Below are 57,671 nucleotides of genomic sequence, written 5' to 3' on the forward strand. Positions count from 1 at the left end.
TGCACAGGCAATTGCAGCCATTGCGCCTGAAAGGGAAAAATTTGCACCGGCAAACCAGTCAAGGCCGACAGGCTGTTGGCCAGGCCTTCCTGTGTTTTGCTTCGCCGGGTGAAGTGCGCTGCCAGACTGGCGCGAAAATGAGTGGGCAAGGCCTCGCGCCCCCAGCTGGATGATGCACCATGGCCCACCAAACTATTCAAATGCTGCGCAAACGGATTGAACGTTTTGCGGTGATAGGCAATATGTGGCTGCGACTCGGCCCATGCCCTGTAAAACAACAAATAAGCCCGATGGTGAAAGATATCCAGAAACTCGGCGAATGTGGGGTCATTCCACTGGTGAATCCGCGTGTAGGCATGTTCTGTGTAATGCAGTGGCAAGGCGCCATTGGGGCCCAACAAACCGAAATTCTGGATGTACAACTTTGGAATCGCACCCAAACGCCCAGCCACAATGGTGTCTTCGCGTTTGAAATCTTGCGTGGCGAAATCAAGGTAGGGACGCTGCCCCAAACGCACAGGGTCATCACGCAGACGCAATGATTTTCCAAGCAAAGGCTTGCCCGAATGGGCATGTTCAATTTGCCGCAGCAAGGCAAAAAAATTCAGGGCAGGTGGTTTGAGCGCGCTCATTTGTACAAGCCCTGCTACAGCAAAGGCCGGTTGCCCGACCGTGCAGGAAAATCAAACACTGCACCCGTGCTGTGCAGGCATACCCGGGTTTGCACAAATGAATTCACCGACACATGGCTTGCAAGGTAGAAGGCCAGCACACTGCCCAGCACCAGGGCACCAGTGCCCTGCAAGGCCAGTTCATCCAGTGTGAGCGTAACCAGCAAGCCACGCACCACAGCCGGCCTGCCTTGACGGACAACACGCGACACCAGTGGTTGCGACTCAACTGCCAGAATGGCCCTGGCCATGTGTTGATGAGCCTGCTGCGCAGGGTCGGCGTGCAAGGCCAAAAGCTGCCCCAAAGCCAGGGCATCTTGATCGATCAAGCCAAGGTAGTTCAGTGACAAGTGCTCGATCAACTGCCAGCAACTTTGCCCGCCATACATGGCCGCCTTTGGACGGCTGGGGCCGCGCAAAAAGCGAATGGAGTGAACGGGCAAGTTGCCAGGCCAGGCCAGGTCTGTGGGCCCTTGCCCCACGGGCATTAGCAAGGGCAAATCCCGATTGGTACACAAAGCCTTCACCGCCAGCTGTTCAAGCCCATGTGTTTGAATGAGTTCACCAGTGGGCAAGGTAAGGCCAAGATAAACATCACTGCCTGAGTACGAGGAACGACCACCCTCGCGCACTTGTTTTTCTGACAGCAAAGTGGGCACACGCCGGTGTACGAATCTGGGGGTCTCACAATCGTTATGGGTGTTGGCTTGGGTCGACACCGCATACAAAGGCGGCAATTCCTGCACCTTGTTTTGTCCATACCCCTGCACGCCCAGCACCGAGTGCACTTCAAAATCGTGTGGCTTGCTGCGATTGGGCTGCACTTGCACTTCATGCAAACGTTCATCCAGCAACACGCGGTCGCAATTCTGTTCAAACAAATTGACCACAGGGGTGCAATTCAAGGCCAATGAATCCACTCCCACCACACGGTCTAGCTCGGTATTTGGCTCGGCAAAACAGAAGGCCAGCTGAAATGTGGAATGCTGGCAACTGGCGAGAAAACGCCTTAAACCTTGAACACGGAAAAACAGAAATCGGGCCGGAAACGCAAAAAACTCCTGCAACAAACGCATGCCACTGAACTGGTTTGAATGGACCGGGAGCAGTGCCTCGGAATCATCAAGCCCCAAAGCAGCAACACACGGAAGAGGTAACCATTTCCAATCGACTTGTTCAGGTGCACGAATGCCAACCGAGACAGTTTGATGACACAACCTTTCAAGGAGTGCGTAGGCGTATTCATCACCACAACTGACATGAAAATCGAGTTCATCCAATGGCAGTTGGGACAATGCAGAGTGCGTTGAATTCTCGATGGTGACCAGCAAAGCTGACCGTGGCTGCTTGCCACCCCGCATGGTTGGCACATGGGCCTTGAAAGGGCCGTGTTCAATGGCCTGAATGACCAAGGGCCACAAGGTTAAACTGTGCCCAACCCTGAACTTGCAGGGCGTGTTGATGCCCTTGGCCACCTGGCTTTGCAGCACGGTGCCGGCTGAAAGTGAAATGCCTTTTTTCAGGGCAACATCGCTGTGATTGGGATTGAGTTGCACCACCCCCATGGCGGGCACAGGGGCTAAAAAATTCGGGCTGATGCAGTTGAGCAATTGCTCGGTAAACCGCGGAAACTCCTCGTTCAAGCGAAGCTGAACCCGGGCAGTCAGAAAAGCAAAACCCTCCAGCAATCTTTCAACATAGGGGTCTTGTACCTCGGTTGCATCCATCGACAGGCGCGACGCAATTTTAGGAAAGCGCGCAGCGAACTCGGCACCCGTGTCGCGCACGTGAGCAAGCTCCTGAATATAAAACTGAAGTAAACGCGGGTCCATGCTGCTTCGATGCCCGCGGCTCAGAAACCTGAGAGCGGCAACAACAGCACCTTGCCGGTTTCAAGATCCACTTCAGTGCGCAACATCAATTCGATTGGGTAGGGCTGAGCCCACAACAAACCGGAAATACGCAGGCCAATCACATTGTGCAAATGCATCAAACCTTGTTGGGTTTCCGCCGTTACTTTCAATGAACTTCCATCGATTCGCGGTTCGAACCGCCGAATAAGATTGGCCACGGTTCGTTCAAAATCTTTGACATCGATCATGGACGCAATTTTTCCCGCCACCGGGGGCATGCCATAAGCCAGCACAGACTCATTCAATTGCGGCTGACCCTCAAGACACTTGCTGTCAAGAACACGGGTTGCATTCAGCAACTGTTCGAGATCGCGCAGCACCAGCTGACGCAGCGCTTCTTTGGTAATGAAGCGACTATTGGCAGATTCAGTTTGAATGGCGGGCTCGTCATCCTGAAGACGATCCAGCAAGGCTGGTTGCAGCGCGTCCCGAGACTTACTCATACACGTCAATGTAAGTGCAGGCACCTGCCTTTAAATTGGCTGCCGACTTGGGGGTATACACCACTTCGATTTCCTTGAATGCAATCGAAAATGACTCCCCGACCTGTCGGCCATCGCTTGCACTGCCTGTGATTTCATAATCGCAAATACGCGCCTTGCGCAAAGTTATACGGAGGTAATCAATGGTTGCAAGGCCACCAGGGTCGCGACAAGTGAGCACCACTTTGCTCAGCAGCTCTGCAGATTTCAAGGCACTCATGATTGCGGTGGTCGAGCTGTCGATCGCCTTTTGCACGCTCAATGTACGCACCGAGGCTTTGGATGCAAGTTGCGATGATGAATGGACTTGCTGGGACATGCCCCAAGACCAACCGGCGATTTCTATTTCACCCACATGACCACTGACCTGGCTTTCCCCTTGGATGGCCCCTTGGCGGGAACCATCCAGGGCCAGGAACATATCGACTTTCGACATTGTGTTTCCTGGCTGTCCGATTACTTCTCGGAGTTGGTTGCAATATTGAATGTGGCCTCAACCTTGCCTTCGGGGCCACCGTCTTTCTTCTGTGGCACGTACACATAGCTGAACTCGGCAAAGTTCAAAGTCACGGTTTCTGTCAGGCGGTCTTCACCACCAGAGCCACCCTGGCTTACGTTGGAGATGATGACGTCTTTCATCGTCAGCACAACATATTCCAGTGGTTTTTCACCTGCCTTGCGCACGGTCAGAATGGCTTCGTCGAAATGCTTGCCGTTGCAACATGCCTTGATCAGGTTTGGCGTTGCCTTGTCAATGTACTTGGTGAAGCTGATGTCCTGCACGCTGACTTTGCCTGCACCACCACCACGGCCCACATGGGTTGTGCCCGACTGGGACATGCCCCAGCTCCAGGCAGCAATATCGATCTCTTTGGCATGTACGCTGTCTACGGATTCGCCATCTACACCCTTGATTTTCAAAAACATGTCTACGGACATTTGATTCCCTCTGTAATTGGTTGATTAATAGTTCAAGTTTTAAGACGCTTTGGCGGATGGCAACTTGCTGACCAAACGCAAAGACACGGTGAGGCCCTCTAGCTGGTAGTGCGGGCGCAAATAGAATCGTGAGGCGTACATGCCGGGGTTGCCCTCTATTTCCTCAACAACCACTTCGGCTGCGGCAAGCGGACGAGAGGCTTTAACCGCCTCGGAGGAATTTGCGGGATCGCCGTCCACGTATTGCATGATCCAGTCTTGCAACCAGCGCTGCATGTCGGCGCGTTCCTTGAATGAACCCACTTTGTCGCGCACGATGCACTTCAGGTAATGCGCAAAACGACAGGTGGCAAACAGGTATGGAAGACGGGCAGCCAATTTCGCATTGGCTGTTGCGTCCGGATCTTCGTACTCGGCAGGTTTGTGCAAAGACTGCGCACCAATGAAGGCTGCCAGATCACTGTTCTTTTTGTGAATCAGCGGCAAGAAACCGCTTTTGCTAAGCTCAGCCTCACGACGATCGGAAATGGCGATTTCAGTGGGGCACTTCATGTCCACTCCACCATCGTCAGTGGGGAAGGTGTGCGTGGGCAGGTTGGGTACTGCGCCGCCCGATTCAATGCCGCGAATGCGTGAGCACCAGCCGTACTCCTTGAATGATCGGTTGATGTTCACCGCCATGGCATAAGCCGAGTTGGCCCACGTGTAGCGGCTGTGATCGGCCAGACCCGTGTCTTCTTCAAAAGCGAATTCCTCCACTGGGTTGGTTTTTGCACCGTAGGGCTGACGGGCCAGAAAACGTGGCATGGTCAAGCCGAGGTATTTGGAGTCGTCTGCGTCGCGCAAGCTGCGCCAAGCGGCATAGTCGGGTGTGGAAAAAATTTTGGTCAGGTCGCGTGGATTGGCAAGTTCTTGCCAGGAGTCCATTTGCAAAGTGGCCGGGGACACTGCCGACAAGAACGGGGCATGTGCAGAGGCGCTGATTTTCGCGAGTTCGCCCAGCATTTCCACATCGGGAGGTGAGTGATCGAAGTAGTAATCGCCAATTAGGCAGCCATAAGGTTCACCACCGAACTGACCATATTCATGCTCGTAAATTTTCTTGAACACCGGGCTTTGATCCCAAGCCACACCCTTGTACCGTTTCAAGGTTTTGGCCAATTCGGTTTTGGACACATTCATGAAACGAATTTTCAAGAATTCATCGGTTTCAGTGTTGTTGACCAGGTAATTGAGGCCGCGCCAGGCACTTTCCATTTGCTGGAAATCGGCATGATGAATAATTTCATTGATTTGTACGGAAAGCTTTTGATCGATCGCGGCGATCATTCGCTCGATGGAATCAACCACATCGTCGCCCACCAGCTCCACCCCTTCAAGCGCCTGCTGCGCCAGGGTAAGCACCGCGGACTCTACTTCAGACCTGGCCTCATCGGTTTTCGGTTTGAATTCTTTTTGCAACAGGGAAGACAGTTCACTGCCCTCAAGTTCGATGACATCAAGCGCATGATTTTGGCGTTGTTCAGACATGATTACTCACCTTCAGGGGAGGTTGATTCAACAGGCTTGACGCTGGTTGACAGGCTTTTCAGCAAGGCAGGGTCAGCCAGCAGTTTTGCCAGCAACTCTTCAGCACCATTTTTGCCATCCATGTAAGTGAGCAGGTTGGACAGTTGCTGGCGTGCCTCCAGCAACTTGCGCAGAGGTTCTACTTTTCGCGCTATCGCCGCAGGGCTGAAATCGTCCATGGATTCAAAAGTGATATCGACCGCCACATTGCCTTCGCCGGTGAGGTGGTTGGGCGCATGGAAGGCAACGCGCGGCTTGATGCTTTTCATGCGTGCATCAAAGTTGTCGACATCCACTTCCAGGAAATCACGCTCGGCCACCGGTGCCAATGGCACCTCGGATTTGCCGGACAAGTCGGACATGACCCCCATGACAAAAGGCAGCTGTACCTTTTTCTGTGAACCGTACACTTCAACGTCATACTCAATTTGTACGCGGGGTGCACGATTGCGCCCCACAAATTTTTGTCCGCTCATTGATCAATCTCGCAAGTAAGAAGAATGGGTAAACGCAGGGCGACTTTAAGCATCTTCCTGCTCGAGAGAATCGGGATTGACTCCCATGATTTTTGCCACCTCGGCCAAGGCCTCTGGTGCAAGGTCTTTCATCAACTGCATGAAGTTTTTGTCGATCAGGCGACGCGCCCGTTTCAAGAGAAGCTGCGCCGGGTTGGTCGGCTCGGCATGCTCAAGGTAGGCACACACTTGATCAATGGCCGCCAAAGCTTGCGCACGGGAATGAATTCCTGCCGAAACCATTGAGGGCGCGGGCTTGCTTGAATTACAGCTTGAATCGAACAAAGTACTGTGTGGCACAGCCGCTGGGTTTTGTTCCATTTGGGGTTCGGGCAGGCAGGACAGCACATGGTTCAGCAACACACCGAATTCGGAAAGTTGCGGCAACCGATCCGCTTCGACATGTTGGGCCAGCGCGGCGAGAATTCTGTTCAAGTAAAGCTGGCTGCTCAACAACATGGCACGCAAGGCTTCAGCCTTGCCTTCCGGTGACCGAAAGAACAGCTCGATTTGCTCGCGAGACACGGGCACTTCAGTGCCAGGAGAATTGCCAGTGAGCGCTTCGAAGTCTTTTAGGCGAACGTCGCCAATTCGCGGATTTCCAACCACGACACAATTGCGCAGGGATTGAAAAAATGAGCCGCCGAATCCAAGCCCTTCAATGACGTTGATGCGGGCATAGGGATCGCCATCATCGAGAGGCGGATTGACGACAGACCATGCCGTTTCGAGCAGGCTGGCCAGCGCACCTAAACTTTCGGGCAGGGTTTGCAAACCACCCAGATTCAAACGCGATTCGGCCCACAACACCACCAAGCGCAAATCTCGACTGCGCTCCAGCAATTGCACGGCACCGGTTTCTACAGCACTCCAGTCGGGTGGTGTTGCTGCTTCAAACTGGGTTTCTGGCTTGCCTCGGGCTGCTTGTTGCAGTTCAAGAAATGCGTTGTCGTATTCAAGATTGGGGCCACAGTCACCCTGCACAAAGGGTGCCGCCCAGGAAGGTGCAAGCAATGCCTCTGGTTCAACTGATGTTGCCGGGGTTGATGAAAATTGAGAAGCTGACACGTTGCGCAGAGGCCCTAATGGTAAAACCATGCGGGACTCTAGCAACGGAATTTGAAGTTGGCGATGGGTCTAACCTGAGCACCATCACCACATGTAGTGATCGAGTGATGTCTATCCGACTTTGCGGGTCAGTTCACGCAACAACACCCACTCCTCCGCAGAGCTTGGATGAACGGCAATGGTGCGATCAAAATCGGCTTTGGTCGCACCCATGGTGTACAACACGCCCAGAAGCTGGATCATCTCGGGGGCATCGTCTCCAAGCATGTGAATACCCACTACTCGGTCAGTGACATCATCGATCAGCAACTTCATGTAGGTTTTCTGTTCACCGCCCGAGAACTTGGTTTTCATGGGCGTGAACTCTGTTTCATACACACGGGTGGGTGCGCGCTTGGCAGCCTGTTCTTCGGTCAAGCCAACACTGCCAATGGGCGGTGAGGTGAAAGTGGCTGTGGGCACGCTGCTGTGATCCACCCAGAGATTTTTCCCGTTGAACTCATTTTCAGCCAGTGCGCGCCCTTCTGCGATGGCCACAGGTGTCAGGTTCACACGGTTGGTGACATCGCCCACGGCATACACACCTTTAATGCCAGTGTGGCTGTATTTGTTCACTTCAATTTCACCGGCAGGCCCCGTACGCAGGCCAATGTTTTCGAGTCCCAAGCCTTGCGTGTTGGGGCTGCGACCTGTGGCATTCAATACAAAATCAAACGTGTGCGCTCCTGCTGCGGTTTGCAATTCAAACGAGGCTCCTTGTTGGCCAAGCGATTTGAAATCGGTGTCGGGAAACAATTGAATGCCTTGCAGTTTCATGGCGGTGACCAAGCGATTTCGAATGCCTTCATCGAAACCGCGCAAGGGCAAGTCACCACGATAGAACACCGAGACCTCAGAACCGAGGCCGCGCAATATGCATGCAAATTCGAGCGCGATATAACCTGCGCCAATCACACCCACACGTTTGGGCAACGTAGAAAGATCAAGCAGTTCATTCGAGGTTGCGGCAAGCTCAAGCCCCGGAAACGCGCTGCGATTGGGAGCCGCGCCACTGGCGATCAAAATTCGCTGGGTGTTTAATACCCGATCGCCCACTTGAACTTCTGTGGTGGATTTGATCACACCATGACCGCGTATGGTTTCAACCCCACTGTTTTCAAGCATGCGGGCGTAGATGCCTTCGAGCCGGTCAATTTCCTTGCCTTTGGCTTCTTGCCATTGGGCCATTGAGAATTCTGCTTGTGCTACTTGCCAGCCGGGCTGCAAACCTTCTCGCAGGGTTTGACCAAACTGTGCGGCATACATCATGAGTTTTTTGGGCACACAACCGCGAATAACACAGGTACCACCCAGCCGGCTGGATTCGATGAGTGCGACTTTGGCGCCATAGCTGGCCGCGCGGCGGGCGCTGGCCACTCCGCCTGAACCACCGCCGATGACGACGAGATCGTAAGGTGCGTTGGGTGTGCTCATTGAATTCTCCTTGGCGCTGCATTGAAGGTTTATTGTACCGCGAGGAGCTTGGGGCGATCTTCGCGAGTGACCTTTGCGCGGGTTACTTGTGTCGCACTGAACTGGCTTATTGGGAACTGAACTTGAAGGGTCACCGCTGCAGTTTCTGGCCCAATCGGCGGCGGTGTTTCGATCGCCTCGCCTTCAAGAAAACCTGCCCTTGCGTGCCGAGCAGGGCCGGTGTTGCCTAGCATGGGCAACAGAGAACGGACCCGACCCGCTTTTTTGGAGGGCCGTTCTCAGGCATCGCGAGGCTCAGCAAGGGATCAACAGGTTTTCTGGCGAGAGATCGGAACCCAAGCCGAGTGGGCGATCAAGAAGCGCCGAGAGATTGAAACCCCAGCAGATCGGACTAAACAAACCAGCGACTGAACAAACCTGGATCAGCCCAACCGCCACGCATGGTACTTGCCCAACCACAGCAGCACTTTCTCCGGCGCATGCGCCCGCTTCCATTCACCCGCAGCGTATTTGTTGGCCTCAGCCAATGTGGGGTAGGTGTGAATAGTGCCCAGAATTTTGTTCAAACCCAAACCATGTTTCATGGCCAAAACGAATTCAGCCAACAAATCGCCTGCATGCACTCCGGCAATGGTCACACCCAGAATTTTGTCCTTGCCCGGCACGGTCAACACCTTCACCACACCGTGTGCATCGCTGTCGGCAATCGCGCGGTCCAGGTCGTCAATGCCATAGCGTGTTAACTCGTAGGCAACGCCCTGCTCTTTGGCATCCTGTTCATTCAAACCCACGCGTGCCACTTCAGGATCAGTAAAAGTGGTCCAGGGAATGACTGAATAATCGGCCTTGAATTTTTTAAGATGGCCGAACAATGCATTCACTGAGGCATACCACGCTTGGTGCGCAGCCACGTGGGTGAATTGATAGGGACCTGCCACATCGCCTGCTGCAAAAATATTGGGGTACAGGGTTTCAAGGTATTCGTTGGTGACCACAGTGCGGTTGGTTTCAATGCCCAGTTTTTCAAGGCCATAACCGGTCAGGCGTGCTTTGCGACCCACTGCGCAAATCACATCGTCAAATTCAATTTCAACGGTGTTGCCTTGGTGTTCGGTGACCAATACTTTTTGATCGCCTCTGCGCTCAAACCGAACGGCTTTGTGTTGGGTCAAAATATTCACGCCATCGGCGCGCATGCTGTCCATGGCCATGGCGGAAATTTCCGGGTCTTCGCGCACCATGATTCGATCGCCCAATTCAACCTGGGTTACTTGTGAGCCCAAACGTGCAAAGGCTTGAGCCAATTCGCTGCCAATGGGGCCACCGCCCAGCACCACCAAACGTTTGGGCAGGTCGTCGCGTTTTTCGAATTCGTCCCACAAGGTGTCGCTGGTCAGGTAACCACTGGTTTCAATACCGGGCAAAGGTGGCACCACCGGTTGGGCGCCAGCAGCAATCACAATGCTGCGGGTGGTCAAGCGGCTGGTTTCACCGCTGTTGTGTTTGATTTCAACTGTCCAGGGATCGACAATGGTTGCATAGCCTTGAATCACATCCACTCCAAGGCCGGTGTAGCGTTCTACGCTGTCGTGCGGCTCAATGGCTTTGATGATGTCGTGCACACGGGCCATGACCGCCTTGAAGCTGAAGCTGGGCGTGGCTGCATGCAAACCATATTTGTCGGCATGGCGCATTTGGTGAGCCAGCTTTGCACTTTTAATGATGGCCTTGGAAGGCACGCAACCAAAGTTCAGGCAATCGCCGCCCATTTTGTGGGCTTCAACCAGGGTCACTTTAGCCTTCACTGCGGCAGCAATGTAAGAGCTCACCAAACCCGCCGCACCCGCCCCGATCACCACCATGTTGCGATCAAATTTCACAGGCTTGGTCCATTGGGCATACACCTTCCGAGCCTTGATTTTGTCGGTCACTTTTTTTGCGATCAACGGGAATATGCCCAGCAACACGAATGAAAGAATAAGGCCAGGTGAAAGAATGCCGGCAAGGCTGTCAATTTTTGCAAGTTCGGTACCGGCATTCACGTACACCACGGTGCCTGCAAACATGCCAAGCTGGCTGACCCAGAAAAAGGTGAAAGCCTTCATGCTGGTCAAACCCATGAGCAGGTTGATCAGAAAGAATGGGAACACGGGCACCAAGCGCAGTGTGAACAAGTAAAAAGCGCCCTCTTTTTCAACGCCCTCATTGATCGCTTTCAGGCGGGTACCAAACTTGGCTTGCACAGAATCGCGCAGCAGGTAACGTGCACCGACAAAAGCGAGCGTGGCACCGATGGTGGATGCAAACGACACCAGAATCAACCCTTGCAGCAAACCAAACAAGGCACCTGCGGCCAAGGTCATGACTGCAGCACCCGGAATTGAAAACGCGGTGACCAACACATAGGCTGCGAAGAATACGCCGGCGACCAGCCAAGGCGATTCGGTTTGAAATTCGCGGAACTGCTCAAGGCGACTTTTAAGGCTGTCGAGTGTCAGCAAACTGTGAAGGTCGAAAGCAAACACCGCCACAACAGATGCAACAATGAGCAGCAGAACAATTTTCTTCATTTCAATTCCTTGGTTTTTCTACGCAGTGTGTTGCCAATAATGCATGGTCTGGGCAAGTTGTACAGATAGTTTCGACGAGTCATACAAAAAAGTTACCTCGATCTTGAAAGATAGTCGCGTTAATCTAGGTCAACACGATGACAGCTGCACTTCGACCATGAGCACAACCATTCATTCAATTTTTATCAGCCACGGCGCACCCACTTATGCACTGGAACCCGGCCTGCCCGGCCAAGCCTTGGAAACCTTGGGACAACAACTGCTTGCCCAGGACACGCGCGCACTGATTGTACTAAGCCCCCATTGGCGTAGCGGCAAGCTGGCAGTGACCAGCCACGAAGCGCCCGTGATTGTTCACGACTTTTATGGTTTTCCAAAACCGCTGTACGAACTGAAACCGGAAATTTGCGGTGCGCCTGAACTGGCATCGCAACTCACCGCTCATTTGGCTGCAAAGGGCCTGGAAGCTGGACTGCGCCCACAACAAGGTTTTGATCATGGGGCTTGGGTGCCCTACATTCACCTGTTTCCAAATGGTGGACCACCCATGTTGCAACTCAGCATGCCTGCGGACTGGAATGGCGAAACTGCATTGAATATTGGTGCCTTGGTGGGTGAATTTGCCCGCCACAAGAAAGCGGTGGTGATTGGAAGTGGCAGCTTGACGCACAATTTTGATGACATGGACATAGGCGCCGCCAAGGCAGGAAGTGATGCGCAGGCGCAAAACCTGCCTTATGTGCACGAATTCAATACATGGGTTCAGGAACGTTTACAGGCGTGCGACAGCAAGGCGATTGCGCGCGCAGAATTTGAAGCGCCACACTTTGCACGGGCCCACCCTGACGACGACCACTACCTGCCCCTGCCTTTTGCCATGGGTGCAGCGGCGAACAACTTCAAGGTCAATGTGCTGCCCGAGGATGTGCGTTACAAAGCCCTGTCGATGCAAAGCTTTGCATTCACCGCTTAACCTGGTCGGCTAATATCAAGACAGTTGAGTGGCACTGCAGTTGATGGTCTCTGGCAGCACACCGTCTTGCAAGGCTTTTTTCAGCGACTCAACACCCCGACCCCACAAAGGTACCTGCGTGGGCTGGCCCTGCACGGTGGGCACAGTGGGTCGATCTTGCCCGGCTTCGCTGTATTGATTAATGGCGCGCACCAGATCAAGGTGACGCACCCACACCCACTGACTGCGTTCTATGTCCACACACTGGCGGGTTTGAGCGATGTCATCGACGGATTTGAAAGGCACCTGCGCTATGTACAGATGAAAAGGCACACCGGGCGAGATGGAAGGGCCCTTGAGCTGACCGATGTCGATGTCAGCACTGCTGTATACGCAATTGGATTCTTCGGTGAACTCTCGAACAGCAGTTTGTGCGGACGATTCGCCTTTCTGCGCGCTGCCGCCCAAGGTGGCCCAAGCGCGGCGCGTGGGGTGCGGATCAAATGCCATTAAATGCACAGCCTCGCCAGCGACACAACTGTAGGCGATCAGCCCGGCGGGCGGCGCGTTGCTCGATGAGCAGGCAACTAGCGTAAACAACAGCGGCACTACAAACAACAAACGCATGGTGAAAGCAATCCTGAATGTGGAGTGCTCATTATTACCTGCTTACATGACACCTTGCGAGATCAGGCACCCATCCAACCCAATGCGATGGCAGTAAGCACAGTGGATACACCGGCCGTGTAAATTGTTTTCAGTTTTCCAGTCATTTTGATGCTCTCCGGAATCATTTCATTGCAAACCACAAATGCCATGGCACCCGCGGCGAAAGCCATTGAAGCGGGCGTACCCATGGCCCATGAATCGGCCGTGATAACCCCCAAACCAGCGCCCAGTGGTTCAACCAACCCTGTGGCCAATGCAGCCAGCGCAGCAAGCGCTTTGTGCACGCCAATGCTCCACAAGGCTGTGGCCACGATCAAGCCTTCGGGAATGTTTTGCAAACCGATCGAGAATGCCGCGCCGGAGGCACCGTTCAGGTTGCCTGCACTGGCACCCACTGCAAAACCTTCCGGTACGTTGTGCAAAGCAATGGCAATGGTCATCAGCAAGGCCATGCGCAGGCGTTGATTGCCCGCCATTTCCGGGCCTGCCACGGGGTGTTCATGCGGCAGGGTTTGGTCAAGCAATGTCATCACACCGTAGCCTGCTGCTGTGGCCGCCAGCACCACCATCAAAGCGCCTTCCGTTTGAATGGCAGGGATAAACAGGGACATCACCGCTGCGGCGGCCATCATGCCGCCTGCGATCGCGATGAACAAACCCAAGCCTTTGTCATCAATTTTTTTCATGACCAGCAACGCCATGCCGCCAAGGCCGGTGGCCGCACCCGCAATGGCCGAGAACTCGACGGCCTGAAGCTTGGAGGGGCTCGCCGCAATGTACTGAACCGCAGCCCAGGCCGCAGGTGCGCCTTGTGTGACGATGAGGTACAAACCCAGCGCAACAATCAGAATGCCGAGCACGCCACGCACAGCGCGAAACGCACGAACGGCGTCCAGCCCAGCTTGGCCGGCAATGTTCAGACCCACAATTTTGGTCATTTGATGAAAACTCATGGCGGGCTCCTGTGCTTCAAAGGCTTGAATACACCATCAGTTTGCCCCAGAGCATATTATTCGTCTAACGGATAATTTCTTTGAAGTTAATCGTTTTTACCGATCAATGGCACAGGTTCTGAAGCCGGACAACACGTCTTGCCGGTCCGGTTGAAAATAGTTGCGGTATTTGGGGTGAACCATTTCGGCAGAAGTGGCCCAACTTGCACCCTTCAGTACCTTTCGATCATGAAACCAGGGTTTGGAGTAATCGACGTAAGGGTGCATTTTGAACCCGTCGAAGGGAAGGAAGGTACTGGCTGTCCATTCCCACACCTGCCCCCACTGCATATTGGCTTGTGTGTGTGCGGCGTATTCCCATTCAGCCTCAGTGGGCAACCTGCGGCCCGCCCACTGGCAATACGCCTGGGCATCCAGCCAACTGATGTTCTCGGCCGGCGCACTCAGCTTGAGCGGTGTTTTCTGACCATAACCCAGGTTAATCCAGCCATCGTTTTCAAATGCAACAAAGGCAGGCACAGGGTGTTGGGTGGCCTGGACAAATTCAAGATACTGCGCCCAGCTGACCGGACGTGAATCGATGGTGAATGCCTGTATCTGAACCACACAGGCGGGTACTTCGTTGTCGAATGCGAAACCCTCGCCTTGCCAGCCCAGAGTCCACCGGCTGGCCGGCAGCTCGAGCTGAACCAAGTCGCCGCACTCCTGAACGCCGGGCCTGCATGCATTGTGGGGGCGCAATGGAATATTCAGCAACTTGGCCATGAAGACCGCGGCTTCGTTGTGCATTTGTTCATGCAACACACACAGGCGGAAAAAATAAAGGTACTGGTCGGCATTGCCGGGGTCGCTGGCACACAACGCATCAGCCTGCTCCAGCAACTTCAATGTGTCGCGCAACGAGGCGGCCAGATACTCACGGGTGCCCTGCAAATCGGGCAAACCGATTTCCCAGCGGGTGTCATGCGCGATGGTGCTTGAATTCAGACGCGCATCGGCATTGAACAGGCGAGACTCCAGCTTGGGTGCATCGGGATTGCACTGCACACCCAAGGCCCAGTCAGGGTTGCGGGCCAGCCACCAGTCTTGAAACCAGGCCACATGACACAATTCCCAGAGCGGCGGGTTTAACTCGGGGCGGCATGGCACTGTGCACTCATGTCCCAGAGCATTCACGTAGTCCTCGAGCAAGCCCAAGGTGCGCTCGCGCGTGCGCAACAAAGCGTCGCGAAGAAATGCGGCGTTCGCTGTTCGGGCCAACTGGGCTGGATGGATGCGGCTGTTCACAAAGGTACTGCGGTGGTGTGGATACACTAAGTGTACGACAAGTGGCTACAATGAAAGCAATCGGAAATGTCGATCAAGAAGGAATGAACACACTGAACACCCAAGCCAGCTCCCTTTCATTGAAGCAACTGAGCTATTTGCTGGCCGTTGCTGAAACACTCAACTTCACCCGGGCGGCCGAGCTGTGCTTTGTCACGCAATCTACTTTGTCAGGCGGGATTGCCGAACTTGAGCGCACATTGGGTGTGCAATTGGTAGAACGCGACCGCCAGCGGGTGGCACTGACGCCAGTGGGTGTAGAAGTGGTGGAGCGTGCACAAAGTATTTTGTCGGCCAGCCGCGACCTGGTGGCGCGCGCGCAAATGGCAGCCGACCCCGCCAGCGGAGAATTCCGGCTGGGCATCATACCGACCATTGCGCCCTTTTTGCTCGGTGCAATTTTAAGCAAAACCAGAACCGGCTTTCCTGATTTGATACTACGCGTGCGCGAAAACCAAACCGCAGCCTTGCTTCAAGAACTGGAACTCGGCGAGCTGGATGCCGCGCTGATAGCCCTGCCCATCGATTTGGGCAAACTGAAGGCTTTTCCGCTGTTTGAAGAACCCTTGCGATTGGTCGCCCACAGGAATGACGCCCTGTGTAAAACCACGGGTGTACGCCTGCGCGAGGTGGACACTCGCCGCCTGCTGTTGCTTGAGAAAGGCCACTGCCTGCGTGACCACACCGTATCGGCTTGCAGCGCCAAACAACGGGAAGCGAACAACAACGACAGCAATCCGGTTGAGGCCAGCAGCTTGGCCACCATGGTTCAGTTGGTGAATTCGGGCCTGGGCTGTGCCTTGTTGCCTGACATGGCCATACAGGCCGGTTTGCTGCATAAAACCGAAGTGAAACAGATTGAACTGGCTGCGCCTTTGCCCAGCCGAGAAATTGCCTTGGTGACCCGCAATAGCCACCCCAAACTGCACTTTATTAAAACGGCACTTTGCCCCTTGTTAAAGGCTTGTCAGCCGGGGTAAACGGCAAACCACTTCAATTTGCATCACTTAGAAACTAACTGGTATGATCAGTTGACCAGTTAAACAATCCTTGCCCTCCAGTTCTGCAAACCATGGAAAATATTCAAAAAATTTCGATCTCTGAGCAGGTTTACATCCAGCTTCGTGATCGAATTCTTAAAAAGGTATTACCAGTTGGGGCTGAATTGCCCTCTGAGCGTGAGCTATCTGAAACCCTTGGGGTGAACAGAGGTGCCGTGCGCGAGGCAATCAAGCGTTTGCAACAGGCCAGACTGGTTCGGGTACGCCATGGTGGTGCTACACAGGTTGAGAACTTTGAAGCCGAGGGAGGCCTTGAACTGCTGCCAAGCCTGATGGTAAGTGCACAGGGGCAAGTCAACCTCGAAGTGGCCCGGGGAATCGTAGCCTTGCGCAAGGCTTTGGCGCCAGTGGTGGCTGGGCAAGCAGCAGTGCACGGCGGCAAGGCATTGGCCGATGCACTTAAGCCGGTGATTGCCAACATGCAAACCACCAGCGAACTGCCAAAACTTCAGCAACTGGCCTTTGATTTTTGGGCCCTGGTGGTGCAAGGCAGCGGCAATGTGGTGTTCAAGCTGGCTTTCAATTCCATGAATCAAACCTACCTTGCGGCCTGGAACACGCTGACCTTGGTAATGCAGGACGAATTTCGCGATGTAAATACGCTGGCCCAGCTTGCGCAGGCCATCGAAGCCGGGGAACAACGGCGTTGCGAGGTGCTGGCCCGGCAACATGTGGAACTGGGCAGCCGTGCATTGAACGCTGCGCTGGGTACCGCGTAACACCTATCTATATACGGAGACACACATGCTGGGAATTCCTTTGGGTCTGTTGACCGCCAATGCTGTGGAATGGGGCATGCACAAATACGTGCTGCACGGCTTGGGAAAAAAACGAGGTACATTCTGGGCCTTTCACTTTCACGAGCACCACAGGGAAGTGCGTGAACATGGTTACTACGACCCGAACTATGAGCGCTTTCCGCTCGGGATGCATGCACAGGGCAAAGAAGCCTGGGCCTTGATTGCCAGCGCCGTGGCAGTGGCACAGCTGTTTCCGGTGGCACCTTTTTTTGTAGGCACTCTTTGGTACAGCAGCCTGAATTACTATCGGGTTCACAAAAAAAAGCCATATGAACCCAGCCTGGGGTGAGCAACGCGTGCCCTGGCACTTCGACCACCACATGGGCAACAACCCTGGCGCCAACTGGTGCGTCACCCGCCCGTGGTTTGATTACATCATGGGCACCCGGGTGTTTACCGAAGGTGGGGTGCGTGAAGACAATGTGCTGGGTTTTAAACAAATTCCGGCCTGGCTTGAACGTTTGCTGCCCAAGCCCGAATCACTGGGCACCTTCGCACCAAAACCGGCAGCACGGCGCGCAGCGTAAGCCTGTGACATAATCGGTTCACTACAAAAAGGAGAACTGAATGGGCTTGTTGATATTGGTCGCCGGGTTGGCGCTTTTTTTGGGCATGCACGCGACTCGAATTCCAGACGACCAACGCCGGTCGGGCATGATCGCGAGACTTGGCAAAGGCAAGTACCGCGGCATTTACACAGCCGTTTCTATACTGGGCTTGGTGCTGATTGTCTACGGATACGGCCAGGCCCGGCTTGACCCTGTTTTTGTGTGGAATCCGCCCGCGGCCATGCGCCACATCGCGGCACTTCTCATGCTGGTGTCTTTCATCATGTTGGCGGCTTGTTATGTGCCCACCAACCACATCAAGGCCAAGTTACTGCACCCCATGACCTTGTCTGTAAAAGTGTGGGCGCTGGCGCATTTGATCGCCAATGGCACGCTGGCCGATATTATTTTGTTTGGATCATTTTTGGTGTGGGCGGTGTTGCTGTTTAAAACCGCACGCAGGCGCGCCATTCCCATGGGTTTTGCGGGCGACGGCCCCACCAAAGTGGGCACGCTGATGACCGTGGTGGTGGGTGTACTGGCTTGGCTGGTCTTCGCGGCTTGGCTGCATGTTCATTTGATCGGTATTAGCCCGTTCAGCCGATAAGTAACTGGCGTTAAAAAAAGCCCCTGTGTGTTGCGCACAGGGGCTTTTTATTGAACCTCTACTGGTTCACAGATACCAGAAGCAAAGTGCCGCGACCGCCGTGGGCCCGAGGGCCCCGGCAAGCAAGCCTCCAGCTGACACGGCTTCGTCAGGGAATTGGCGCTTGAGCAGTGACAAACCCGCTGGGTTGGGCGCATTGGCAATCACCGTAAGGCCGCCGCCCGCCACCGCACCAGCCACCAGGGCATAGCGGAAACTTTCTGAGGTGCCCTCAATCAGCGACCCCAAATAAGTGAGCGCGGCGTTGTCAGTGATCGCTGTAAGTGCCATGGCTGCAACGAACAACACGCCATCGTCCAGGTCGCTGACCGCAGGCTGCAACCACCATTGTTGCATGCCACCCAGTACCACAAGGCCCGCCAGGAAGAACGCCACCAGCAAACCTTCCTTCAACAACAAGCGGGACTGGAAAGTGTTGTATGCGGCCGTAAAACCCAGGAAAAACAGGAAAATGCCCAAGAACACGGCTGGGTGATGCGCAAACAAAACCACCGCACCCAAAAAGGCCAAGTGAATGACCATGGCCCACCAGGGCACTGGCGCCAGCGGCTGGCCGTCTTCACCCAAGGCCTCGGGTTTTTTGACTTCGGCGCCCAAATGTTTGGCAGCGAAGAAAATAAACACTGTGGCATTAATGAATACGCCAATAGCTGCCTTCCAGCCAAAGTTGGCCAGCATGAAGGGGGTATCCCAGTTCCAGGTGGCAGCCACCATCAATACAGGTGGTGCAGCAAAGGAGGTGAGTACACCGCCAATCGAGATGTTTACAAACAAAACACCCAGGCCCCAATAGCGGATGAAATTGGGCACAGTCTTGGAAAACAGCACGTCGCGAAGCAGCAAGGCCGCCAAGGTCATCGCGGCTGGTTCAGTAATCAAACTGCCCAGCAAGGGCACCATGAACAGGCCCAGCCAGGTGAAGGCAACACCTTTGTTCACGGGCATCAAACGGGCCAAACCCTCTACCAGCAAACGGGAGGCATCCAGCACCGGGCGGCTTGCAGCCACCACCATAATCACGAATACGAACAAGGGTTCGGTGTAATGGCGGGTATCCACATACTCCACGGCTGAATCGAGGTTGACTGAAAAAGCCATGGCGATGACCAAAAACAGGGCCCAAATGCCAAATACCGCTTCAACCTCGCCTAGCAGGTGAAACAAGCCACTGTGGTGTTTGCTGTGGTGAGCCAAGCGTTCAAAGTAGCTGGCCGAAAAAGTGTGAATAAGCGCGCCGGCAAAAAGAAAGGCGGCAATCCATTGAATGGTGGTTGCTGTCATGTCGGGGTCTATTTTTGTGAAGGTTAATCAAGCGATCTGATAGAGGGAGCCTATCACGCCATTAAAGTTCCCCGTATTACGAATATTTTCGGGAAAAGTTCCCTTGGAAAGTGCGCTGTCCAGTTCCTACACTTACTTCAGAACATAAAAGAACTCGGAGAGGTAGGACATGGGTACATTCAAAAAAACAGCAATCACCAGTGCGGTGCTGATCATGTTGGGGCACGGCGGCTTGGCCTTTGCGCAAAGCAATGCATTGCCAGGCGTCGAGGTGTCGGGCAACAGTATCTTGCCTTCCAATATTGAAAATTTACCCGGCTCGTCGAACGTGCTGACTCGGGAAGACCTGGACAAACGCGAGCCCTTTTCCATTCTGGAACTGGTTCGAGAAGTACCCGGTTTGCACGTGGTGTCTGAGGACGCTGCGGGCACCCACCTGAATATTGGATTGCGCGGGCTGAACCCAAGACGCAGTTCCCGAACACTGCTTTTGGAAGACGGTGCACCCACTGTATTTTTTGCGCCCTATGGCGACCCATCTGCACATTACTCCACACCGCTGGAGCGACTGGAGCGCGTAGAAGTACTGAAAGGATCGGGTCAAATTTTGTATGGCCCGCAAACGCTGGGCGGGATGATCAACTTCGTGACGAAACCCGTACCGCGAGACGGTTTTGAAGGTTCCGCAAAATTGTCGGTGGGCAATGAAGGCTACCGGGGTGCACACCTGAACCTTGGAACCGGTTCGGAACAAGGCGGCATCATGATTGATTTGCTCAAGCGCCAAGGCGACGGCATTCGCGCACAGCATGAATTCGATGTACAAGATGTAACCATCAAGGGCCAGTTGAATATCAACAGTGCACACACCCTGACCGCGAAGTACACCCGGTTTGAAGAAGATTCGCTGTTCAGCGAGACCGGGCTTACCGCACAGGAGTATTTGCGAGACCCCTATTCGGTGCCAGGCACCGAGGGCGAACGCTATCTGATGGACCGCGACACCATTCAGTTGATTCATGGCTGGCAATTGGGAGAACGTGCCCGCCTGACCACGCAGGTGTACCACACCAAAACTGACAGAACTTCTTTGCGCTCGCGCGAATTTGAATCGGCCTTTGACCCCATGGACCCTACCACGATTGGCTTGGGTGAGCTGGAAACCGAATTTGCAACAAGGCCGCGTCAATACGATGTGTTCGGCATTGAACCGAAGCTTGAATTCACCCATTCTGCTTTTGGTGTACCCAGCGAAACCATCATCGGCATGCGCTACCACACGGAAGACATTGACCGTAAGAAATTTGAATTCGACAACTTCGCCGACACCACACCCGAGGCAGATGAACGCCTGCTGGCCGATGTGGAAGCCACTGCATTTTTTGCACAGAACACCTTCTTGATAGGCGACTGGACTTTGACCCCCGGCGTACGCGTGGAGCAAATTGAACAGACCAAGGTGCTGTTTTCCGGTGTGCCAGGTACAGCCAATTTTCAGCAGGAAGACATGTTGGACACCAGCGAAACCGAGACCCTGCCCGGCATTGGTTTTACCTGGAACGGACTGGAGAATGCGACAGTATTTGGCGGCGTACACCGCGGCTTTGCCCCGCCCCGCCCAGACCGCGACATTGAAAACGACATGCTTCAGCGCGTGACCCCCGAGCTGGCCACTGTGACTGAGTTGGGCATTCGCGGCAATGTGCGCGCAGGCTCCTATGAAGCAACTTTCTTCAACCTGGACATTGAAGACATTGTGGTGAACTCAGGCGGTTTTTTCCGAAATGAGGGTGAAGCACAGCACACCGGGTTTGAGTTGGCGGGTCGATTCAATCTGGGTGAATTGTTCAGTGAAAAGGCCAATCCGTTCTTTGTCAGCATGGCCTACACCAACCTGTTCACCGCTGAATTCAAAAACTCGGGCGTGGTGGGTGGTGAAGGCGAAGATGGATACGGTACTTACCAGGCGGGCAACCGCTTGCCCTACGCCCCAAAGCACACCCTGGCTTTGAATTTATCGTATGAAACTGAACAATGGAATGCCAGGGTTGGCGCAACGCATGTGAGCAAACAATTTGCCAATACCGAGAACTTTGGCGGCACCGAGCCCCTGGGCTTTTGCCCCAATGGTGAAGACCCTGCAAACGACCTGTTCTGTGGCCTGTTCGGAGAAATTGAAGCTGTCACCTTGCTGAATGCGTCCATCAGCTTTGCACCGGCGGGCAGCAATATCAGCTACTTCCTGAACGCAGAGAACCTGACGGACAAGCAGTACATTGCTGCGCGTACCAACGGCATTCATCCAGGGAGGCAACGGCAGGTGGTGGCGGGGATTAATGTGAAGTTTTGAGACTGCGACAAGACATCTAGCGCCCCACAGGCCGCTTTGCCAGCTTGCGCTGCAAAGTTCGCCTGTGCATGTTCAACGCACGCGCAGTGGCCGATACATTGCCTTCGTGCTCGTTGAGCACCCGCTGAATGTGCTCCCACTCCAGGCGGGAAACCGACATCGGTTGAAAGTCAGAAGCTTCGTCGTCATTTGAAGCAACACTGCCTGAATCATCGTCCAAAGCCCGCAACACCGCAGCACTGTCCGCGGGCTTGGCCAAATAATTGTCAGCACCCAGCTTAATGGCCTGTACGGTGGTGGCAATGCTGGCGTAGCCGGTCAGTATCAAAATATTGGCACTGGGCTGCAAACTCCGTAGCTGCGTGATCAACTGCAAACCCGATTGCTCGCCCAAATTCAAATCAAGCGTAATGTCGGTGAATTGCTGTTGCCCGGCAGCAAGCAGGGCCTGCTCCTTTTTGAATGCCACATCGGTCTTGAAACCCTTGCGTTCAAACGACAAAGCAAGGGTATTCGCAAACACCTCGTCATCGTCGACAATCAAAATCGAGCGCGTCATTGCGAGAGCACCGGCAAGCTTAAACTGGCGCAAACGCCGGGGTTCAGGTTGCGAAGGCTCAGCTTTCCGCCTTCACGTTCCAAGAGGTTGGCCAGTAAAAAAAGGCCCATGCCTTGCCCATTGGCTTGAAACAACTGTTGCCCGATTTTCGGCAATAACTCAGCATCAATACCACCGCCCGCATCATTCACAAAAAGGGTCAGGCTTTCGTGATCACATTGCATGCCCACCTGGAGAGGGTCTCTAACCGAGGCTCGCTGCTGGCTTTGCGCAGCATTGTCCAAGAGCGTAATCAAACCCAATTCAAGCAACTCTTTGCGTACTTTGAATTCGCCTGCAATAGAGGCAATGCTGGGCATCAAGCGCACTTCATGTTGTGGGTTGCGGGTTCGCCAAATACCCAATGTGTTCTGAAGCCATTCGCTGGGCTTGATCATTTGCGCATCGGCATTGTGGCGTGGGTTGACCTCGATTTGATCCCGAAGCTGGCCCAGGGTGTCGGTGATGGATTGAACCTGGGCACTGAGAACATTCATTTCCCGCACCTGCGCGTGCATGGCGGGGTCGTTTTTCCAGTCTGAAACAATGGTGGCAATGGTCGACACTGGCGTGCCCAACTGGTGTGCAATGGAAGCAGCCTGGTTGCCCAGTGCCGCCAAACGCGACTCACTGGCCAAACGTTGCTGCGCGCGCCCCAAGGCTTGGTCGCGGTTGCGAATCGACGAACTCAAACGCGCCACAAAACCCACCAAAATCAACACGCTGACCAAAAAATTCAACCACATGCCCACCAGGTGAAAGTGAACCCCATCGTCGGGATTGGCCAACACCAGGGGAATGTAATTGCCCATCAACACTGTGTAAGCCACCACGCTGAAAAGGGCAAGAACGGCAACTTGCGCCCAAGGCAGCAAAGCCGCAGCCAAGCCCAGAAGCGGCAAATAAAGTGACACGAAGGGATTGGTCACGCCACCCGTGAAATAAAGCACAAAGGTGAAGGCGGCCAGATCGGCAAACAACTGGGCAGCCACTTCAAAGCTGCCCACCGAATGCCCCTGACGCAGGCGAATAAAAGTGATGACATTGAGTAAAACCAGCGCACCCAAAATGACTGTCAATACCGGCCAGGGAAGACTGACATGCAACAGCAAGCCGACCACCGCCAACAGCACAACCTGAGCGGCCAGCGCAAGCGTACGCATCCACATCACTGTCACCATTTGCTGCCGGCGAACGGACAAATCGCTTTGGTCCATCAAGCCTTCAGTCCAAAGGTGCATGAAGGGACGGTGGTCGGGAAACAGGCTTGTTTTCATGCTCACATTCTAAGTGGCTTCTTGCTTCGCTGCCTTGAAATTGTGAGGTGTGCAGCCCGGCTGCGACAATATGCCGCATTCTCGCAGTGCAGGCCGTGGCGTATAAAGCGTGCTGGTTGATCTTGCCCGGACTATGCGATGCGCGCTCATGCTTCTTTCAAAATGACTACCTTGTCTACAGGCCTGCTGTTGGCTTTTGCACCACTGGCTCAACCGGTGTTTGCAAACCCGGCACTCAGCAGCGTGGAAGTTCAGGCCCAACGCGAAGCACTGAGCGCAGCCAGTGTGCAAGTGGCCAAACAAAAGCTGAACCAGACAGCAGGCGGCACCGCAGTGGTTGATGCTGAAAGCTTTGAAGCAGGCAAAGCAGTGACCATTAAGGACATGCTGGACTTTACGCCCGGCGTATTTGCGCAAAGCCGGGTGAATGAAGAAGCACGGCTGAGCATTCGAGGCTCGGGCCTGTCGCGCACCTTTCACATGCGTGGCATACGTCTTTTGCAAGATGGTATTCCAATTAACCTGGCAGACGGTGGCTCGGATTTTCAGGACATCGACCCATTGGCCCTGCAACACGTTGAAGTGTACAAAGGAGCCAATGCCTTGCAGTACGGTGCGGCAAACCTGGGCGGGGCCATCAACTTCGTCACGCCCACCGGCTACACCACACCCAACAGCGTTTTGCGCCTGGATGCTGGTAGCCATGAATTTGCGCGCGCGCAATTTAAAACCGGCGATGTGCTGGGCAACTGGGATTATTTTGCATCGCTCTCGCAATTGCGTTCTGACGGGTTCCGGCAATTCAGTGGGCAAAAAAATACCCGTTTGAACGCCAATGCAGGTTTGAAGATTTCACCTCAACTGGAAACCCGGTTCTATGTCATTCACGGTGACCTGAACCAGGAGTTGCCCGGCAACTTGACCAAGGCGCAGTTGCAAAGCAACCCCACACAGGCCAATGCCGCGTCGGCGGCTGCGAATTCTCAACGCGACTTTCTGATTACCCGCCTTGCCAACAAAACCACCTGGATTTCGCCAACAGGCGTGGAGTACAACGCCGGGGTGTATGCAGTGGACAAAAACCTGTACCACCCACTGAGTTTTGGTTTGATTGACCAGCAAACCCGTGATGTGGGCACCTTTGGCAACCGGATTGCACAAGGTGAATTATGGGGTTTGCGGCACCACACCACCTTGGGTTACAACCTGGTGCACGGCATCACCGAGGCGCGCATATTCAACCATGTTCGCGGCGACCGAATCAGCCTTCGAAGCCATGAAGACCAGAAAGCCCACAACATGGAGCTTTACGGAGAAAGTCGCCTGCACCTGACTGATTCCGTGCAATGGATCAATGGCCTGCAATGGACCTACGCCAAACGCACGGCAGACGATCAGTTTTTAAGCGATGGCGATGGAAGCTACCAACGCCGCTACGCGCAGTTCAGCCCGAAAACCGGCTTGCTTTGGCAGGCCAGCGAGGCTGTGCAGGTGTACGGCAATTTGAGCCGTGCGTTCGAGCCACCCACATTCTCTGAAACAAGCCCCACGCGTGCACTGGAGGCGCAGGAATCGACGACGTTTGAATTGGGTACCCGCGGAGTGACCCAAGAAATTCGCTGGGACATCAGCGCCTACTACAGCCAGTTGAACAATGAGTTTGTGAGTTACCAACTCAACCCGCTGGTGCCGGGCCTGAGCGCAATTCTGAATGCAGACAACACGGTGCATCAAGGTATGGAGATTGGGCTTGCCGGGCCTTTCACGCGTGATTTGCTCAGGGCTGGCGATACTTTGAACTGGCAACTGGCTTACACCTTTGGCCGATTCCGTTTTGACAATGACCGCGTGTACGGCAACGCCGCCATACCGGGAATTCCGGAACACTATGTGCGGGCCAAACTGGACTACTCCAATACTTTGGGCTGGTCCCTGTCGCCCAACATTGAATACGTGCCGCAAGGCTACTTTGTGGATTTGGCGAACACACTGGCCTCAGACCCCTACCTGCTAGTGGGCTTGAATGCATCGTACAAATTCAGCGACACACTGCGCGTGTTTGTGGATGCCCGCAATTTGACAGACAAAGTGTATGCCGCCACCACGGGTGTGATTGTGAATGCCAATGGGGCGGACTCGGCGCAGTTTTCGCCGGGTGAAGGCAGGAGCATTTACGCGGGCGTTGAGGTGAAGTGGTGATGCTTATGCGCCACGCACTTTGGTCACCATGTCGATGAAAGCGCGTAACTTCAGTTGCGCTTGCGTGCGTGCTGGAAAGTACAAATACAGACCTGAGGTTTTCGGAATGAACTCGCTCAGCACAGGCACCAGGCTGCCCTCTGCCAACTCGCGCTCTACCTCGTACTGCGCCACATAGGCCAAACCCAAACCCTGGCGTGCAAAGTTGATCAGAATATCCCGGTTGTTCACCACCACCGGGCTTGGCAAGTCTACAAAAAACTGCCGCTTGCTACGGACAAACTCCCAACGGTGAAAGGTACCGCTGGTCACGAAGCGGTACATGATTGCATCGTGTTGCTGCAAATCCTCAGGCTTTGCAGGTTTGCCATGGCGCTTGAAATATTCCGGGCTGCCCACCACATGAAAAGCCAGATCGGGAGTCAGGCGCACGCCCACCATGTCCTTGTCTACCGATTCGCCCAAGCGAATACCTGCATCGTAGCGACCTTCCAGCAAATCGGTCAGGCCTTCATCAATCGTGATGTCCAGTTTCACATCCGGGTACTTCTGGCGGAACTCGGCCACAATAGGCTCGACCAAATAGGTGCAGGCCGATCGTTTCATATTCAGTCGAAGCGTGCCGATCGGCTTTTCCCGAAATTGTCCCAAAGCGGCAATTGCCTCATCAATTTCCTGCGTAGCGGGGTTCAAACGCGAGAACAATGCCTGGCCTGCTTCAGTCAAAGCCACTTTGCGGGTAGTCCGCTGAAACAACACCACGCCATGGCGTTCTTCCAGCACCCGAATCGCCTTGCTCACCGCTGTGGGCGTAATGCCCAGCTGCGCGGCCGCCAATGTAAAACTGCTGTGTTCGGCCACGGTTAAAAACACCGGGATGCCATCAAGCAAGTCTTTATCGAGCACCATGAAAAACCCCCATTGTGAACCAAATGTTAATAACCAATACACCATATCCGCCTTTATCTTGATAATCAAGGGGGCTAGACTGTAGGAATAGGTGCACTGCAACATTTTTTAGAATACCGGAGGTGATGAATGGTTGATTTTGTATTGAACGGCAAAGCCGTCAGTGTGAATGTGGATGGCGACACGCCACTGCTTTGGGTGCTTCGCGACGACCTGGACATGACAGGCACCAAATTTGGTTGCGGCATGGGCCTTTGCGGCGCTTGCACAGCGCATGTCGATGGCGAGCCTGTGCGCAGTTGCTCCACACCAGTATCAACCGTTGCGGGCAAAAAAGTTAGCACCATCGAAGCCATGCAAAACGACAAAGTCGGCTCGGCCGTTCAGGCAGCCTGGCAAAAGCTCGACGTAGTGCAGTGTGGTTACTGCCAGTCAGGGCAAATCATGTCGGCCACTGCTTTGCTGGCCAGCAACCCGAAGCCCACCGACGACGACATTGATGCAGCCATGGCAGGCAACGTGTGCCGCTGTGCCACCTATGTGCGCATTCGCGCGGCCATTCACGAAGCCGCCAAAACATTGGCTTAAGGAGAAATATTCATGAGCATTGTTACCAAGGTTTCTCGTCGCGACTTCTTGAAAGCAGGCGCTGGTTTAACACTCGCAGTCAGCATTCCCTCTGTATTTGCCAACAACAAACTGAAAGCCGGTGGCCCAGGCCTGGCTGGCAGTGCGGTTGAAGCAGGCAACTTCGCCCCCAATGCCTTTGTAACCATTGGCAGCGACAACACAGTTACTGTTATTTCCAAACACCTGGAAATGGGTCAAGGCGTGTACACCGGCCTTGCCACCCTGGTGGCCGAGGAACTGGATGCCGATTGGTCCACAGTCAAAGTGGAAGGCGCAGGCGCCAGTACAAAGCACTACAACAACCTGTTCTGGGGCGCGCAAGGCACTGGCGGCAGTACCGCAATTGCCAATTCATTTGAACAAATGCGCACGGCGGGCGCCACCGCCCGCGCCATGTTGGTAAACGCCGCAGCTGCGCAATGGAAAGTACCTGCCCGTGAAATTACGGTGAGCAACAGTGTTGTGTCGCACGCGAAAAGCAATCGCAAGGCCACTTTTGGCGAGTTGGCCGAAGCGGCCAGCGAGCAGACTGTGCCGGGCGAAATCAATTTGAAAGACCCGAAAGATTTCAAACTGATTGGCAAAACAGCACCCCGCAAAGACAGCACTGCAAAAACCAATGGCACCGCGATGTTTACGCAAGACATGAAATTGCCAGGCATGCTGGTGGCTGTAGTTGCGCACCCGCCCAAGTTTGGCGGCACCGTGAAGAACGTAGACGACAAAGCAGCACGTGCTATTGCAGGTGTATCGGATGTGGTCACCATTCCCAGTGGTGTAGCAGTGCTGGCGACCAATTACTGGACTGCAAAAAAAGGGCGCGACGCACTGAACATTGAATGGGATTTGTCCACGGCTTACAAGGGCAGCAGCGAACAAATTGCCGTCGACTACACCAAGCTGCTGGGCAAACGCGGCACCGTTGTTCGGCAAGATGGTGACACCGAAAGTCAATTCGCGCGCAGCGAACGAACTGTTGAATCCGACTATCACTTCCCTTTTCTTGCGCATGCCTCAATGGAGCCTTTGAACTGCCTCATTAAACTGGACAGGGACAGCGCCGAGGTGTGGAACGGCGAACAAATGCAAACAGCCGATCAGGCCGCTGTGGCCGGGGTGCTGGGCCTTGACCCCGAAAAAGTGAAACTGAACATGCTGTATGCTGGCGGCAGCTTTGGCCGCCGAGCCAACCCGCAAGCTGATTACCTGGTTGAAACCGCCCACATTGTGAAAGCCATTGGCGGCAAAGCGCCGGTGAAACTGGTGTGGAGCCGGGAAGACGACATGAAGGGCGGCTACTACCGCCCGGTGTACGCGCACCGCTTGCGGGCAGCCTTGGGCAAAAATGGTTTGCCGGTGGCCTGGGAAAACCGCATTGTGGGCCAGTCCATTGCGAAGGGATCGCCCTTCGAAGGCTTCCTGGTGAAAGACGGTGTGGATGCCACTTCTGTGGAAGGTTCATCCAATCTTCCTTACCAAATTCCGAACATGCTGGTGGATTTACACACCACCAATGAACAGGTTCGCGTACCCATTCAGTGGTGGCGTGCAGTGGGTTCCACCCACACCGCCTATGCCACCGAAGTATTTGTTGATGAACTGGCCGTTCAAGCCAAACAAGACCCGGTTAAATATCGGGCCACCCTGTTGACCAAGCGCCCCCGCCACGCAGGTGTACTGAAACTGGTGGCTGAAAAAGCCGGTTGGAACAAGCCGCTTGCGCCTGCAGGTGACGGTGCCAAACGCGGACGCGGCATTGCTGTGCATGAATCATTCAATAGTTTTGTGGCACAGGTTGTTGAAGTAACCGTTCAGAAAGACGGGAACTTCAAGGTAGACCGCGTGGTGTGCGCAGTAGACTGCGGCGTGGTGGTAAACCCCGACGTGGTGGAAGCGCAAATGGAGGGCGGAATTGGGTTTGCCCTGGCCGCTGCACTGACTGGTGAAATCACCTTGAAAGACGGTGAAGTTCAGCAGTCGAACTACCACGACTACCCAGTGTTGCGCATCAACGAAATGCCCAAGGTCGAAGTGCACATGGTTCAGTCTGGTGAAAAGCCAACCGGTGTGGGCGAACCCGGGGTTCCACCATTGGCACCGGCATTGGCCAACGCCTTGTTCAATGCAACCGGCAAGCGCATTCGCAAACTGCCGATTGGTGAACAACTGAAAGCGTAAAGGAGCAGCAACATGGAAAGTCTTGATCTTGAAGTGTTGCAGCGCGCGCACCAGTGGCTGGAAAATGGCCACCGCGTGATGCTGGCCACAGTGGTGCGCACCTGGGGCTCTTCCCCCAGGCCACCGGGCTCGTTGCTGGCGTTGCGCGACGACGGCCATGCCCTGGGCAGCGTATCCGGTGGTTGTATTGAAGACGATTTGATTGACCGCCTGTTGAACAAGGACGGCTTCCCGTTACAGCCCCAACTGGTGAGTTATGGTGTGGGTGCAGAGCAGGCCCGGCGCTTCGGCTTGCCCTGTGGCGGCACCATGGAGCTTGTGCTTGAACCCCTGGCTGCAGCCAATGAATTGACCGATTTGCTGAACGCATTGAAAGCAGGAAAACTGGTGCAGCGCAGCCTGAACATAAAAACAGGCGAACGCAAACTGGAGCCCACCCACCCCGAGCAGGGTTTGGTGTTCGATGGCACCACCCTGATCAGTGTATTCGGCCCACGCTACCGTTTGTTGCTGATTGGTGCAGGCCAACTTAGCCAGCAACTGGCGCGCATGGCCGTGGCACTCGACTTTGCTGTCACCGTGTGCGACCCACGTGAGGAATACGCCGATGAATGGAATGAGCAGGGCACCACGTTGACACGTGAGATGCCCGACGATGTGGTGCTTGCGATGAAACCCGACGCACGCATGGCCGTGATTGCATTGACCCATGACCCCAAGCTGGATGACCTTGCTTGATGGAGGCCCTGCAAAGCCCTGCATTTTATGTGGCAGCGCTGGGTTCGCGCCGTAACAACGAAACCCGCCGAGCCCGCCTGCTGGAGTTCGGCGTAAGCGAGGAACAGGCGGCAACCTTGCGCGGCCCCGCGGGTATTTATATTGGCAGCCGTACACCGGCTGAAATCGCTGTTTCAATTGCCGCCGAACTGGTGGCCATGAAAAACGGCGTTGCCGGCGACAAGGTGTTGAACGTGGCACAAGCCAAAGCCGCGCTTGAAGTGGCTGCTGACACATTGAGCGCCTGCGCAAAATGAAAAAGCCCAGGCCATGATTCAGGGTATTTTGCTGGCCGCAGGCCAGGGCCAGCGCTTTGACCCCAGCGGAGAAAAGGACAAGCTGCTGCAACTTCGTCCCGATTCTGGCAAGCCTGTGTTGTGGCACAGCGGCAGCACCATGTGCAAGGTGCTGCCTGGCACGCTGGCTGTGATTCAAGGCCACCAACCCAAGCGTGTGCACTGCCTGTTCGATGCAGGCTGCGAAGTGTTGATCAGCCCGGAAGCACAGCACGGCATGGGCAGCGCCTTGGCCGCGGCAGTGAGGCATTGCCTTGAGAGAAAGCCTGGCACCACCGGATTTGTGATTTCACTGGGAGACATGCCTTGGGTGCCCGTTGAAGCTGTTGCACGGGTGCATGCTGAACTCTTGAAAGTGAGTACACAAGAGTTGCATGCTGTGGCGCCATACTTTCAAGGCAAGCGCGGGCACCCAGTGGGGCTGACGCGTGCATGGGCAGGTTCTCTGATTGCTTTGCAAGGTGACGTGGGTGCAAAACATTTGCTGCGCGGTGCAAAAATGATTGCAATTGATTGGCCAAGCGCCGATGTGTTGCAAGACGTGGATGTGCCAGAGGACCTCGCGTAGAATCAGGTTCTTCCTTCAAGGTAAGCGCAGTACGCCCATGTTCAACTTTACCCTTCTCGCCACTACCACTCTGCTTGCACTGTCCGTGTCGGGCTGCGCCATGGTTAGCGTGGGGTCAGTCAGCTCGGAAGATTACCTGTCAGCGCGCCGGGGCGATGTGCTCACCACCGGCCAACTCAGCGCATCCGCGCGTACAGCCCTTCAGGTGGTTGGCACCAACGAGGGGCGTTGCAACACCAATATTTCTGAATGCAGAAAATTGCTGATTGCCTCCATCGGCCTAAGCGATGAACAACGCCTTTCCACCATTTCCGAACTGTGGCTGCAGGAAGCCCTGCAAAACGAAGAAGCGCAGAAACTGGAACCCGCCAACGATGCGCTGAAAGCCGCCACCCTTTCCGCCTACCTTGAAAGTGCAAAGCACGCCTACGCTTACCTGTTTTTCACCGGCAGAACGCCCGACCTGCGCGCACTGGAAGACCGGCAAGCCCAAGTGCGCGACTACTACAATTTTTCAACCCAGCAGGCTGTGGTGGGTTTGTTCAACCGCTACCGTGATCAATTGGAGCAGTCTGTTTCGCAGGAAAAAACTTACCTGCTCGACTTTGCCCCCTGGCAGGTTAGCGGCAACACTGCGGGCATCAGCTTAAGCCACAAGGGCCAATTGCCCAATGAACTGCTTGCGGCGTCATCACTCACCTTCAAGGGTTTGCGCAATCAGTACCGCCGTGATGGTTTGGGTGCTGAATTGGTGGCCGTGTTTGCCGACAGCGTTGTGAAACGGGAAGACGAAAACAAGCCTTGGAGCGAAACACCCTTCCCTTCTGTCACCGTGATGTTGCACTTTCCTGGCAACAGTGTTGAATCGGTGCTGGAAGGCAAACGTGTAGAACTACAGGGTTTTGATCCTCACCGGAATTCGAGTGTAGATGTTCGCGGCATACGTGTTCCCTTGGCTGCCAATTTCACGTCAGGCTATGGGCTGTGGCTTGCCCGATCAGGCTTTGCGCAAGAAAGTTTGCTGTCGCTGATTGGGCGCAGTGAAACATTGGACAAACCCCGCATTTATTTGATGCAACCATTCGACCCCAACCGCCGTGTCATCTTGATGCTGCATGGCCTGGCCAGCAGCCCGGAGGCCTGGGTGAATGTGGCCAATGAAGTGTTGGGCGACGAAGAACTTCGCCAGAATTTTCAGATTTGGCAGGTGTACTACCCCACCAATTTGCCGCTGCCATTCAACAACCGCGAGATTCGTGAAGCAGTGAATGCCACGTTAAAAAACTTTGATCCGCAAGGCAAGCGAAGGGCCTCCACAGAAATGGTGTTGATTGGCCACAGCATGGGTGGCGTGTTGGCACGGCTGATGGTGTCGAATTCGGGCGACCAATTGTGGGAATCGGTGCTGGACCGATACAACATTTCAGAACAACGAGAAAAAAGACTGCGTCAGAAAATTGAACCCTTCGTGATATTCGATGCCATGCCGCAACCCACGCGCGCCATTTTCATTGCAGCTCCGCACCGCGGAACCCCCTATGCAGAAAATCGTTTTGCGCGTTTTGTGTCGGGGCTTATTCGTTTGCCAGCCACCGTGCTAAGCCGGGTGACTGAGATTGGTCAGCTGTTGGTCAATCCCGATGAAGCATCGAATGAACCCTTGGTGGATTCTTTCAACAGCATCAAGAACCTCAGTGACCAAGACCCGTTCGTGCGGGAGTCTTCCAAATTACCGATCTCAAGCAAGGTGACCTACCACTCCATCATGGGCAACGACACACCCGGCGTTATTCTTGAGGCCAGCAGCGATGGTGTGGTGCCCTATGCCAGCGCAAAACTGGAGGGTGCAGCCTCAGAACTGGTGGTGAACTCCTGGCACAGCGTGCAGGAAACGCCCGAGGCCATTGTTGAAGTGCGCCGAATTCTTCACGAACACCTGAACCGGCTACAAGAAAGCCAACGTTAATGCGTGGCTGCTTTCACTGGCAGCCAGCGACCGTCCTGCAACACCACCTCGTAGCGCGCCCAGCGCTTGAAGGCCTCGACATTGCTCAAACCGGTTTCATACAAATCGGCACCGGCCACATTCTTGTAAATCACTTGTTGCCCGGCCTCGCCCTTGTAAGGCGTGGTTAATGACATGTCCAGCAACTCGCGCACGCACCAGCGATAACCCACTTGGCCATTGCTGTAGAAAGCGCCCACGGTCAGGGTTTGGGGGTGAGTGCTTTGCTCATCGGCATGCTTGGTGGCATATTCGAACAGCTCGGCCAACACATCTGCGCTCACGTCCACATAGGAATCCATGCGGGCAATGGCGGCGGCAAAATCCTCGTGGGTGAGGCTGGCTCCAGTTTCCGACAGGGCCTCAACGGGCATTTTCTGCTTGCGTGCAAAATGGTTGGGGTAGCGCCGCCAGGCAAACAGCGCATTGAAACTGACCGCCACAAACAAAATAGCCAGGGTGTTCAACAGCACCGGGTTGATCATGTACCAATAACCCAGGTTTGAAATGGATTCACCACCCAACACGGCGGTGAGCGCTGTGGCCCCGCCCGGCGGGTGAATGCAATTGGCCCAGTACATCACGCCCACCGCCAAACCTACCGCCAAAGCTGCGGCCAAATAGGTGTGCGGAATGTAACGCGCACAGGTAACGCCAATGAGTGCCGACACGAAATGCCCACCCATCAGCGCCCAAGGCTGCGACAAGGTGCCGTGCGGCACGGCAAACAGCAACACCGCTGTGGCACCCATGGATGCGACCACCAAAATTGCATCGGTGCCCTGCACCACAAAACTGGACACCCAACACACCATCAAGATTCCCAAAAAGGCACCGAGACCAGAAATGGCTTTCTCGCGGGGGCTGGTGGAATTGGATTCGAAGCCAAGAATCGACCTGGTCACGGACAAGGCGCGCAAAGCCCGGATGGAGAGTTTCATTTTTGGAATCAACAGGTTTGTGTGCAACAAGCCCATGATGATACGCCTGTAATACGTGATAAAGCACCAAGTTGGTGCAGTTCAGACCAATCCATTTCTACCCGCATCGGTTGTGGCAACTCGCTTTATACTTCGCACTTGCCCATTCCTTCTGCATGCCCTGTGCGCAATTCCACCATCGACCTGCTGAAAGCCCTGGCCTCACAAATTATTGTGGTTCACCACCTGTTGCTGTACACACCCATGTCACCGGTACTGCAAGCCAACTGGCCCGGTTTGCTCGGTTTTATTGCCGACGAGGGTCGCTATGTGGTGCAAATTTTTCTGGTCATTGGCGGCTTTTTGGCGGCCCAGTCCATGTTTAGCTTGCTGGGTAAGGCACGTGATGTGGCGGTTTGGCCCCTGTTCAAAAAACGCTTTTTACGCCTGGCAAAACCTTTCTGGATTGCCATTGCTGTGGCTGTGCTGTTGAGCTGGCTGGGCGGCAAAATTGCGATGCACCCGGAAGTATCGGATTTACCAGGCTTTACCCAACTGCTGGCCCATGCATTCTTGTTGCACGACATTGTCGAAGTGGAGGCTTTGTCGGCCGGGGTTTGGTATGTGGCAATCGACCTGCAACTTTACGCAGTGTTGGTGTTGATGGCGTGGGTGAGCCAAAAAACCGGCGGGCTGAAATTGCTCGAACCCCAGCAAGGATTGTTGCTGCTGGCAATTGCCATGACCCTCGCCTCTTTGTTGGTGTGGAACAGAAATGCTGAACACGACGAATGGGCCTGGTATTTTTTCGGTGCCTACGGCTTGGGCGTTGCCGCCCATTGGGCTGAACGTGAAGGCAAAGTGGTTTGGGTCAGCTTGCTGATTGCGGGTATGCTGGGCATTGCACTGTGGGTTGAATGGCGCGAGCGCTTGTTGCTGACGGGTGTAACAGCTTTGCTGTTGATGAACAGTGATCGTATTGAAAGCTTGGTCAGTGTGATTGTTCAAGGCCCAGTGCGCTGGCTGGGCGATATTTCGTACTCGGTTTTTCTGATTCACTACGGCATTGCCGTGTTTGCAAGCTCGGTGGTGATTGCCTTGGGCTTGAGCAGCTTTGCAGAGATGTTGACCGCGTTTTTGCTGACGTGGGTGATTAGTGTTGCGGCGGGGTGGGTGTTGTATTGGGGGATTGAGAAGTAAGGTTGTTTTCCCACCTGAGGTGCGCCCTTCTCCGATAAAATTCATTTGACAGGCAAAACTCCTTACTCCACAGCAAGGAAATGATATCAAGGGATATATCAATCATGGCTACAGCTTCAGTAACATCCAAAGGGCAAATTACAATTCCCGCTGGGGTGCGCGCTGCGCTCGGACTGGAAACCGGCAGCAGAGTTGAATTTGTTGAAATAGAGAAGGGAAAGTTTGCAATTGTTGCAGCAACAAATTCCGTGCATGCCCTCAAAGACATGTTGCGCAAACCGTTATCACCTGTAAGCATCGAAGATATGAACTTGGCGATTGCCAAACAAGGGGCCAAAGCCCGATGATCGGCTTTGATACCAACCTACTGGTCCGCTATATCGCCCAAGATGATGTCAAGCAACTCCCATCGCTACCAGACTAATTACACCGCTTACAACAGAAAACCCTGGATTTATTTCTCAAGTTTCACTGGTTGAATTGGTGTGGGTTGTGCAAAGCTGCTACAAAGCATGGCGGGTGCCAGCACTGTGTTAGCTTCGACACCCATGCCATCAAGACGGCGGGATTTAAACCTGTTTGATTTAAAACTAACCCCGCTGCGCTTTCAACATGGCCTGTTGGGCCCGCCCAGCCATTTCCGTGCTGAACTGGTCAAGAATCCAGTGCAGGGTTTGAATGGTGAGCGCTGTGCCGCTGATCGGTGCACGCCCCAGAAAATCAAGCATGGAATTCACAATGGTGAACACATCCTCAGCCAGTAGCTTGCTGGCGTTTGCGGCTTTCACCAACACTTCTGAAAGCAGATCTGCCGCTGTAACGGCAAGGCTTATTCCACCCTGCACGGTGACCAGGTAGGCGTATCCCATTGAGCGCAACACCTGCTCTGTCAGCTTGCCCACCAGGTCGAGCAGCTTGGCATTGAACATGCCACCGCCACCCAGTTTCGCAAACTCTCGGGACAAATCGGTGTATTGCGACAAGCCATGCGGCATCGGAGAAAAATCGCTCCAACTGCTGCTGTGGGCCATTTTGGAATAACCGCTGTGCAACAGGTGCGCATCAATACCCACCTTCTCGCCATGCCGCAACAAAAGCTCGGACTGCCCGCGAGACCCATGCATGTAGGGAAACAAAGGCACCATGGGCACTGGGTCGCAGGGGTTAGCGATGCGCCGAATTTGGCCGGGTGCAATTTGCTTGGTGATGTCTTGCGCATAACTCACAATACCCACGCGCGGCGCGCCAATGGTGTACAGGCATACATTGAAACCAGCATCGCGAAGCATGCAGGCATTCAAATTGGCCAAGGCACCACCTAGGCTGTGGCCCATGCAGTGAATGGTACTTGGCCACTTTGCACCACTTTGCGATACAAAACTGACCAACTGGCTTTGATAGCTTTTGAAGGTTTTCAGGAACCCACGGTGAAACACATTGCCGCGTGGGCCAATGCCATAGCCGATGTTTGCGTTGGTTGCCAAATCGAATTTGTTGTGCTGGAAGTTGGTGCCGCGTGTGACAAGAACGAGCTCGTTGGCGCGACTGCCAGTACCGTGTGCAACGAAGCCGAAACCGCTGAGGAGGTCGATGTTGAAGAGGCCGGACTTGGCATGAAATAGGGTAACAGTTGAAGTGTCGGCACTACCTTTTCGGAGTCGTAATCTTTTAGCGATATCGTCTGCCGCCGCAACTGCTACCTCTGCAACAGACTGTTTTGGATTTGCTGTCTTGTGGCCTCTAAATGCTACGTCAGTGGCATATGCAACATCGGACAGAAAATGAACATGCTTTGGTTCCATCAAAAGATTACTCAAAACCCTTCTCCAAGTCAGGCGTTAATTTGACTTTGCAATCAATAATTGGCACTCGCCCCCGAAACATCTGCTTGTCTTTTGTATCGCAGGTAAGTTGAATCACCTCATAACCAGTTTCAACAGCGGGCCCATAGGAGCTTCTCACCACAGAGAACAGCGAAGTTGAAAGTCCCCCCTCAACGAGATTCACATCAAGCAGGATTGTGGGCACATGAAATAACTTGGCGAGGAATCCGAACTCAGCGGCACCGCGTACTTCCGGAAATTGAAACCGGCCTTCCTTGTCTGTCGACGTAATTTCAGTACGCGGTTCCGCCTCCATATTCCAGCTAATGATTCGCTGCACTTTTAATCCTGCAACAGGTTTTCCATGGTCGAGTATTTGTCCCTCAACGGAAGAGGACAGAATGAGGTTGTCTTGCCGCACAGCGTGGGCTCCTTTGGGAATCAAAAATAAGAAGGGGGTACAGGCAAGAGCTAGAAGCGCGAGGTTACGAAAGCGCATGAATTGTTTGCCTTCAAAGGGAAAGGCAATACAGTAGCAGGGTAGTTTATGGCTTCAAAAAAACCGCTGATTCGGGTCACCCGAAAGGGTTGCTGGATTGGCCGAGCCGACAAAAAATCCTTATTTCAGATCGAAATAAATCAAGTTTGTTAACATGAGATTCCTGTCATGTTAAAAAAAAGCGTTTTCTTTAACATGAGCAGAGTCAATCAGGTACCGATTTCTCGCAGCACTTCTGGATAAGTGACCGCAACTTTCAGCAGGGTTGTTGCCGCGCCGAAATAAATTACTATGGCCCGTCGCCCCGCGGGTAAGACTGCTTATCGGCCGAAGTGGACTTTCGACAAAAATGCATGCACCGACTGGTTTATACATGTTTCCGGACATTACCTGAGCTGCCAGCGCTTCTTTAACGCGAAAATCGAACAGCTTTAAGGATTCATCTGTTTTTTCCTTGCTTGGCAAAGTTAGATGCGAATTGGCAGAGATACCTGCGGTTGGATTGGAACTAACGTTTTCGCATAAGCGCGCAGAATCTCGTTGTAGAGGTCTACATGCTTGGGAGCTTCTACAGTGATGATCAATGCATAACGGATCTTCTCGGCACCGGTGGCTCGACCGCCAGCTTCGCGCGCATTGTAATGTATGTCGAACACCGGATTTTTGAGACTGCTGCCACGCATGTTTTTTGCGCTGTGCAAAACTGTTTCCCACTTACCACTGTCAGAACGCCGTTCTTCCTCGGTCGCGTATTTCTTCATGTCGAAGAAGCTCTTGGTATCGGCGTTAGCTTTACCTTTCTTGATCTTCTGGTCGCTAGGACGGAATACTACTTCGAGGCCGGCACGCGTGTACGCGGCTGCGTCTTGCGGATCTGTCGGTGAGGCGTAGCAGAAGGTCGCTTTAAGGCAGATGCTGCCGTTGAGGCCACCTTCTGGCAGTGGCAATGACGCCCTTAAATATTTACCAGGCTTCAACTCGCCTTGGTAGACAATACGTGCCACACCTTCCGGACAGGTGATGATGCTCATCAGGTCCTCTGGCACCTTGCCCCAGCCTACTTCAAGTTTATCGTGTCTCGCAGTCTCTGCCGAGTGAACCAGCAAAGCCTTGATCGCTAGTGGGGACAGTTCCGCACCTAGGATAGACCGAATGCCGACGGCACTACGCAACAGATACGGGGAAGCAAAACTGGTACCTAACTGTGGCGAAAGTGCTGCTCTCTTACCTGGCGACAGGACATGAAAATAGTTTCCAGCATTGCCGCCGAAGGCCATCAGGTCGGGTTTGACGACGCCCGGGCTGCGACCAGGACCTATCGCGCTGTAGGGTGCACGTGCCCAGCTTTTTCCCGAGTCGTTTGCTGCACCTACTGCCAGCGCGTTGACGCAGTCCGAAGGTACCTGTACGCGTGCATTACCAGAAGCGCGGTCCATCTGACCGTTGTTGCCGATGGCCACGGTCATCAAGGTGTCGCCGTCGCTCAGCAGATCGTCAATCACTGATGTCCACGCGTGTACATCGGTATCCTCGATCGGCAAGTCTGGACCAAGACTAAGGTTTATAAACTGGTATTGCCGTGAGAGCAAGACTTGTTCGACGAGACCTAGGGTCCGATACAACTCCAATGGATCTTCCGTGTCGGCGTCCTTGTCGAGCACGCGCAAGTGGTCAACATAGGAAAATGGACGGGCAGCAGTCCCGTTGGGTTGGATCGGGCCAAACAGGAATGCGGAGCTGACGGCCAGGCCATGTTCCAAACCTGCCAGATCGTCCTGCGCATCTTCATCGAGAACGCGATACGAGCGTAACCATGGACCGATTACGTGCTGTTCAGGCAAACCACCATCAAGGATAGCAACTTTGGGTTCCGACGATAGCGGCTGCTCGAACGGCAGGTCACAACCGATTGCCACCTCGCCGGCGCGTTGCACGGGTCGCATGCCTCGCAGCTTGGGAACCGGGCGTATGACACGCACGAACACGAATTCGGCAAGCCGTTCAATGTGCTCATACTTACCTTCGACTGGCACGAACCACAGATTGCCTGCCCTAAAACCAAGGTCGCTGTGGACCTTGACACCAACTTCCTTAGAGTATTTTATGAAAGCCTGCTGGACGAACAAGTGGCTTTCATCAGGCAGTAAATGGATGCCCACCTCGAAGAATCGATCATTGGTGCTGCCATACTTGGCGATGCGCTCATTGGGCGAAAAGACCGAAAATTGCTCGATATGCGCAAGATCTAGCGCTTCATTGGATTCGGGTTCGATTTGCTGAGTCAAGTCGTTGAGTTGGCGAAAAGCTTGACGCTTACCGGCGACAAACAACTCGGTTGTTGTACATTCTTGTGGAACACCTTTCTTGGTCCAGCCACCAGGCGTAACCTTTACGGTACGACTACCGACAGATTCCAGACCAACGGTGCGCAGTATCGCCACAGGAAAGAACGACCTGGCTATGTAGCTGGGATTCATTGTCAGCCGCGCAACGCCAAAGTCGCCAGGGCATGCTCGCGCGGGTAAAGCATCGAGCGCGGTAGCAGTCGCTGAGAACTGAGGCATTAGCCGCTGAGCGGCTTGCTCGAATGTGTACACCTCGGCTTTGCCTGGCATACGTTTAGGCCCTTTGATATCATGGGTCAACAGCTCACCGCGCCCGATCAAGAAGTTGGTTTGACTCATGCGTTAGCTATTCTTTTTGAGGGTTTCTTGATCGCGGATGATGGCTCGCTGGTGTACTTTCGGATGGTATCGCGACTCACACCAGTGATGTCAGAAATCGTGTGTTGAGATAGACGAGTCTGCTTAGTCAGCAGCACCGCCAGATCAATTCGCTCTTGATGCCCGAGGACGAGCGCGCGCGATTTCACGAATTCTTCGATCAGATCAGCGTCCGAAGCTGTACCCAACGCAACGGCGCGGCGGAATCGTTGAAGATCTCTCTCAATGTCGCTGAATGATTCGCCATTAAAGACGAAAGTCAAAATATCAATCCACCGGCCAAATAGTGCGTGGTCCTGACCCAGAAAGCGCTTTATAGCCTGTTTGACTGCCGGCATTTCTGGCGTCTTGAAGTCAATCACTAAATCGAAGCGTCTCCACAACGCAGGATCGATTAGTTCCGCATGATTTGTGGCGGCCAACAACAAACTTGTGGAAGGCCACTCGTCGACTTCCTGGAGAATGACGGTTACCAGTCGCTTCAACTCACCAATATCGGTGTCGTCGCTGCGACGCTTAGCAATTGCATCGATTTCATCCAAGAGCAATACACAAGGGCCACGTTTCGAAAAATCGAGTGCTGCACGCAAGTTGCTTCCGCTACGTCCTAGCAAGCTACTCATCACGGCGGTCAGATCCAGAACATACAGCGGTACCCCTAACTGCGAGGCAAGCCAACGCGCCGTAAGTGTTTTACCCACACCCGGTGGACCCACAAAAATAGCGGACCGTGTTGGGCTCAGCCCCATTGAGGCTAGCCGCTCCGTTTGACGGCGCTCTTGGATCAGTTGACCCAATGTTTCCTCAAGGTGAATCGAGAGAAGGGGTTGCTCGTGATCGGGCTCGTCCTTGAAAACTTTCAATAATGACAGTCTCGATTCATCGTCGACTGGTAAAGTTTGTGTCGGTAATGCCGGTTGCGGGACTCTGCGCAAAGGAGCGCTTGAGCGAGGTGTCTTTGCGCGCAGATATAAATCCATCTGCTCTGCCATTTCTGGATCAGTATTACGGTATTTGCGCACGAGCCGAGCCACAAACAGTCGCACATCTTCTGTTTGCTCAGCGAGAGCCAGTCGAATTAGCTGGGCTAAATCTGTTTTAATTTCTTTCATTTCGTCCAAATTATTTATATATTATTGATTTAAAAGAAATTGTTATTTTTTGTTTTCGGAATATTATTATTTTCTCATGTTTTTTCTGTGATGTGAAGGGCGACGTGCAACGTCAAGAAGAAGCCATTTGCGGCCAATACCAAATTTAAAGGAAGTACTTTGTGCATCCGGCGTACCATCGTCGGACTTGCGTCCCTAGTTTGCGCGCTCCACTCTGGGCTTGAAGGCGAGGCATCTCACCCATCAATCAATGGGAGCAGTCAGAAATGCCTGCGCAAGCAGACACCCAATACCGTACCATTAACCGTCTGTTTAGGTCGAAAATCGGCCTTAGCGGACCTTCAAGGTATCTTTGTTGCGAGTCAGCTATCGGTCGATTGCAGACCCAAAACTTGAATTGTAAGGTTTGCTCATAAATAACGAGAAAGGTGAGCCTCAAACGACGTCAAGTTCTGTCTTTGACGAGGCACCAAATGATTCTATGAAGAGCCTTGCACATCGGTTAGACTTCCTCCGACCGAACGACATGGAGCGGTGGTGAGCGCCACTGCTTTTTAATACGCTTCCTACAATGCCGAACAATACGAATACCCTGCGATATTGGTTTACCGTCGAAGCGCTCATGTACCCGGACATCCCAAAACCCGGGCTACGCAAGAGTTTCACGCTCCGATACGAAGATCCTTTCCCGTGGCAGAAAGCTGACTCGATTGGCGCTTCCGACAATTTCAAATACTTTGTCTATTTCGGCCTCGTGCAAAAGAAGGTGCTGGAGGCGGAGCTGTTCGAGTTATATCGATCCGACGTTGACACGCAAAAGTACGATGGCAATTATTCACGCAACGCCAACGGCAAGACATTCTTAGGCGCGATCGAAGTGTCTGGCAGCGGTGAGCCTTTGTTGAAAACGCTGCAGCTGGCCGCCTTCTCTACTGCCTTTGCTGGGCGAAAGAATCAAAAACATATCGATTCCGCCGACACGCTTAATTCACTCAGAACGAGGGCGGAGCAATTGCTGAAATTATCAGCCACCGTAAAGGCCGATGGCCAGTGGCTTAAGCAATTAACCAAATACCTGATCGAGGATCTTGATTGGCAGCCTCGCGAACTGATGGCCCGAGAGCAGGTGCACATTCTCCAGGTTCCGCTCACGGGGAAAAATGGAAAACGCCTGTCCAAGATTCCCGAAATGGATCCAATCAATTCTTTCTATCTTGAGGACATTGAGCGCGTCCTTGCTGATGCGGCTAATGGACGGGGTTCCGCGCAAGTTGAAAGGTATCTCAACGGCGGGCAGGTCGAACCCCCAAAAGTCGATGTCACGCAGGCCGAGGTCATCAATGATCTATTGGCCCCGAAGAAATTTCCAGTCGGACGTTGGCCAAGCAAATTTCCGCTTTTCCTCATGCAACAGGTCGCTGTCAATACGGCTTTGTCGACCCTTGAGAAGGGGGGCTTGTTTTCCGTGAATGGACCTCCCGGCACCGGAAAGACGACTCTACTAATGGATGTCATCGCAGCGCGCATCGTGGAACGAGCGAAAGTGCTCGTTGAGTTCGAGAACCCGGAGCGGGCATTTTCGCTAGGCCAGAACATGTTCACCTACCCACCGAACGCTTCGGGTGCCACGTTTCAGGGTTCATGCCACTACGTCGACGAGCGACTTCGCGATTTCGCAATCGTAGTCGCCAGCGCAAACAACAAGGCGGTGGAAAACATCACGCTAGACCTGCCAAGCGTCGACAAGGTGCATCCTCAACCCCTAATGCTCGACAACATGCATTTCGAATATTTCGCCGCCGCAGCCGAGGCAATCCTGAATCCGGACAAGGCTGTCGGCACTGCCCAAGCGAATGATCAGGATGAGGCAGATTTGAAGGATGGCGAAGTGGAAAGTGAGGAACATGGGAAGATCCGGTGCTGGGGGCTGATATCCGCGCCGTTGGGGAAAAAAGAGAATCGAAACCGTGTTGCAAAGTACCTCAGCACCTTTTCACCAAACACCAGCGTCGCCAAAGCCCTCGAAAACGCACAACCGCATGACCTCGACTGGGAAACTGCCAGGAAGCGGTTTGTGACGGCGGTGGAAGACGTGCAGAAGATTCAGTCGAAAATCGCTAAATTCGATAGTGACGTCAAATTGCTCCAAGCATTAATGTACAAATTGAAGCCCGCGCGGGAGCATACAGCAAATACGGCGGCAGCCTATCAATCCGCCCAAGAGGAGTCGCGCCGTCTGGGCGAGGATTACGTCCTCTTGGAGCAGGATTTTAGCGGCAATTTGGCGGAAAGGACCCAGTACAGCAAAGATTGGCCCTGGTGGCGCGTGCTTTGGTCAAAGCTATTCGATCGATATCAATTTCTCGCTTTCCAGCAGCGCCGAGAGGAATTGGCACAAGAGTACGACAATCTGCGAGTCAAAAGAACCGAGATCAAGAAACTGTGTGCCGTTGCGGACCATATGGCACGGGAAACGCTTGCGGCAGGAAGGGCCGCGGCGGCAGCGGCGATCGCCCTTGAAAAGGAAATCGAACGCTTGAATGCGATCCTTACAGCGCTTGCCTCCGAATTGGGAGAAGCGGCGTTTGACTTGCATCGATTCAAGAATTTGTCTGCTAGCGCGCGCGAGAAAATGCTCCCGCGAAGCAACAACAAATACCATATCTTGCGGGCGCAAGTATTTCTCGCCGCCATGCATCTGCACAAGGCATTTGTGAAAGCCGCAGGTAAGCCCTTCGAGACCAACTTCCGCCTAGCTCTTGCCATGCTTGAACAGCAGGCTTTCCTTAAACCGTGCCTTCCGAAAATGGCGCCTCACCTATGGGCAACCTTTTTCTTGGTTGTGCCCGTCGTGTCCAGTACGTTCGCATCGTTCTCCCGATGTTTCCGCGATTTGGGTAGGGAACAGATAGGGATGCTTCTGGTCGATGAATCCGGGCAGGCAGTGCCGTCCCATGCCTTGGGGGCAATCTGGCGGTCGAAGCGTGCGCTCCTTGTCGGGGACCCGTTACAGGTTGAACCTGTTATGCCAATGGATAGGCAGCTTGATGCCGCAATCCTGAAGTACCACAAGGCGACGGAAGACCATCAATTAACCCGGTACTCAGCGCAACATTTGGCAGACAGGGCGAACATGTATGGCGCCAACGTGCAGCAATACGACGGGGAGGACTTGTGGGTGGGGGCGCCGTTGCGGGTGCACCGGCGGTGCGTAGACCCCATGTTCTCGGTGTCGAACAGTATCGCCTACAACAACAAAATGGTGTTTGGCCCTGATCCGGAAGAGGAAATCAAGGCTGAGGCAACGCGGCCGCTGCTTGGCCCCTCGCGCTGGATTCATGTGGCGTCGACCGAATTCGACGAACATTACAGCGAGGCCGAGGGCAAGGCTGCCGCCGAACTGGTCATCGAATTTCACAAGCGTGGGCTGGTTTCCAATCCAGGCAATTTTCCCGACCTTTTTGTGATTTCACCCTTCAAATCCGTAGCGGACAGGATGACGAGTCTGTTGTCCGATCGCGCAAACGAATGGGCGCCACAAGCTGATGAGGAAAAAATCGGCAACTGGCTGAAGTCGCACGTCGGCACCGTTCATGCATTCCAGGGAAAAGAATCGGAAACGGTGTTGTTCGTCTTGGGTGGAAGCACCGGCGGCGCTAGAGCTTGGGCAGCCACACGCCCGAATATCGTCAACGTAGCCGTTACGCGCGCCAAACGACGCTTGTATGTAATCGGTCATCGGTCAATGTGGGAAAAAACGCCGTTCGGCGAAACGCTGTCAAAGGCATTGCCGCCCACATAACGGCTCGGTGAAACGAAATCATTCGACTGACAACGGTAGGTGTCAATTCGGTCATGCAAACTTATCGCCTGAATCGCGAATCCCTTTTCGCCCTCTAACGCTCTTCAATTCACCATCTTGAGGTGTGCATTGGAGGCGGATACTGTCATCAATCGCTTTTTTATCCACCATGAATAGCCTCAGTCTGCAATCGGCTACACGCAGCCGTTTGACAGCAGATTTACTCGGAGAATGAACTTGAAACTTTCCACAGTGGGGGTACCACAGCTAAACATAACTCTTGGAATGAAGGGCGCGCTGGCTTCATAAGCAAGAAGTCGGATGCCGCGCTACGGGCCAAAGAGCGATTGTGTCTTTGTGAAAAAAGCTATGGCAGCTTTGGATCGTAAAGCCGTCGCGCCTAGAACCGTCGAGTCAGTCCGCTGTGAATTCAGTCAACGATGCAAACATAAACACCCCTTTAGACGCCTTACCCAACTACATTTAACGTAGCTGACGCATACTGCGGCCATTTCAGGGATTGAGCTATTTGCGTACGAAAGCAAGAAGTGGCGAGATGTCGCCTTGGTCGGCTGCTCGCAGGGCGGCCAGATATTCGGCCCGCATTTCGCTCTGGCTCACAAGGGAAGCATGTCCACCGCTGCCCCAAGTAAAAGGTTCCAAGCCCATTTTCTGGAGTAAAAGATCGGCGATCAAACGGCAGCATCTCCCATTGCCGTTCGGAAACGGGTGGATGAGCACAAGCTGGTGGTGAAATCGTGCTGTAAGCTCATCCGGGGGCATGGCATTGTGTTCGATCTGATACTTGGTGTTCTCCAGCAAGTGCCGGACGCGCATAGAAACCTGGCGCCAATCGCAACCGATATTCTTGTCGCTCTTGCGGTACGTTCCAGCCCATGTCCATGTATCGCTGAACATCTGCTTGTGCAGCTTGCGCAGGAACACATCATCCAGAACATCCTGCTTGAGCTGGCGCTGGCCCACCGGGCACCCTTGATGATATTAAGCTGTTCCCATTCATTGAGCTCACCCTGCGTCGAGATGTGCTTGGGCTTCAGGCCATCTTTTTCATCCGGGTCAAGCGGGGTCTGCCCGGGCTGGTATGTGAACTCCATCACCACAACTCGCGCCAGTTGCCGTCAAGCAGCTCTTTTGCAATCAGCTCTAATTGAGCCTGCGGCGCTTTGGTGCCAACGGCTTGATCCTCAAGCAACATGGTATGCGCCACGGGTTGCATGTGCCTTCTAGCCACGATTTTGGCTTGCTCCTTCAGTTTGGCTTCGAGAGACATTTTCGGCACGAGAACATAGTGCAGTTCGCAGTCGAGTGCAGCAGCAACCTTGCGCAGAGAGGCTAGCGAAATGGTATCGTCGGCCTCACTTTTCTCTAGCTTATGCACCGTGGAGTTTCTTACATTGAGGCGCTGAGCGAGCGATACAGCAGTCATGCCAAGAGCCTCCCGAATGGCCTGTATCCAACCGCAGGAGGGACGCGGCGGGAAGGTTTTCTTAAGCAAAGGTTTTAATTGCTTGTCGGCCTGGCGCAATTGCAGCCAGCGGTAGGACTTGTCCATAAACTTATCCTTGCAGGGCGAGAAATAAGCCTACAGTGTATCCTTACAGGGATAAAAAGAAAACATATTAATATCCCTACAGGGCTACTTGTATCAACATAAAATTGCCATACAGGGATATTTCTTCAATTGGGAATTTAGCAAAAACTCGATAACCTTCCCGCCAATCTGTTCACTAAATTGGCAGAGAAAGTAGCCGGTATCCAATAACTACTTCTCCACAAACGCCCGCTCAATCACGTAATCCCCGCGCTCGCCCTGCCTGGGGCTAATCTTTAAGCCCTTCGCATCCAGCAGTTTGCAGGTGTCTTCCAGCATGCTGGGGCTGCCGCAAATCATGGCGCGGTCGTGGGCTGCGTCCAATACTGGCAGGCCCAAATCTTCAAACAACTTGCCGCTGTGCATCAGGTCGGTCAAGCGGCCGCGGTTGCGGTAGGGTTCGCGGGTTACGGTGGGGTAGTACAGCAAGCGGCCTTGCACCAGTTCGCCAATGTATTCCTGCTTGGGCAGTTCTTCGCGAATGTAATCGGAATAGGCCAATTCGCTCACGGTGCGCACGCCGTGTACCAGCACCACTTTGTCGAATCGCTCGTAGGTGTCGGGGTCGCGAATAATGCTCATGAAGGGTGCAAGGCCGGTGCCGGTGGCCAGCAGGTACAGGTTTCGCCCGTCGTTCAAATCGTCGATCACCAAGGTGCCCACTGGCTTTTGGCCTACAATCAATTGGTCGCCGGGCTTTAAGTGTTGCAGGCGGGAAGTCAGCGGGCCATCGGGCACTTTGATGCTCAAAAATTCAAGATGTTCTTCGTAGTTGGCGCTGGCAATGCTGTAAGCGCGCAGCAGCGGTTTGCCTTCGGCTTGTAAACCGATCATCACGAAGTGGCCATTGTGAAAACGCAAGCCGGGGCTGCGGGTGGTTTTGAAGCTGAACAGCGATTCATTCCAGTGGTGCACTTCCAGCACGGTTTCAAATGCCAAATTGCTCATCATGCAACTCCAAGTTCTCGCAGGTAGGCCCAGGGGAAAATTCCACGTTCGTGGCCGTCTGCAAATTTAAAGTTCAGGCGTGCTCGCCCACCATTTCAATGCCGGTAATGGCGCTGCCCTGCACCACGGCTTGCCCTGCGCGCTGCGCAGCCACGCATTCTGCACACTTGCAATGTGTACGCAGCAAACTGTGGGGCAATTCGCTAACCGCGCCGTCGGCCCATTCAATGCGCAACAGTTGCGAGGCGCGTTGGTCTGTAACCGCAACGGGTTGGATTGATGCGCTGTTCATCGCAACGTCTCCATCCCTTCCTCGCCCAGGTGCCAGCTTTGGCCCATGGTGGCGGGGTCAATTTCGCCACCCATGGCAGCCAGGCTTTCTTCGCGAATCAGGCTTTTCAGTTGGCGGTGCAAGGCTGTGAACACGGGCGAAGCGGTCATGGCAGCCGAACGTGGCCGTGGCAAATCGATGGGAATTTCCGCCTTGATTTTTCCGGGGCGGGCGGTCATCACATACACACGGTCGGACAGAAAAATGGCCTCTTCAATGTCGTGCGTAATAAACAGCACCGAGATTTTCCATTGCTGCCACATGTGGGTCAGAATTTCCTGCATCACTACGCGGGTTTGGGAATCGAGTGCACCGAAGGGTTCGTCCATCAGCAACACGCGCGGGCCGGTGGCCAGTGCGCGCACAATGCCCACGCGTTGTTTCATGCCACCGGAAAGCTGATCAGGATAATGATTTTCAAAAGGCAGCAAACCAGCCAAACCCAACAAGGTGCGGGCTTTTCCTTCGCGCTCGTGGCGAGCCATGCCTTGCAGCTTCAAACCGAACTCCACGTTCTCGCGCACCTTCAGCCAAGGAAAAAGTGAGTACTGTTGAAACACCACACCACGTTCGGCACTGGGGCCATGAATGGCCTGGCCGTCCATGGTCACCACACCGTCGCTGGGTTTCAGAAACCCGGCCACAATGTTCAACAGCGTACTTTTGCCGCAACCCGATGGGCCAACCACCGATACAAATTCACCGGGCTGCACATTCAGTGAAACATCTTGCACAGCCGCGAAACGCGCACCGTTTTGAATGAAGTTCACCTGCACATTGCTCAGTTCAATACAGCCCTCGGGCTTTTTCACAGTGCTGTTCATTTTCCACCTCCGGGCCCGGCAATGTGTTGCCAAGGCATGAGCAAACGGGCCAGGAGCAAAATGCCGCCACTGCACAACAAGCCCAACACGCCAATCACGATCATGCCCAGCACAATGTTGGGGTACTCAATGAGGGAGTACGCTTCCCAAGTGAAGTAGCCCACACCGAACTGGCCTGAAATCATTTCCGCTGCAATCAGCGACACCCACGCCACACCCATACCCACCGCCAAACCGGTGAATACATTGGGTAGGGCTGCGGGCAGTATCACTTTGCTTAGCATGGTGAATTCATTGGCACCCAAACTTTTCGCAGCGCGCAGCAGCACAGGGTCAACGCCCTTCACACCCGCCATGGTGTTGATCAAGATCGGGAAAAATGCGCCGATGAAGGTGATGAAAATAATGCTGCTTTCTGTGGTGGGCCACAGCATGATTGAAATGGGCACCCAGGCAATCGCCGGAATTGGGCGCAACACTTCAAGTGCGGGAAACATCAAACCCCGCACCACTGCGAAGCGGCCGCACAGCAAGCCCAAGGTGACACCCAGGGCTGTGGCCATGGCAAAGCCCTGCATAATGCGCACCACGCTTTTCCAGATGTTGGTTTGGAAACGCTGGTTTTGCATCAACTCGACCATGTTGGTGAACACCTCACCTGGCGTGGGAATGTTGTTGAAGCGAATGTAAAAATCGAGCTTGTACAAGGTGGCCACATACCAGAAGGCCACCAATGCGCCGATCGACAAAAACGTCATCAACGCAGCCAGGCTGTGCTTTTTTGCACTGATCAACAACAACTCACGGGCAGGCAGTTTTTCAGCCACCTCGGGTTTGGCCCGAGCTACAACTTTGGCCGCACCACTCGGTGAATCCACAGCTTGCAAAGCAGGTTCTTTCGCCCCGGGGGCGAGGGTGCTGGCTTTCACCACCGGGGCATACGGCTTCGCAGCCGCAGGCATTTGAATTTCAAGAGGTCGCGACATGGTTTATTTCCCCGCTACAGCAAGTGCAAGCGCATCGTCATACAGGCCTACCTTGCCGCCGTTCTTCGCAGCAAAGGCCTCTGCGTCTTTCTTCAACAGGAAAGGCACAATCTCGGGAGTTTTCGCGCCGGCTTTCAGCGAGTAAAACGCTTTGTCGGCAAACACCTTGATCTTCATGCTTTGGTCGTACACATAGGCCACGCCAATTTTTTTACCCTCGCCTTGGGCTTTCTTGATGGCAGCCAGCGTGCAATTGGCCGACTTGTAGGCAGTAATAGCGCCGCCCTCAATCCACACCTCACCAGCTTGTCGTGGCTCGGTAATTTTGCCGCCGCACAGCGGGTCGGTGCCGCTAATTTCATAGTTGGTGGTGCTGGCCTTTTGCTTGGCGTAGTCCTGGCCCAACTCTTTAAACGCCTGCTTCACATAGGTTTCGTCTACCCATGCATCTGCATCGAATTCCTTTACGCGGCCCATGCGCTTGAGTACGCCGTGGTCATATTTCACGGTTTCAACCCACTTGGGCTTGATGGTGGGGTCTAGGGTGTGTACACCGCCTGGGCCCAAAAACATGTACGCCACTTCTTTCTCAATGCGGGTCCATTCTTCAATTTTGGCTGCGGCCTGCACCGGGTTTTTGCGCACCCAGTCGTTGGCTTCCATCAATGCCTTGATGTAGGCCACCACAAACTCGGGGTACTTTTTGGCGAAGTCTTCGCGCACCACCACGCCGTGGAATGTGGGCACTTTGGTTTCAGCGCCGTCGAAAATTTTGCGGGCAAAACCACGGTAAGGAAGAAGCTCGGCAAACGGTACAAAGTCAGCATGGCCATCAATGCGCTTTTCTTGCAAGCTGGAGGTACCCACTTCCGGGCTTTGGCTGGAAAGCTCGAAGTCTTCGGCAGTCCAGCCACGGTCTTCGAGCGCTTTGAGCAACATACCATGTGCTGCCGACCCAAAAGGCACGGAGAGTTTTTTGCCTTTCAGGTCAGCCAGCTCATAGTAAGGGGAGTCTTTGTGCACCACTACGCCATTGCCCGCGCCTTCCGCGTTGTAGGCAATCAGCGCAATCAGGCGGCTTTTGGTTTCATTGCCGTTTTGAAACGTGGCACCGTTCACCAGCAGCGGGTAGTCGCCCATCATGCCGATTTGCAAAGTATTGGCCACCATGCCGTTGGTGACGGGTGGGCCAGAAGTGAAGTTTTGCCATTCAATCTTGAACTGAATGTCTTTGAAACGTGGCACCTTGGCCAGGTGCTTTTCAATCAAGCCGAGTTCTTTCAATACAACACCGCCAGTTACTGTGTTGGTGGTGGTGTTCTGTGTACCAATTCCCACCGTGACCACTTCGGCCAATGCTGGAAATGAAAGTGTGCAGGCCACCAGCGCGCTGGCTGCGCGAATGCCGATGAACCTGCCAACTACCTTGCCCTGTGCTGCGATTCCTTTGAAGATTCCCGTGTTCATGTCAACAATCCTTTTCAATAGACTCGTTTCAAAATTGGTGCCAGGTGGTTGGCTGTATTTGACAGTCGGAATATTTGAATGCTCTCGGGCTTAGGCCTTGTCTGTGCAGGCTTCCTCCAGGTACTGCTTTTTGTTCGTGATATCAACCCAGGCGTCAGCGTCTTCCAGCGGCTCTTTGGCGCTGTCAATCACCGGCCACAGCTGTGCCAACCTTGCATTGATTTCAATGAATTCCTGCTGGTCCGCTGGAACATTGCCTTCTTCGTAAATTGCACTGGCTGGGCATTCAGGAATGCACACACCACAATCGATACAGCCTTCAGGATTAATCACGAGGAAGTTCGGCCCCTCGTGAAAGCAATCCACCGGACACACCGACACGCAGTCGGTGTATTTGCATTTAATACAGGCTTGCGTCACCACGAATGTCATGGCAATTCCCCTTAGCTGTGTTTCAGCGTGATGTTGGTCAGTGCCAGGCGGGCCAGTTTTCGCACATCCGGGTCGTTGTCTTCCAGCGCTTTTTCAAGTGCGGGAATGGCCCGTTTGTCACCAATTTCACCCAAGGCAATGGCCGCCTCTTTTCTCAAATTGCTCACGGTGTCGTTCATGGCTTCCACCAGTGCAGGAAGCGCAGGCAAAGCCTTCATGACACCCAAGGCACGCGCTGCTTTCACACGCACTTGCCAGTAATCGTCTTGCATGGCTTTCACCAGTTCATCGGTGGCCTGTGCCATGCCCAGCTTGCCAATGGTTGCTGCGGCTTCTTCTCGCACCATCCACACGCTGTCGTTCAAAGCCCGCATCAGTGAAGGCAGCACACTAACCTCGTTCGTGTAACCCAATGCACCCACGGCAATTCGGCGTACTTCGCCATCGGGGTCGTGGGCCGCCACTTCAGCCAGCTCACCCACTGCCTCTGCACGCTTGAGGTAACCCAGCACACCCACTGCTTCACGGCGAACTGCCGGGCTGGGGTCTTTCAACTGGTTCAAGGCGGGCTCGTAAGCTTCAGGCACCCGCAACGCACGCACAGCTTTCAAGGCCAGCGAACGCACAGTGGCATCCGCGTGGGTCAGCAGCGGAATCAAGGGCGGCGCTGATTCAGATTCTTTCAATTCGGCAAGCACCAAACCGGCCGCTTCTTGAACCACTGCTGATGTATCTAGCAGCATCTGTGCCAAAGCCGTGACCGTGGTTTGGTCCTCGAATCCTTCCAGTGCGCGCACCGCTTCCAGGCGCACATTGGCATCGGCATCGTGCAGGCAAGGCAGCAACAACAACTCAATGTCGTCTTCATCGCTGTAAGGCAAGTCAATCACAGCCAGTCGGCGTACTTCGGCATCGGGGCTGTTCAGCCGTTCTTGCAAGGTAGGAATTGCAATGCTCATGGTGTGCTCCTTTTCAGCGCAGCAAGAATGGAATGTCCACATGCACAGCACCTGTGGGGCAATCTTTTTCACAGGGCAGGCAATACCAGCATTCATCAAATTTCATGAATGCCTTGCCGGTGACGTGGTCAATGGCAAGCACATCGAGCGGGCACACATCCACGCACACGGTGCAGCCTTTTTCGGCAATGCATTTCTCGGAATCCACCTTGACGGGGACTTGGGTAATTGTTGCGGCCATGGTCATGTTCAGTACCTCTCGTGTTGGGTGTTGGGGCAAATCAAGCGGCTTCACCGACCACGCGCAAGCGCTGGTAAGCATCCATTTCCTTTTCATCGATGGGCACAATGTAGGGCTCGATTTCCTTTTTCTTCATGGCCATTTGGCCTTGCGCGTTTTTGTACAGCAGGGTGTGGCAGAACCAGTTGGCGTCATCGCGCTCGGGGTGGTCTACGCTGTAGTGGTAAAGGCCCCACCTGCTTTCGGTGCGGAACAGGCTGGCGCGTGCGGCCATTTCGGCGCAGTCGATGATCGAATGCGTTTCCATGGCGCGCATCAATTCATGGGCATTGGTGGCCACCATGTTTGCCGCATCGGCGCGTACTTCGTCCATGCGGCGCAAACCGATTTGGTATTTGCGGGTTACTTTGGGCGGCTGCAAATAGTCGTTGACCAAGCGGCGTGTTTTATATTCCACCTGGAAGGGTGTAGGCCCCTCGGTGCGCAGCAGCGGCGCTTCAATGCGATCGTGCTCGGCTTTTACTTGTAACTCGTCCAGTTCATTCAGTGTGTTTTCAGCGCAGTAGGCGGCGGCGTTTACACCGCAAATTTTCCCGTACACAAATGCACCCAGCATGTAGTTGTGCGGCACGCTGGCGCAGTCGCCGGCAGAATACAAACCAGGCACCGATGTTTCACCTTGCGCATTGATCCAGATACCGGAGGCACTGTGACCACTGCAAAACCCGATTTCGGAAATGTGCATTTCAATCATTTCCTTGCGGTAGTTGTTGCCACGCTGCTCGTGGAAACGGCCACGGCTTGGGCGCTCGTTGGTGTGCAAAATAACCTCAATTTCGCTGATGGTTTCTTCAGCCAGGTGGTCCAGCTTCAAGAACACAGGACCATTGCCACTTTGCAGTTCGCGATAGAACTCCATCATCATTTGGCCACTCCAGTAATCGCATTCAATGAAGCGCTCACCGGCTGCGTTGGCCGTGTAACCTCCAAAGGGGCCGGTCACATACGCACAAGCTGGGCCGTTGTAGTCTTTGATCAGCGGGTTGATTTGGTAGCACTCCAGGTTGGCTAATGCAGCACCTGCGTGGTAGGCCATGGCATGGCCATCGCCGCAGTTGGTGGGGTTCTCGTAGGTGCCCATCAAATAGCCTGAAGAAGGCAAGCCCATGCGGCCGGCTGCGCCCGTGGCAATAATGGCGGCCTTGCAGCGAATGACATAAAAATCTGCCGTGCGGCAATCAAAGCCCATCACACCGGTGATCTCGCCATTGGCACCAGTCAGCAAGCGCGTACACACCACGCGGTTGGTGACTTCCACACGGGTGCGCTTTAGCTGGCGGTACAGCACGCGCTTCATGTTGTGGCCTTCAGGCATGGGCAACACATAGCTGCCCAGGTGGTGAACCTTGCGCACCGAATAGTCGCCGGTTTCATCTTTCTCGAATTTCACGCCCCATTTGTCGAGTTCCTGAATCATGTCAAAGCTGTTCGCGGCATACGCCATGACCGCCTCTTGGTCCACAATGCCGTCGTTGGCAATCGTGATTTCCTTCACATACTGTTCGGCTGTGGCGTGGCCAGGAATCACGGCATTGTTCAAGCCATCCATGCCCATGGAAATTGCGCCGCTGCGCTTCACGTTGGCCTTGTCCACCAGCAGCACGCGCAGCTTGGGGTTTTGTTCTTTCGCTTTGACGGCAGCCATGGGGCCGCCTGTGCCGCCACCAATCACCACCAGGTCGTATTCCAAGTCGATGCGTTTCATGTTCACACTCCTCAAGTTCGGTTGATGCGCAAGCGATACTGGAATGCATCGCCCCGGTAATACAGGTATTCAAAGTCGATGGGCGTGTCGCCCGCGTAAGTCATTCGTTCCATGCGCAGCAAGGGGCAGCCCTCGTCCACACGCAGTTGTTGGGCCAGCGATTCATCGGCTGAAATGGCTTCAATTTGCAAATCCGCGTGGGTCAGGTTGTGGCCGTGGTCGTTTTCCAGAATTGCAAAAATGTCGCGCACAGCCAAATCCTCTTGCAGCAGCTTTTCCCCAATCTCGATTGGGAAATAACTGACATCCACTGAAATGGGTTCGCGATTCAAAAAGCGCAGGCGCTGAATTTCAAATACAGGCTGACCAGGTTTGACATGCAGGCGATTGGCCACCTGTGCGGTGGCTTCAACCGGCTTTGCGCTGAGCACGTTCGAGTAAGTTTCATAACCCGAGGACGACATGGCTTCACCAAAACCCTGCAAACGCGACAGGCTTTGAAACGCTTTGGGTTTGGACACAAAACTGCCCTTGCCCATCACTTTGAATATCAGCCCTTCTTTTTGCAGGTCGCCCAACGCCTGGCGAATGGTGATTCGGCTTACGCCAAACATGCGGATCATTTGGCTTTCAGAGGGCATTTGTGTGTGCGGTGCGTAGGTGCCATCGAGAATGCTTTTGCGCAACTTTTCCCGCACCTGGGTGTACAAGGGCAAGGCCGACACATTGGTATCGAATGCTTGCTCTTCCACTACTTTGATCGCTGATTTCCCGTTCATATTTGCTGCCTGAATCAAACTTGTTATGACAGGTCATGATATGCATAGACCGTGCCAGCTTTTGTTGCACCGTAGCAGTGCCGTTTTTGCTGATTTACCTATTTATTACTTGCACTTGTGCGGTATTGCGTTTTCTGGGCAACCCAAATTAATGCGCTGCAGCACCGCTTTGAATCACGTGCACCAAGACGAATCCTGCTGCCCAAAGGTGAATGCACAAGGCACCACCCAGCACCCACACCTTCCCACCCGCAGCGCGCAAATCAAGCCAGCGCGTGCCCACGCCCAAAGCCGCCAGCCCGGTGGCCATTAACAACTGGGACAAATCAACCAAAGCAGTTTCCAGTGGAATACTCAGCACACCCGTGGATTTCAAAACCACTGCCAACAAGAACCCCCACAGAAACAGAGGGGGTTGCATGGACACATGGCTGACTTGAGCGCCAGGCTGTTTGCGCTGCTCGCGCACCATGTGCCAGGCCAGCCACACCATGGCCGGCGCCAGCAAGGCCACACGCAACATTTTCTCGATCAATGCGAATGCGGGTGCTTCACCACCCACCAGCGCAGCGCCCGCCACCACATGCCCCAATTCATGCACGCTTAAGCCCAGCCAAAGGCCAGTGAAATCGGCCTGCAAATTAAACAGCCACTGAAACCCCGGTATGGCAAACATGCTAAGCGTGCCAAACACCACGGCTGTGCCCAAGGCAGCTGAGGTGGCCGCGGGTGGCGCACGCAATACCGAGTCGGCCGCAGCAATGGCTGCACCCCCGCAAATTGCGCTGCCAGCACCAATCAGCAGAAAACTGCTGGCCTGCAGGCCCATGCGCTTGCCCAACCAAGCCGCCAACCCCAAAGTACTTGCCACAACAAACACCGCCGCCAATACACCTTGCCAACCCACGGCGAGCAAATCCGCAAACCCCAACTGGAAACCAAACAAGGCAATGCCCGTGCGCATGACATGGCGGCGAGCAAAACCAAACCCAACTTGACCGTGCCGAACCAAGGCAGGAGCGGTATTGCCAAGTGCCATGCCCAAGAACATGGCCAGAGGCAACAAGCCAAGGCCCCAACTTGCAAGGCCACCCGGTACAGCGCCCAGCCAGGCCAATGCAGCCAGCAAAAAGCTGAGCAGCAAACCAAAAGGCAAAGCGGTGTTGGGGGCTTGAAGAACGCGCATGGATCATGAATTCAAAAAAGACACCTTATGGTGATGCTTTTTTTCTAATACCCATAGACAATAGAATTCCTGTATTCATAACTATAGGTTATGCATGAATTTACACCTTCTTAGAATTTATGTTTACGCGGTGGAAGAAAACAGTTTCACCAAGGCAGCAGAGCAACTGGGCATCAGCCAGCCCGCAGTTTCAAAAGCTGTGCGAGAACTGGAAGCGCAACTGGATACCCTGCTGCTTGAACGTCAGGGCAAGTACTTCAAACCCAATGAGGCCGGGCAAGTGTTGTTTGACTATGGCAAAAGCCTGTTTGCCATGGAACGCGAAGCCAGCGAAGTACTGCGCGCCTTCAAGAACCTGGAACGCGGGCGCCTGATTGTGGGTGCAAGTACCACGGTCGCCAGTTATTGGCTGGCGCCTTACCTGAAGAAGTTTTCAGACAAACACCCCGGCGTGGATGTACAGATAGTAGGCGCCAACACCGAGAACGTGGCTCAACTTTTACTGGACTGCAAAGTGGATGTGGCCCTGGTGGAAGGCGAGGTGGTCGACGAACGCATTGAAACCCGTTTGTGGCGCACCGAAGAAATGGTGGCCATTGTACCCAGCTTTGAGAATGGCGCGCGCAAACGCGAACTGGAGCAGCAGGTGTGGATACTGCGCGAACAGGGCTCAGGCAGCCGCAACGTGGCGGAGCAATTGCTGCAGAACATGGGGATACAAGCCCAGCGCACACTGGAGATGAACAGCAACGAGGCGATTATCCAAGCTGTTGCAGCGGGTTGCGGTGTGGGCATTGTGCCTAAAATTACCGCACGTG

General features: G+C 54.1%; 51 protein-coding genes and 1 pseudogene (2 of these 52 cut by a window edge). 17 read left to right on the top strand and 35 right to left on the bottom strand.

All coding sequences use genetic code 11. The features are described from left to right. The 10 genes from tssG to BSZ31_RS03590 form a co-directional block, all read right to left on the bottom strand. Window positions 1-632, bottom strand: the 5' portion of a protein-coding gene (gene tssG, locus BSZ31_RS03545) for a type VI secretion system baseplate subunit TssG (RefSeq protein ID WP_105027586.1). It extends 373 nt beyond the left edge of the window; the window shows 632 of its 1,005 coding nt (coding positions 1-632); its start codon is at window positions 630-632; the stop codon falls past the left edge of the window. Window positions 633-646: 14 nt separating this feature from the next. After that, a complete protein-coding gene (gene tssF, locus BSZ31_RS03550; protein ID WP_105027587.1) occupies window positions 647-2,503 on the bottom strand; it encodes a type VI secretion system baseplate subunit TssF in 1,857 nt (618 codons plus the stop codon). 20 nt (window positions 2,504-2,523) lie between these two features. Further along, window positions 2,524-3,027, bottom strand: coding sequence for a type VI secretion system baseplate subunit TssE (gene tssE, locus BSZ31_RS03555; RefSeq protein WP_206018541.1), 504 nt, complete (start codon window positions 3,025-3,027; stop codon window positions 2,524-2,526). Then, entirely contained in the window at window positions 3,020-3,502 is a 483-nt protein-coding gene (locus BSZ31_RS03560) for a type VI secretion system tube protein Hcp (protein ID WP_105027588.1), read from the bottom strand. Before BSZ31_RS03560 ends, tssE begins: the two co-directional genes overlap by 8 nt. A gap of 20 nt (window positions 3,503-3,522) precedes the next feature. After that, the gene (locus tag BSZ31_RS03565) at window positions 3,523-4,005 is read right to left on the bottom strand and encodes a type VI secretion system tube protein Hcp (protein ID WP_105027589.1); all 483 of its coding nucleotides are present in this window, start codon (window positions 4,003-4,005) and stop codon (window positions 3,523-3,525) included. A gap of 39 nt (window positions 4,006-4,044) precedes the next feature. Beyond that, window positions 4,045-5,535 (bottom strand): type VI secretion system contractile sheath large subunit, encoded by a 1,491-nt coding sequence (tssC, locus tag BSZ31_RS03570; protein WP_105027590.1) that lies wholly within the window; start codon window positions 5,533-5,535, stop codon window positions 4,045-4,047. A gap of 2 nt (window positions 5,536-5,537) precedes the next feature. After that, window positions 5,538-6,050 carry a type VI secretion system contractile sheath small subunit gene (gene tssB, locus BSZ31_RS03575; protein WP_105027591.1) on the bottom strand — a complete coding sequence of 171 codons (513 nt, stop codon included), beginning with the start codon at window positions 6,048-6,050 and terminating at the stop codon, window positions 5,538-5,540. A gap of 45 nt (window positions 6,051-6,095) precedes the next feature. Continuing rightward, complete coding sequence (locus BSZ31_RS03580) at window positions 6,096-7,187, bottom strand: ImpA family type VI secretion system protein (protein WP_105027592.1); 1,092 nt, start codon at window positions 7,185-7,187, stop codon at window positions 6,096-6,098. Window positions 7,188-7,268: 81 nt separating this feature from the next. Next, window positions 7,269-8,630 (bottom strand): glutathione-disulfide reductase, encoded by a 1,362-nt coding sequence (gene gorA / locus BSZ31_RS03585; protein WP_105027593.1) that lies wholly within the window; start codon window positions 8,628-8,630, stop codon window positions 7,269-7,271. Window positions 8,631-9,052: 422 nt separating this feature from the next. Continuing rightward, a complete protein-coding gene (locus BSZ31_RS03590; protein WP_105027594.1) occupies window positions 9,053-11,200 on the bottom strand; it encodes an FAD-dependent oxidoreductase in 2,148 nt (715 codons plus the stop codon). 157 nt (window positions 11,201-11,357) lie between these two features. Between BSZ31_RS03590 and BSZ31_RS03595 the strand changes: the two genes are divergently transcribed. Continuing rightward, window positions 11,358-12,173, top strand: a complete 816-nt coding sequence (locus BSZ31_RS03595) for a class III extradiol ring-cleavage dioxygenase (protein ID WP_168426831.1) — start codon at window positions 11,358-11,360, stop codon at window positions 12,171-12,173. A 15-nt stretch (window positions 12,174-12,188) separates the two neighbouring features. Here the strand turns inward: BSZ31_RS03595 and BSZ31_RS03600 are convergent, their stop codons facing one another. The 3 genes from BSZ31_RS03600 to senA form a co-directional block, all read right to left on the bottom strand. After that, window positions 12,189-12,779 carry an NUDIX hydrolase gene (locus BSZ31_RS03600; RefSeq protein ID WP_105027596.1) on the bottom strand — a complete coding sequence of 197 codons (591 nt, stop codon included), beginning with the start codon at window positions 12,777-12,779 and terminating at the stop codon, window positions 12,189-12,191. A gap of 62 nt (window positions 12,780-12,841) precedes the next feature. Next, a complete protein-coding gene (locus tag BSZ31_RS03605; protein WP_105027597.1) occupies window positions 12,842-13,774 on the bottom strand; it encodes a ZIP family metal transporter in 933 nt (310 codons plus the stop codon). A 96-nt stretch (window positions 13,775-13,870) separates the two neighbouring features. Then, window positions 13,871-15,061: a selenoneine synthase SenA gene (gene senA, locus BSZ31_RS03610; RefSeq protein ID WP_240605635.1), complete on the bottom strand. Its 1,191-nt coding sequence runs from the start codon at window positions 15,059-15,061 to the stop codon at window positions 13,871-13,873. Window positions 15,062-15,111: 50 nt separating this feature from the next. Between senA and BSZ31_RS16675 the strand changes: the two genes are divergently transcribed. The 5 genes from BSZ31_RS16675 to BSZ31_RS03635 all read left to right on the top strand — a co-directional run bounded on the left by BSZ31_RS16675 (window position 15,112) and on the right by BSZ31_RS03635 (window position 18,116). After that, window positions 15,112-16,080, top strand: coding sequence for a hydrogen peroxide-inducible genes activator (locus BSZ31_RS16675; RefSeq protein WP_168426832.1), 969 nt, complete (start codon window positions 15,112-15,114; stop codon window positions 16,078-16,080). Between the two features lie 92 nt (window positions 16,081-16,172). Continuing rightward, window positions 16,173-16,880, top strand: coding sequence for a FadR/GntR family transcriptional regulator (locus BSZ31_RS03625; protein ID WP_105027598.1), 708 nt, complete (start codon window positions 16,173-16,175; stop codon window positions 16,878-16,880). A 25-nt stretch (window positions 16,881-16,905) separates the two neighbouring features. Further along, window positions 16,906-17,250 (top strand): hypothetical protein, encoded by a 345-nt coding sequence (locus BSZ31_RS17015; RefSeq protein ID WP_206018542.1) that lies wholly within the window; start codon window positions 16,906-16,908, stop codon window positions 17,248-17,250. Beyond that, a complete protein-coding gene (locus BSZ31_RS17020; protein ID WP_206018543.1) occupies window positions 17,231-17,488 on the top strand; it encodes a hypothetical protein in 258 nt (85 codons plus the stop codon). Before BSZ31_RS17015 ends, BSZ31_RS17020 begins: the two co-directional genes overlap by 20 nt. Window positions 17,489-17,528: 40 nt before the next feature. Next, window positions 17,529-18,116, top strand: coding sequence for an NnrU family protein (locus tag BSZ31_RS03635; RefSeq protein ID WP_105027599.1), 588 nt, complete (start codon window positions 17,529-17,531; stop codon window positions 18,114-18,116). A gap of 66 nt (window positions 18,117-18,182) precedes the next feature. Here the strand turns inward: BSZ31_RS03635 and BSZ31_RS03640 are convergent, their stop codons facing one another. Further along, window positions 18,183-19,457 (bottom strand): putative Na+/H+ antiporter, encoded by a 1,275-nt coding sequence (locus tag BSZ31_RS03640; RefSeq protein ID WP_105027600.1) that lies wholly within the window; start codon window positions 19,455-19,457, stop codon window positions 18,183-18,185. 169 nt (window positions 19,458-19,626) lie between these two features. On the opposite strand from BSZ31_RS03640, the gene BSZ31_RS03645 reads away from it, so the two are divergent. Then, the gene (locus BSZ31_RS03645; RefSeq protein WP_205882453.1) at window positions 19,627-21,807 is read left to right on the top strand and encodes a TonB-dependent receptor domain-containing protein; all 2,181 of its coding nucleotides are present in this window, start codon (window positions 19,627-19,629) and stop codon (window positions 21,805-21,807) included. A gap of 16 nt (window positions 21,808-21,823) precedes the next feature. On the opposite strand, the gene BSZ31_RS03650 is transcribed toward BSZ31_RS03645, so the two are convergent. Further along, entirely contained in the window at window positions 21,824-22,366 is a 543-nt protein-coding gene (locus tag BSZ31_RS03650) for a response regulator transcription factor (RefSeq protein WP_105027601.1), read from the bottom strand. Continuing rightward, window positions 22,363-23,682, bottom strand: coding sequence for an ATP-binding protein (locus BSZ31_RS03655; RefSeq protein ID WP_105027602.1), 1,320 nt, complete (start codon window positions 23,680-23,682; stop codon window positions 22,363-22,365). The genes BSZ31_RS03650 and BSZ31_RS03655 overlap by 4 nt, the downstream gene beginning before the upstream one ends. A gap of 138 nt (window positions 23,683-23,820) precedes the next feature. Between BSZ31_RS03655 and BSZ31_RS03660 the strand changes: the two genes are divergently transcribed. Then, window positions 23,821-25,881 carry a TonB-dependent receptor gene (locus BSZ31_RS03660; protein WP_105027603.1) on the top strand — a complete coding sequence of 687 codons (2,061 nt, stop codon included), beginning with the start codon at window positions 23,821-23,823 and terminating at the stop codon, window positions 25,879-25,881. A gap of 3 nt (window positions 25,882-25,884) precedes the next feature. Here the strand turns inward: BSZ31_RS03660 and BSZ31_RS03665 are convergent, their stop codons facing one another. Then, on the bottom strand, window positions 25,885-26,790 hold the full coding sequence (locus BSZ31_RS03665) for a LysR family transcriptional regulator (RefSeq protein WP_105029726.1): 906 nt from the start codon (window positions 26,788-26,790) through the stop codon (window positions 25,885-25,887). 129 nt (window positions 26,791-26,919) lie between these two features. Here BSZ31_RS03665 and BSZ31_RS03670 point away from each other — a divergent pair, with 129 nt between their 5' ends. The 5 genes and pseudogenes from BSZ31_RS03670 to BSZ31_RS03690 all read left to right on the top strand — a co-directional run bounded on the left by BSZ31_RS03670 (window position 26,920) and on the right by BSZ31_RS03690 (window position 33,205). Further along, on the top strand, window positions 26,920-27,378 hold the full coding sequence (locus BSZ31_RS03670; RefSeq protein WP_105027604.1) for a (2Fe-2S)-binding protein: 459 nt from the start codon (window positions 26,920-26,922) through the stop codon (window positions 27,376-27,378). 12 nt (window positions 27,379-27,390) lie between these two features. Then, entirely contained in the window at window positions 27,391-29,598 is a 2,208-nt protein-coding gene (locus BSZ31_RS03675; protein ID WP_105027605.1) for a xanthine dehydrogenase family protein molybdopterin-binding subunit, read from the top strand. Between the two features lie 12 nt (window positions 29,599-29,610). Further along, window positions 29,611-30,632 (top strand): annotated as a pseudogene (locus BSZ31_RS03680) (XdhC family protein). Between the two features lie 13 nt (window positions 30,633-30,645). After that, window positions 30,646-31,239, top strand: a complete 594-nt coding sequence (locus BSZ31_RS03685) for an NTP transferase domain-containing protein (protein WP_105027606.1) — start codon at window positions 30,646-30,648, stop codon at window positions 31,237-31,239. 37 nt (window positions 31,240-31,276) lie between these two features. After that, window positions 31,277-33,205, top strand: a complete 1,929-nt coding sequence (locus tag BSZ31_RS03690; protein ID WP_105027607.1) for a triacylglycerol lipase — start codon at window positions 31,277-31,279, stop codon at window positions 33,203-33,205. On the opposite strand, the gene BSZ31_RS03695 is transcribed toward BSZ31_RS03690, so the two are convergent. Then, complete coding sequence (locus BSZ31_RS03695; RefSeq protein WP_105027608.1) at window positions 33,202-34,221, bottom strand: HPP family protein; 1,020 nt, start codon at window positions 34,219-34,221, stop codon at window positions 33,202-33,204. The genes BSZ31_RS03690 and BSZ31_RS03695 overlap by 4 nt on opposite strands. Before the next feature lie 126 nt (window positions 34,222-34,347). Here BSZ31_RS03695 and BSZ31_RS03700 point away from each other — a divergent pair, with 126 nt between their 5' ends. Both BSZ31_RS03700 and BSZ31_RS03705 read left to right on the top strand, forming a co-directional pair. Then, the gene (locus tag BSZ31_RS03700; protein WP_168426833.1) at window positions 34,348-35,364 is read left to right on the top strand and encodes an acyltransferase; all 1,017 of its coding nucleotides are present in this window, start codon (window positions 34,348-34,350) and stop codon (window positions 35,362-35,364) included. A 104-nt stretch (window positions 35,365-35,468) separates the two neighbouring features. Further along, window positions 35,469-35,711: an AbrB/MazE/SpoVT family DNA-binding domain-containing protein gene (locus BSZ31_RS03705; protein ID WP_105027609.1), complete on the top strand. Its 243-nt coding sequence runs from the start codon at window positions 35,469-35,471 to the stop codon at window positions 35,709-35,711. Between the two features lie 243 nt (window positions 35,712-35,954). Here BSZ31_RS03705 and BSZ31_RS03715 read toward each other — a convergent pair whose 3' ends face one another. From BSZ31_RS03715 to BSZ31_RS03730, 4 genes are all read right to left on the bottom strand, one after another. Next, window positions 35,955-37,166, bottom strand: a complete 1,212-nt coding sequence (locus BSZ31_RS03715) for a lipase family protein (protein WP_105027610.1) — start codon at window positions 37,164-37,166, stop codon at window positions 35,955-35,957. 7 nt (window positions 37,167-37,173) lie between these two features. Further along, a complete protein-coding gene (locus BSZ31_RS03720) occupies window positions 37,174-37,686 on the bottom strand; it encodes a DUF6795 domain-containing protein (RefSeq protein ID WP_105027611.1) in 513 nt (170 codons plus the stop codon). A gap of 467 nt (window positions 37,687-38,153) precedes the next feature. Continuing rightward, the gene (locus tag BSZ31_RS03725; protein WP_105027612.1) at window positions 38,154-40,370 is read right to left on the bottom strand and encodes a S8 family peptidase; all 2,217 of its coding nucleotides are present in this window, start codon (window positions 40,368-40,370) and stop codon (window positions 38,154-38,156) included. Further along, complete coding sequence (locus BSZ31_RS03730) at window positions 40,367-41,521, bottom strand: AAA family ATPase (RefSeq protein ID WP_105027613.1); 1,155 nt, start codon at window positions 41,519-41,521, stop codon at window positions 40,367-40,369. The genes BSZ31_RS03725 and BSZ31_RS03730 overlap by 4 nt, the downstream gene beginning before the upstream one ends. A 571-nt stretch (window positions 41,522-42,092) precedes the next feature. Here BSZ31_RS03730 and BSZ31_RS03735 point away from each other — a divergent pair. Further along, complete coding sequence (locus BSZ31_RS03735; RefSeq protein WP_105027614.1) at window positions 42,093-45,323, top strand: ATP-binding protein; 3,231 nt, start codon at window positions 42,093-42,095, stop codon at window positions 45,321-45,323. A 525-nt stretch (window positions 45,324-45,848) separates the two neighbouring features. Here the strand turns inward: BSZ31_RS03735 and BSZ31_RS03740 are convergent. The 13 genes from BSZ31_RS03740 to BSZ31_RS03800 form a co-directional block, all read right to left on the bottom strand. Further along, complete coding sequence (locus BSZ31_RS03740; protein ID WP_240605637.1) at window positions 45,849-46,307, bottom strand: mobile mystery protein B; 459 nt, start codon at window positions 46,305-46,307, stop codon at window positions 45,849-45,851. Window positions 46,308-46,437: 130 nt separating this feature from the next. Further along, a complete protein-coding gene (locus BSZ31_RS03745; protein ID WP_105027615.1) occupies window positions 46,438-46,896 on the bottom strand; it encodes a mobile mystery protein A in 459 nt (152 codons plus the stop codon). 210 nt (window positions 46,897-47,106) lie between these two features. Next, window positions 47,107-47,883, bottom strand: a complete 777-nt coding sequence (locus BSZ31_RS03750; RefSeq protein ID WP_105029728.1) for a ferredoxin--NADP reductase — start codon at window positions 47,881-47,883, stop codon at window positions 47,107-47,109. Window positions 47,884-47,956: 73 nt separating this feature from the next. Then, a complete protein-coding gene (locus BSZ31_RS03755) occupies window positions 47,957-48,175 on the bottom strand; it encodes a DUF971 domain-containing protein (RefSeq protein WP_240605638.1) in 219 nt (72 codons plus the stop codon). After that, entirely contained in the window at window positions 48,172-49,038 is an 867-nt protein-coding gene (locus tag BSZ31_RS03760; RefSeq protein WP_105027616.1) for an ABC transporter ATP-binding protein, read from the bottom strand. The genes BSZ31_RS03755 and BSZ31_RS03760 overlap by 4 nt, the downstream gene beginning before the upstream one ends. Then, window positions 49,035-50,024 (bottom strand): ABC transporter permease, encoded by a 990-nt coding sequence (locus BSZ31_RS03765; protein WP_105027617.1) that lies wholly within the window; start codon window positions 50,022-50,024, stop codon window positions 49,035-49,037. The genes BSZ31_RS03760 and BSZ31_RS03765 overlap by 4 nt, the downstream gene beginning before the upstream one ends. Before the next feature lie 3 nt (window positions 50,025-50,027). Continuing rightward, entirely contained in the window at window positions 50,028-51,491 is a 1,464-nt protein-coding gene (locus BSZ31_RS03770; RefSeq protein WP_105027618.1) for an ABC transporter substrate-binding protein, read from the bottom strand. A gap of 90 nt (window positions 51,492-51,581) precedes the next feature. After that, window positions 51,582-51,923, bottom strand: a complete 342-nt coding sequence (gene fdxA, locus BSZ31_RS03775) for a ferredoxin FdxA (RefSeq protein WP_105027619.1) — start codon at window positions 51,921-51,923, stop codon at window positions 51,582-51,584. A gap of 11 nt (window positions 51,924-51,934) precedes the next feature. Further along, window positions 51,935-52,882 (bottom strand): HEAT repeat domain-containing protein, encoded by a 948-nt coding sequence (locus tag BSZ31_RS03780; RefSeq protein ID WP_105027620.1) that lies wholly within the window; start codon window positions 52,880-52,882, stop codon window positions 51,935-51,937. A 13-nt stretch (window positions 52,883-52,895) separates the two neighbouring features. After that, window positions 52,896-53,129 (bottom strand): ferredoxin family protein, encoded by a 234-nt coding sequence (locus tag BSZ31_RS03785; RefSeq protein ID WP_008247354.1) that lies wholly within the window; start codon window positions 53,127-53,129, stop codon window positions 52,896-52,898. A gap of 34 nt (window positions 53,130-53,163) precedes the next feature. After that, window positions 53,164-54,888, bottom strand: coding sequence for a fumarate reductase/succinate dehydrogenase flavoprotein subunit (locus tag BSZ31_RS03790; RefSeq protein WP_105029729.1), 1,725 nt, complete (start codon window positions 54,886-54,888; stop codon window positions 53,164-53,166). A gap of 11 nt (window positions 54,889-54,899) precedes the next feature. Further along, window positions 54,900-55,667, bottom strand: coding sequence for a GntR family transcriptional regulator (locus tag BSZ31_RS03795; RefSeq protein WP_105027621.1), 768 nt, complete (start codon window positions 55,665-55,667; stop codon window positions 54,900-54,902). A gap of 148 nt (window positions 55,668-55,815) precedes the next feature. Continuing rightward, window positions 55,816-56,853: a YeiH family protein gene (locus BSZ31_RS03800; protein WP_105027622.1), complete on the bottom strand. Its 1,038-nt coding sequence runs from the start codon at window positions 56,851-56,853 to the stop codon at window positions 55,816-55,818. Between the two features lie 94 nt (window positions 56,854-56,947). Between BSZ31_RS03800 and BSZ31_RS03805 the strand changes: the two genes are divergently transcribed. Further along, window positions 56,948-57,671, top strand: the 5' portion of a protein-coding gene (locus tag BSZ31_RS03805) for a LysR substrate-binding domain-containing protein (protein WP_105027623.1). It continues 146 nt past the right edge of the window; only the first 724 of its 870 coding nucleotides appear in the window; its start codon is at window positions 56,948-56,950; its stop codon lies off the right edge, out of view.

Source organism: Limnobacter sp. SAORIC-690 (assembly GCF_002954425.1).
Taxonomy (GTDB): domain Bacteria; phylum Pseudomonadota; class Gammaproteobacteria; order Burkholderiales; family Burkholderiaceae_B; genus Limnobacter; species Limnobacter profundi.

Bases quoted from the DNA above. Each gene is read 5' to 3' on its own strand.
- BSZ31_RS03670 (WP_105027604.1), top strand. From the start codon at position 26,920: ATGGTTGATTTTGTATTGAACGGCAAAGCCGTCAGTGTGAATGTGGAT.
- BSZ31_RS03715 (WP_105027610.1), bottom strand. From the start codon at position 37,166: ATGGAACCAAAGCATGTTCATTTTCTGTCCGATGTTGCATATGCCACT.
- BSZ31_RS03770 (WP_105027618.1), bottom strand. From the start codon at position 51,491: ATGAACACGGGAATCTTCAAAGGAATCGCAGCACAGGGCAAGGTAGTT.
- tssB (WP_105027591.1), bottom strand. From the start codon at position 6,050: ATGAGCGGACAAAAATTTGTGGGGCGCAATCGTGCACCCCGCGTACAA.
- BSZ31_RS03745 (WP_105027615.1), bottom strand. From the start codon at position 46,896: ATGGACAAGTCCTACCGCTGGCTGCAATTGCGCCAGGCCGACAAGCAA.
- BSZ31_RS03655 (WP_105027602.1), bottom strand. From the start codon at position 23,682: ATGAAAACAAGCCTGTTTCCCGACCACCGTCCCTTCATGCACCTTTGG.
- BSZ31_RS17015 (WP_206018542.1), top strand. From the start codon at position 16,906: ATGCTGGGAATTCCTTTGGGTCTGTTGACCGCCAATGCTGTGGAATGG.
- BSZ31_RS03725 (WP_105027612.1), bottom strand. From the start codon at position 40,370: ATGAGTCAAACCAACTTCTTGATCGGGCGCGGTGAGCTGTTGACCCAT.
- fdxA (WP_105027619.1), bottom strand. From the start codon at position 51,923: ATGACATTCGTGGTGACGCAAGCCTGTATTAAATGCAAATACACCGAC.
- BSZ31_RS17020 (WP_206018543.1), top strand. From the start codon at position 17,231: ATGAACCCAGCCTGGGGTGAGCAACGCGTGCCCTGGCACTTCGACCAC.
- BSZ31_RS03795 (WP_105027621.1), bottom strand. From the start codon at position 55,667: ATGAACGGGAAATCAGCGATCAAAGTAGTGGAAGAGCAAGCATTCGAT.
- BSZ31_RS03605 (WP_105027597.1), bottom strand. From the start codon at position 13,774: ATGAGTTTTCATCAAATGACCAAAATTGTGGGTCTGAACATTGCCGGC.
- BSZ31_RS03695 (WP_105027608.1), bottom strand. From the start codon at position 34,221: ATGGGCTTGTTGCACACAAACCTGTTGATTCCAAAAATGAAACTCTCC.
- BSZ31_RS03720 (WP_105027611.1), bottom strand. From the start codon at position 37,686: ATGCGCTTTCGTAACCTCGCGCTTCTAGCTCTTGCCTGTACCCCCTTC.
- BSZ31_RS03660 (WP_105027603.1), top strand. From the start codon at position 23,821: ATGCGCGCTCATGCTTCTTTCAAAATGACTACCTTGTCTACAGGCCTG.
- BSZ31_RS03735 (WP_105027614.1), top strand. From the start codon at position 42,093: ATGCCGAACAATACGAATACCCTGCGATATTGGTTTACCGTCGAAGCG.
- BSZ31_RS03790 (WP_105029729.1), bottom strand. From the start codon at position 54,888: ATGAAACGCATCGACTTGGAATACGACCTGGTGGTGATTGGTGGCGGC.
- BSZ31_RS03600 (WP_105027596.1), bottom strand. From the start codon at position 12,779: ATGCGTTTGTTGTTTGTAGTGCCGCTGTTGTTTACGCTAGTTGCCTGC.
- BSZ31_RS03730 (WP_105027613.1), bottom strand. From the start codon at position 41,521: ATGAAAGAAATTAAAACAGATTTAGCCCAGCTAATTCGACTGGCTCTC.
- gorA (WP_105027593.1), bottom strand. From the start codon at position 8,630: ATGAGCACACCCAACGCACCTTACGATCTCGTCGTCATCGGCGGTGGT.
- BSZ31_RS16675 (WP_168426832.1), top strand. From the start codon at position 15,112: ATGAAAGCAATCGGAAATGTCGATCAAGAAGGAATGAACACACTGAAC.
- BSZ31_RS03750 (WP_105029728.1), bottom strand. From the start codon at position 47,883: ATGAGCAATTTGGCATTTGAAACCGTGCTGGAAGTGCACCACTGGAAT.
- BSZ31_RS03650 (WP_105027601.1), bottom strand. From the start codon at position 22,366: ATGACGCGCTCGATTTTGATTGTCGACGATGACGAGGTGTTTGCGAAT.
- BSZ31_RS03690 (WP_105027607.1), top strand. From the start codon at position 31,277: ATGTTCAACTTTACCCTTCTCGCCACTACCACTCTGCTTGCACTGTCC.
- BSZ31_RS03580 (WP_105027592.1), bottom strand. From the start codon at position 7,187: ATGGTTTTACCATTAGGGCCTCTGCGCAACGTGTCAGCTTCTCAATTT.
- tssC (WP_105027590.1), bottom strand. From the start codon at position 5,535: ATGTCTGAACAACGCCAAAATCATGCGCTTGATGTCATCGAACTTGAG.
- BSZ31_RS03625 (WP_105027598.1), top strand. From the start codon at position 16,173: ATGGAAAATATTCAAAAAATTTCGATCTCTGAGCAGGTTTACATCCAG.
- tssE (WP_206018541.1), bottom strand. From the start codon at position 3,027: ATGAGTAAGTCTCGGGACGCGCTGCAACCAGCCTTGCTGGATCGTCTT.
- BSZ31_RS03705 (WP_105027609.1), top strand. From the start codon at position 35,469: ATGGCTACAGCTTCAGTAACATCCAAAGGGCAAATTACAATTCCCGCT.
- BSZ31_RS03765 (WP_105027617.1), bottom strand. From the start codon at position 50,024: ATGTCGCGACCTCTTGAAATTCAAATGCCTGCGGCTGCGAAGCCGTAT.
- BSZ31_RS03800 (WP_105027622.1), bottom strand. From the start codon at position 56,853: ATGCGCGTTCTTCAAGCCCCCAACACCGCTTTGCCTTTTGGTTTGCTG.
- BSZ31_RS03665 (WP_105029726.1), bottom strand. From the start codon at position 26,790: ATGGTGCTCGATAAAGACTTGCTTGATGGCATCCCGGTGTTTTTAACC.
- BSZ31_RS03560 (WP_105027588.1), bottom strand. From the start codon at position 3,502: ATGTCGAAAGTCGATATGTTCCTGGCCCTGGATGGTTCCCGCCAAGGG.
- BSZ31_RS03780 (WP_105027620.1), bottom strand. From the start codon at position 52,882: ATGAGCATTGCAATTCCTACCTTGCAAGAACGGCTGAACAGCCCCGAT.
- BSZ31_RS03595 (WP_168426831.1), top strand. From the start codon at position 11,358: ATGAGCACAACCATTCATTCAATTTTTATCAGCCACGGCGCACCCACT.
- BSZ31_RS03755 (WP_240605638.1), bottom strand. From the start codon at position 48,175: ATGAACAGCGCATCAATCCAACCCGTTGCGGTTACAGACCAACGCGCC.
- BSZ31_RS03785 (WP_008247354.1), bottom strand. From the start codon at position 53,129: ATGACCATGGCCGCAACAATTACCCAAGTCCCCGTCAAGGTGGATTCC.
- BSZ31_RS03640 (WP_105027600.1), bottom strand. From the start codon at position 19,457: ATGACAGCAACCACCATTCAATGGATTGCCGCCTTTCTTTTTGCCGGC.
- BSZ31_RS03760 (WP_105027616.1), bottom strand. From the start codon at position 49,038: ATGAACAGCACTGTGAAAAAGCCCGAGGGCTGTATTGAACTGAGCAAT.
- BSZ31_RS03645 (WP_205882453.1), top strand. From the start codon at position 19,627: ATGGGTACATTCAAAAAAACAGCAATCACCAGTGCGGTGCTGATCATG.
- BSZ31_RS03675 (WP_105027605.1), top strand. From the start codon at position 27,391: ATGAGCATTGTTACCAAGGTTTCTCGTCGCGACTTCTTGAAAGCAGGC.
- BSZ31_RS03685 (WP_105027606.1), top strand. From the start codon at position 30,646: ATGATTCAGGGTATTTTGCTGGCCGCAGGCCAGGGCCAGCGCTTTGAC.
- BSZ31_RS03635 (WP_105027599.1), top strand. From the start codon at position 17,529: ATGGGCTTGTTGATATTGGTCGCCGGGTTGGCGCTTTTTTTGGGCATG.
- BSZ31_RS03565 (WP_105027589.1), bottom strand. From the start codon at position 4,005: ATGTCCGTAGACATGTTTTTGAAAATCAAGGGTGTAGATGGCGAATCC.
- BSZ31_RS03590 (WP_105027594.1), bottom strand. From the start codon at position 11,200: ATGAAGAAAATTGTTCTGCTGCTCATTGTTGCATCTGTTGTGGCGGTG.
- tssF (WP_105027587.1), bottom strand. From the start codon at position 2,503: ATGGACCCGCGTTTACTTCAGTTTTATATTCAGGAGCTTGCTCACGTG.